Origin of the sequence: Nocardiopsis sp. CNT312 (genome assembly GCF_000515115.1) — a bacterium.
Taxonomy (GTDB): domain Bacteria; phylum Actinomycetota; class Actinomycetes; order Streptosporangiales; family Streptosporangiaceae; genus Nocardiopsis.
The window spans coordinates 114,289-163,724 of record NZ_AZXF01000016.1 but is presented as its reverse complement, the minus strand read 5'-3'; the positions used below and the strand labels follow the sequence as shown (position 1 = coordinate 163,724).

41 protein-coding genes, 1 tRNA gene and 1 pseudogene are annotated in these 49,436 nt (G+C 70.6%); 6 read left to right on the top strand and 37 right to left on the bottom strand.

All coding sequences use genetic code 11. The annotated features are described in order from the left end of the window. The 17 genes from B042_RS24290 to polA form a co-directional block, all read right to left on the bottom strand. Positions 1-433: hypothetical protein (locus B042_RS24290; RefSeq protein WP_028647836.1), on the bottom strand; the 433-nt coding region annotated here is incomplete at its 3' end. A gap of 11 nt (positions 434-444) precedes the next feature. Further along, a complete protein-coding gene (scpB, locus tag B042_RS0107850) occupies positions 445-1,032 on the bottom strand; it encodes an SMC-Scp complex subunit ScpB (RefSeq protein WP_028647835.1) in 588 nt (195 codons plus the stop codon). Continuing rightward, the gene (locus tag B042_RS0107845) at positions 1,025-1,867 is read right to left on the bottom strand and encodes a ScpA family protein (protein ID WP_028647834.1); all 843 of its coding nucleotides are present in this window, start codon (positions 1,865-1,867) and stop codon (positions 1,025-1,027) included. Before B042_RS0107845 ends, scpB begins: the two co-directional genes overlap by 8 nt. A 100-nt stretch (positions 1,868-1,967) precedes the next feature. Continuing rightward, on the bottom strand, positions 1,968-2,414 hold the full coding sequence (locus B042_RS22305; RefSeq protein ID WP_197024197.1) for a hypothetical protein: 447 nt from the start codon (positions 2,412-2,414) through the stop codon (positions 1,968-1,970). Beyond that, the gene (locus B042_RS0107835) at positions 2,387-3,346 is read right to left on the bottom strand and encodes a ParA family protein (RefSeq protein WP_028647833.1); all 960 of its coding nucleotides are present in this window, start codon (positions 3,344-3,346) and stop codon (positions 2,387-2,389) included. The genes B042_RS22305 and B042_RS0107835 overlap by 28 nt, the downstream gene beginning before the upstream one ends. Before the next feature lie 195 nt (positions 3,347-3,541). Further along, positions 3,542-4,543, bottom strand: coding sequence for a site-specific tyrosine recombinase XerD (locus B042_RS0107830; RefSeq protein WP_231493869.1), 1,002 nt, complete (start codon positions 4,541-4,543; stop codon positions 3,542-3,544). A gap of 4 nt (positions 4,544-4,547) precedes the next feature. Next, complete coding sequence (locus B042_RS0107825; RefSeq protein WP_028647831.1) at positions 4,548-5,204, bottom strand: NUDIX domain-containing protein; 657 nt, start codon at positions 5,202-5,204, stop codon at positions 4,548-4,550. Positions 5,205-5,244: 40 nt separating this feature from the next. Beyond that, positions 5,245-6,882, bottom strand: a complete 1,638-nt coding sequence (locus B042_RS0107820) for a CTP synthase (RefSeq protein ID WP_028647830.1) — start codon at positions 6,880-6,882, stop codon at positions 5,245-5,247. Between the two features lie 174 nt (positions 6,883-7,056). Continuing rightward, positions 7,057-7,959: a hydroxymethylglutaryl-CoA lyase gene (locus B042_RS0107815; RefSeq protein WP_028647829.1), complete on the bottom strand. Its 903-nt coding sequence runs from the start codon at positions 7,957-7,959 to the stop codon at positions 7,057-7,059. Positions 7,960-7,983: 24 nt separating this feature from the next. Continuing rightward, positions 7,984-8,979 carry a GNAT family N-acetyltransferase gene (locus tag B042_RS0107810; protein ID WP_028647828.1) on the bottom strand — a complete coding sequence of 332 codons (996 nt, stop codon included), beginning with the start codon at positions 8,977-8,979 and terminating at the stop codon, positions 7,984-7,986. 287 nt (positions 8,980-9,266) lie between these two features. Then, complete coding sequence (locus B042_RS0107805; protein ID WP_028647827.1) at positions 9,267-9,701, bottom strand: DUF3060 domain-containing protein; 435 nt, start codon at positions 9,699-9,701, stop codon at positions 9,267-9,269. A 163-nt stretch (positions 9,702-9,864) separates the two neighbouring features. Further along, the gene (uvrB, locus tag B042_RS0107800; RefSeq protein WP_028647826.1) at positions 9,865-11,958 is read right to left on the bottom strand and encodes an excinuclease ABC subunit UvrB; all 2,094 of its coding nucleotides are present in this window, start codon (positions 11,956-11,958) and stop codon (positions 9,865-9,867) included. An 80-nt stretch (positions 11,959-12,038) separates the two neighbouring features. Continuing rightward, positions 12,039-12,638: a dephospho-CoA kinase gene (gene coaE, locus B042_RS0107795; protein ID WP_028647825.1), complete on the bottom strand. Its 600-nt coding sequence runs from the start codon at positions 12,636-12,638 to the stop codon at positions 12,039-12,041. Positions 12,639-12,690: 52 nt separating this feature from the next. Further along, entirely contained in the window at positions 12,691-13,188 is a 498-nt protein-coding gene (locus B042_RS0107790) for a GNAT family N-acetyltransferase (RefSeq protein ID WP_028647824.1), read from the bottom strand. A gap of 124 nt (positions 13,189-13,312) precedes the next feature. Beyond that, entirely contained in the window at positions 13,313-14,800 is a 1,488-nt protein-coding gene (gene rpsA / locus B042_RS0107785) for a 30S ribosomal protein S1 (protein WP_028647823.1), read from the bottom strand. Positions 14,801-15,205: 405 nt separating this feature from the next. Beyond that, positions 15,206-15,631 (bottom strand): alternative ribosome rescue aminoacyl-tRNA hydrolase ArfB, encoded by a 426-nt coding sequence (gene arfB, locus B042_RS0107780; protein WP_028647822.1) that lies wholly within the window; start codon positions 15,629-15,631, stop codon positions 15,206-15,208. An 89-nt stretch (positions 15,632-15,720) separates the two neighbouring features. After that, the gene (gene polA, locus B042_RS0107775) at positions 15,721-18,444 is read right to left on the bottom strand and encodes a DNA polymerase I (RefSeq protein WP_028647821.1); all 2,724 of its coding nucleotides are present in this window, start codon (positions 18,442-18,444) and stop codon (positions 15,721-15,723) included. A gap of 70 nt (positions 18,445-18,514) precedes the next feature. On the opposite strand from polA, the gene B042_RS0107770 reads away from it, so the two are divergent. Both B042_RS0107770 and B042_RS0107765 read left to right on the top strand, forming a co-directional pair. Continuing rightward, on the top strand, positions 18,515-18,943 hold the full coding sequence (locus B042_RS0107770) for a PaaI family thioesterase (protein ID WP_028647820.1): 429 nt from the start codon (positions 18,515-18,517) through the stop codon (positions 18,941-18,943). A gap of 274 nt (positions 18,944-19,217) precedes the next feature. Continuing rightward, on the top strand, positions 19,218-20,477 hold the full coding sequence (locus B042_RS0107765; RefSeq protein ID WP_036554255.1) for an ABC transporter substrate-binding protein: 1,260 nt from the start codon (positions 19,218-19,220) through the stop codon (positions 20,475-20,477). 175 nt (positions 20,478-20,652) lie between these two features. On the opposite strand, the gene B042_RS0107760 is transcribed toward B042_RS0107765, so the two are convergent. The 5 genes from B042_RS0107760 to B042_RS0107740 form a co-directional block, all read right to left on the bottom strand. After that, positions 20,653-21,465, bottom strand: coding sequence for an ABC transporter ATP-binding protein (locus B042_RS0107760; RefSeq protein ID WP_028647818.1), 813 nt, complete (start codon positions 21,463-21,465; stop codon positions 20,653-20,655). 2 nt (positions 21,466-21,467) lie between these two features. Then, a complete protein-coding gene (locus B042_RS0107755; protein WP_028647817.1) occupies positions 21,468-22,301 on the bottom strand; it encodes an ABC transporter ATP-binding protein in 834 nt (277 codons plus the stop codon). Then, positions 22,291-23,280: a branched-chain amino acid ABC transporter permease gene (locus B042_RS0107750; RefSeq protein WP_028647816.1), complete on the bottom strand. Its 990-nt coding sequence runs from the start codon at positions 23,278-23,280 to the stop codon at positions 22,291-22,293. Before B042_RS0107750 ends, B042_RS0107755 begins: the two co-directional genes overlap by 11 nt. 12 nt (positions 23,281-23,292) lie before the next feature. Beyond that, on the bottom strand, positions 23,293-24,861 hold the full coding sequence (locus B042_RS0107745; RefSeq protein ID WP_028647815.1) for a branched-chain amino acid ABC transporter permease: 1,569 nt from the start codon (positions 24,859-24,861) through the stop codon (positions 23,293-23,295). 309 nt (positions 24,862-25,170) lie between these two features. Continuing rightward, a complete protein-coding gene (locus B042_RS0107740; protein ID WP_028647814.1) occupies positions 25,171-25,740 on the bottom strand; it encodes an ANTAR domain-containing response regulator in 570 nt (189 codons plus the stop codon). A 166-nt stretch (positions 25,741-25,906) separates the two neighbouring features. Between B042_RS0107740 and B042_RS0107735 the strand changes: the two genes are divergently transcribed. The 3 genes and pseudogenes from B042_RS0107735 (at position 25,907) to B042_RS0107730 (ending at position 28,171) form a co-directional block, all read left to right on the top strand. Next, positions 25,907-25,989: transfer RNA gene (locus B042_RS0107735), tRNA-Leu, on the top strand. 98 nt (positions 25,990-26,087) lie between these two features. Further along, a pseudogene (locus B042_RS26430) lies at positions 26,088-26,883 on the top strand (transcriptional regulator). Between the two features lie 280 nt (positions 26,884-27,163). Next, complete coding sequence (locus B042_RS0107730; protein ID WP_028647813.1) at positions 27,164-28,171, top strand: DUF1266 domain-containing protein; 1,008 nt, start codon at positions 27,164-27,166, stop codon at positions 28,169-28,171. 154 nt (positions 28,172-28,325) lie between these two features. Here B042_RS0107730 and pyk read toward each other — a convergent pair whose 3' ends face one another. The 6 genes from pyk to gltB form a co-directional block, all read right to left on the bottom strand. Further along, complete coding sequence (gene pyk, locus B042_RS0107725; RefSeq protein WP_028647812.1) at positions 28,326-29,759, bottom strand: pyruvate kinase; 1,434 nt, start codon at positions 29,757-29,759, stop codon at positions 28,326-28,328. A gap of 103 nt (positions 29,760-29,862) precedes the next feature. After that, positions 29,863-30,756 carry a hypothetical protein gene (locus tag B042_RS0107720; RefSeq protein ID WP_028647811.1) on the bottom strand — a complete coding sequence of 298 codons (894 nt, stop codon included), beginning with the start codon at positions 30,754-30,756 and terminating at the stop codon, positions 29,863-29,865. Between the two features lie 73 nt (positions 30,757-30,829). After that, complete coding sequence (locus B042_RS0107715; protein ID WP_028647810.1) at positions 30,830-31,207, bottom strand: DUF2784 domain-containing protein; 378 nt, start codon at positions 31,205-31,207, stop codon at positions 30,830-30,832. A gap of 234 nt (positions 31,208-31,441) precedes the next feature. Then, positions 31,442-31,675 (bottom strand): DUF2784 family protein, encoded by a 234-nt coding sequence (locus tag B042_RS26425; RefSeq protein ID WP_394296893.1) that lies wholly within the window; start codon positions 31,673-31,675, stop codon positions 31,442-31,444. A 199-nt stretch (positions 31,676-31,874) separates the two neighbouring features. Beyond that, positions 31,875-33,329: a glutamate synthase subunit beta gene (locus B042_RS0107705; RefSeq protein ID WP_028647809.1), complete on the bottom strand. Its 1,455-nt coding sequence runs from the start codon at positions 33,327-33,329 to the stop codon at positions 31,875-31,877. Between the two features lie 33 nt (positions 33,330-33,362). After that, complete coding sequence (gltB, locus tag B042_RS0107700) at positions 33,363-37,919, bottom strand: glutamate synthase large subunit (protein WP_028647808.1); 4,557 nt, start codon at positions 37,917-37,919, stop codon at positions 33,363-33,365. Between the two features lie 582 nt (positions 37,920-38,501). Here gltB and B042_RS0107695 point away from each other — a divergent pair. After that, positions 38,502-40,259 carry a bis-aminopropyl spermidine synthase family protein gene (locus tag B042_RS0107695; protein ID WP_028647807.1) on the top strand — a complete coding sequence of 586 codons (1,758 nt, stop codon included), beginning with the start codon at positions 38,502-38,504 and terminating at the stop codon, positions 40,257-40,259. Positions 40,260-40,295: 36 nt separating this feature from the next. Here the strand turns inward: B042_RS0107695 and B042_RS22295 are convergent, their stop codons facing one another. The 9 genes from B042_RS22295 to B042_RS0107650 form a co-directional block, all read right to left on the bottom strand. Then, positions 40,296-41,072, bottom strand: coding sequence for a hypothetical protein (locus B042_RS22295; RefSeq protein WP_155988934.1), 777 nt, complete (start codon positions 41,070-41,072; stop codon positions 40,296-40,298). A 400-nt stretch (positions 41,073-41,472) separates the two neighbouring features. Continuing rightward, positions 41,473-42,543 (bottom strand): hypothetical protein, encoded by a 1,071-nt coding sequence (locus B042_RS0107685; protein ID WP_155988932.1) that lies wholly within the window; start codon positions 42,541-42,543, stop codon positions 41,473-41,475. 127 nt (positions 42,544-42,670) lie between these two features. Next, on the bottom strand, positions 42,671-43,810 hold the full coding sequence (lgt, locus tag B042_RS0107680) for a prolipoprotein diacylglyceryl transferase (protein WP_028647805.1): 1,140 nt from the start codon (positions 43,808-43,810) through the stop codon (positions 42,671-42,673). Positions 43,811-43,859: 49 nt separating this feature from the next. Then, the gene (locus B042_RS0107675) at positions 43,860-44,840 is read right to left on the bottom strand and encodes a thioredoxin domain-containing protein (RefSeq protein ID WP_028647804.1); all 981 of its coding nucleotides are present in this window, start codon (positions 44,838-44,840) and stop codon (positions 43,860-43,862) included. Between the two features lie 32 nt (positions 44,841-44,872). Beyond that, positions 44,873-45,394 carry a MauE/DoxX family redox-associated membrane protein gene (locus B042_RS0107670; RefSeq protein ID WP_028647803.1) on the bottom strand — a complete coding sequence of 174 codons (522 nt, stop codon included), beginning with the start codon at positions 45,392-45,394 and terminating at the stop codon, positions 44,873-44,875. 214 nt (positions 45,395-45,608) lie between these two features. Then, the gene (trpA, locus tag B042_RS0107665) at positions 45,609-46,418 is read right to left on the bottom strand and encodes a tryptophan synthase subunit alpha (protein WP_036554253.1); all 810 of its coding nucleotides are present in this window, start codon (positions 46,416-46,418) and stop codon (positions 45,609-45,611) included. Further along, positions 46,415-47,626: a tryptophan synthase subunit beta gene (trpB, locus tag B042_RS0107660; RefSeq protein ID WP_028647801.1), complete on the bottom strand. Its 1,212-nt coding sequence runs from the start codon at positions 47,624-47,626 to the stop codon at positions 46,415-46,417. The genes trpA and trpB overlap by 4 nt, the downstream gene beginning before the upstream one ends. Positions 47,627-47,983: 357 nt before the next feature. Then, complete coding sequence (gene trpC, locus B042_RS0107655; protein ID WP_028647800.1) at positions 47,984-48,790, bottom strand: indole-3-glycerol phosphate synthase TrpC; 807 nt, start codon at positions 48,788-48,790, stop codon at positions 47,984-47,986. A gap of 169 nt (positions 48,791-48,959) precedes the next feature. Then, positions 48,960-49,307, bottom strand: coding sequence for a CD225/dispanin family protein (locus B042_RS0107650; RefSeq protein WP_028647799.1), 348 nt, complete (start codon positions 49,305-49,307; stop codon positions 48,960-48,962). Between the last annotated feature and the right edge of the window lie 129 nt (positions 49,308-49,436).

Here is a 49,436-nt window from a genome sequence, read left to right as displayed (position 1 = left end):
TCGTCCCGGCCACGGAAACCACCACGATCCCGCTCGTCCCGGCCAAAGGAACGCCGGTCACGGTCATCGCGGTCACGCGGACCACGACCGCCACGGTCGTCCCGGCCACGGAAACCACCACGATCCCGGTCGTCCCGGCCAAAGGAACGCCGGTCACGGTCGTCACGGCCATAGCCACGACCACGGTCACCGCGGTCGTCCCTGCCGCCTCCGCGCCGGTCATCCCGCTCGTCCCGGCCACGGAAACCACCACGGCCCCGCTCGTCCCGGCCAAAGGAACGCCGATCGCGGTCATCGCGGTCGCGGTGACCGCCACGGCCCCGGTCGTCCCGGTCGCGGAAACCACCGCGACCTCTGTCGTCACGGCGGCCCCGGCCGCCACGGTCGTCGTTGCTGTCGCCGCGCTCACCGCGCGGGGCGTGGTCCCGCGCACCGCGGGAACTGTCAGTGGGTGTGCTCACCGGTGTCGTCTAGACCTTCGATGTCGTCGGGGAGGAACGGCGCCAGGTCCGGCAGATCGTCGAGATCACGCAGGCCGAGCCGTTCCAGGAAATAGGAGGTGGTCCGATACAGGAGCGCGCCGGACTCGGAGTCGTGCCCGGCCTCCTCGATCAGGCCCCTCAACACGAGGGTACGCATAACCCCGTCGCAGTTGACACCGCGGACGGCCGAGACCCTGCCTCGGGAGACCGGCTGGCGGTAGGCCACCACCGCCATCGTCTCCAGCGCGGCCTGGGTGAGCCGCACCTCCTGCCCCTCCCGGAGGAAGTGCTCGACGACGTCGGCGCACTCGGGACGCGTGTAGATCCGCCACCCCTCGGCCACCATCCGCAAGTCGAAACCCCGCCCCTGCGCCGTGTATTCCGCCGACAGCCCCTCCAGTTCCCGGGAGACCGCCTCCACGGGCACCTCCAGGGCCCGGGCCAGGTCGTAGACGGACACCGGCTCGGGTACCACCATCAGCACCGCTTCGAGGTCGCGGCGCAGGGTCGGGGACACCGACCCCTCATCGGAGGCGCGGCCCTCACTCATCGTCCCTCTCCTCCCCACCCGTGCCCTCGTCGTAGTCGGACTCCACCCGCACCTCGCCCTCACCGCCGGTCCACGTCACCGTGAGCTCCGCCAGCGGCTCGGGCTGGTCGAAGCCCACGTTGGCAGCCCGGTACAGCTCCAGCAGGGCCAGGAACCGCGCGACGACCTCGAAGGTACCGGTGCACTCCTCGGTGAGCTCGGTGAACGTCAGGGTGCCGTGCTCGCGCAGCGCGGCCACGACCAGGTCGCCCTGCTCCTTCACCGACGTCTTGGCCTGGTGGATGTGCGTGACGGGCACGCTCGGCGGCTCCCTGGGGGTGAAGACCCGCCCGGCCAGCGCCGCGAATTCCCTCGGCCCCAGCTTGAACAGCACGTCGGGCCGCAGGGCCGCGAAGCGCTCCTCCAGCGGCACCGCGCGGGCGTACCGGCGCCCCTGCGCCGCCAGCCGCTCACTCATCAGCGCCGCGACCTCCTTGTAGGCGCGGTACTGGAGCAGGCGGGCGAACAGGAGGTCGCGGGCCTCCAGCAACGCCAGGTCGGCCTCATCCTCGACATCGCCGCGCGGCAGGAGACGGGCCGCCTTCAGGTCCAGCAGAGTCGCCGCCACCACCAGGAACTCGCTGGCCTGGTCCAGGTCCCACCCCTGGCCGTGGGCACGGATGTGGGCGATGAACTCGTCGGTGACCCTCGACAGCGCCACCTCGGTGATGTCCAGCTTGTGCTTGGAGATCAGGGTGAGCAGCAGGTCGAAGGGGCCCTCGAAGTTGTCCAGGTGCACCTGGAACCCAGACCCTTCACCGGCGCCGGGGTCCGCCTCGGAGGAGTCGACACTCATGTGACCAGTTTCCCAGCTCCGCGGAGTGCATACCCCCTGGTCGTGCGGGCACCACGGTGTCCCCCGCGGCCCGGCGCCCGCACACCGGGCCGCGGGGCGCTCAGTCCTCGCTCAGGCGGCGCACCAGCATGCTGGCAGCCCCGTGCTCCTCGAAGTCGGCCAACAGCACCGCCACGGCCTCGCGGACCAGACGCCCCCGGTCGGCTGACAGTCCGTGCTCGGCCCGCAGCGACAGCCGCGTCTGCTCCAGCGCGAGCAGCTCCGGGCCGGAGATGTACACCGTGATCTTCTCGTCGTGGCGCTGGCGCCCGCTCGGTTTGGGCGCACGGCGCGCCACGGCTCCCCCGGAGGGCGCGGCGTCCCCGGAAGCGGGGTCCTGCGCCGGGCCTCCGGGGACGCGGCCCGCCCCCTCGCCCTCCCGCTCCTCCCCGGAGCCGACGTGTCGGCGTCGGGTCTGCGCGTCCGGCTCCGAGACGGTGCCGCCCGAGCGGAAGAACATCTCGTCCGCCCCCGGCAGGGTCACGCGCCTCGACCGCTGAGAGGCCACCTCGCCAGCACCTCCTTGGCCAGCTCCCGATAGGCCCTCGCGCCCGCCGACGACGAGTCGAACCTGGTGATGGGCTCACCCGCCACCGTCGCGTCCGGAAAGCGCACGGTCCGGTTGATGACCGTGCCGTAGACCTTGTCGCCGAACCCCTCGACGATGGTCGACAGGACCTCGCGCGCGTGCAGCGTCCTGGGGTCGTACATGGTGCCGAGGAAGCCGTCGATGACCAGCCGCTCGTTGAGCCGCTCCTGCACCTTCTGGATGGTGTCCATGAGCAGGGCCACGCCGCGCAGCGCGAAGAACTCGCACTCCAGCGGCACAATGACGCCGTCGGCTGCGGTCAGCGCGTTGACGGTGAGCAGGCCCAGCGACGGCTGGCAGTCGATGAGCACCACGTCGTAGTCGTCGATGACGGGGCGCAGGGCGCGGCCCAGCATCTGCTCGCGCGCCACCTCGCCCACCAGTTGGACCTCGGCGGCCGACAGGTCGATGTTGCTCGGGATGAGGTCCAGGCCGTCGATGTCGGTCTTGAGCAGGACGTCCTCGACCGCCACGTCCCGCTGCATCAGCAGGTTGTAGACGGTCAGGTCCAGCTCGCGCGGATCGAGCCGCCCCAGGCCCACGGACAGCGCGCCCTGCGGGTCGAAGTCGACCAGCAGCACCCGTCTGCCGAACTCGGCGATGGCCGCCCCGAGGTTGATGGTGGTGGTGGTCTTGCCGACCCCACCCTTCTGGTTACAAAGTGCTACGATCCGTGCCGGACCGTGCTCGTCCAGCGGTCCGGGAACGGGGTAGTCCCGCTCCGGTCTCTTCGTACGCAGTTGCGCCCCCGTGTCGCGTGTCCTACCCCAAGGGTTGGTCACCGGCTCGGCGGGGTCCTCCCCACCGACGGGTGCACCGCTGGCATCCACGCCGTTCTCCGCCCAGTTCACAAGCCCTTGACCTCCCCCACGGACCGGCCACGGCCCGAAAGGGGGAAGTCGTCCCAGCCCCGTGCCCGGCCGCCGTCGGAAACTCAATATGTCGACAGCAACGTAACCTCTGTGCGGCGACTCTAGAACGACGACACGGCGCGTTCAACACGACCGGATCGGGGATACGCCCCCTCCCCCGCACGCGCACCGCCCTCACCTGCGCGCACGCGGATGGCTGGCGGCGTAGACCTCCCGCAGCCGGTCCACCGTGACCAGGGTGTACACCTGCGTGGTGGTGACCGAACCGTGTCCCAGAAGCTCCTGCACCACCCGGATGTCAGCACCGCCGTCCAGCAGATGGGTGGCGAAGGAGTGCCGCAGCGTGTGCGGTGAGACACCCTCCACCCCAGCCCGCTCGGCGACCGCTGCCAGCAGCGCCCAGCCGCCCTGGCGGGTGAGGCGGCGCCCGCGCGCGTTCAGGAACAGCGCCGCCCCCGAAGAAGCCGACCGCGCCGACGCCGCGAGCGCGGGCCTCGCCCGCACCAGGTACCCGCCCAGCGCCGTACGAGCGCACGAGCCGAGCGGCACCACGCGCTCGCGCCCGCCCTTTCCGTGGATGCGTACCAGGCCCACCGTGTCCCCGCCGTCGAGGGCCTCCACCACGTCGTCCACGTCCAGCCCCACCGCCTCGGAGATCCGCGCCCCCGTACCGTAGAGGACCTCCAGCAGCGCCCGGTCACGCAGGGACAGCAGAGCGGAGCGCTCCGCCGCCGGCGGCGCCCCGACGGGTCCCGCGGCCTCCAGGAGCCGCTCCACCCGCTCCAGCGGCACCGCTTTGGGCAACCGCAGGGGGACGGGGGGCGGCACCACCTCCGCCGCCGGGTCGGCGTCGGCCCGGCCCTCGCGGACCGCGAACCGGTGCAGCCCGCGCACGGCCGCCAGCGCCCGCCCCGACGAGGCGGCCCCGAGCGGCGAGTGGTCGTCGTCGCCCTCGGCCAGGGCCCGCAGGAACCCGCCCACATGCGCCCCGCCCACCTCCGACAGGTCCGCGACGCCCCGCCCCTCCAGATAGGCGGTGTAGCGGCGCAGGTCGCGCCGGTAGGCCAGCAGGGTGTTGTGCGCCAGAGCGCGCTCCGCGGCCACATGGTCCAGGAAGGCCGCCACCGCCTCCCCCAGCGGCCCGGCGGGCACGCTCCCGCCCCGGTCCCCGCCCACCGTGTCAGGACGCCGGACGCAGGGAGGCGAACCCCTCCCGGGCCGCGGTACTCGCTGCCAGCACCCCCAGGGAGGTCGCCCCGTTGTGCAGGTGCCCGCCCATGACCAAGGCCACCGCCTCCTCCAGGGGGACCCACTCGGCAGCCAGATCGGTCTCTTCGTGCTCGCGCACGAAATCGATCTCGTGCTCGGGCACCTCCGACAGGCCGCGGGCGAGGTAGACGCGGATCCGCTCCGAGGAGAACCCGGGGCTGGCCGCGAAGTCCACCAACTCGTACCAGTGCTCGGCGCGCAGCCCCGCCTCCTCCACGAGCTCGCGGCGGGCCGTGGCCAGCGGCCCCTCACCCGCCACGTCGATGAGCCCGGCGGGCAGCTCCCACATGAGCAGGCCCACGGGGTGACGGTACTGGCGCAGCAGGAGCACCCGCCCGTCCTCGCCCAGTGCGAGCACCGCCGCCGCACCCGGGTGGACCATGTAGTCCCGCGCGGCGACGACCGTGCCGCCCTCCGCGTCGGGCATCCGCACCCAGTCCGTGCGCATCCCGCACTTGGCTCCGGCGAAGCGCTCCGCCGACCGCTCCACCGGCCACGCCTCGGGGGTGTCCGCCACCTTGGCCTCCCGCCCCGCCACGGCATCGGCCGGGTACGTCCCACTCGCCATGTACTCGCCTCTCTCAGCCCGCGCCCCGCCCGACACCGCGTCAGGACCTCCTGCGCTCCAGCGCCGCGGCGATCAGACCGCGAAAGAGCGGGTGCGCCTTGGTCGGACGGGAGCGCAGCTCCGGGTGCGCCTGCGTCCCGACGAAGTACGGATGCGTCTCCCGGGGCAGTTCGACGTACTCCACCAGCTTGCCATCAGGAGAGAGCCCGGAGAACACCAGCCCGGCCCCCTCCAGCTCGGGGCGGTAGGCGTTGTTGACCTCGAACCGGTGCCGGTGCCGCTCGGAGGCCTCCGCGGCGCCGTACAGCTCCCGCACCAGTGTCCCCTCCCCCAGCGCCGCCGGGTACAGGCCCAGGCGCATGGTGCCGCCCATGTCCCGCTCGCCCGCCACCACGTCCGTCTGGTCGGCCATGGTCGCGATGACCGCCTCGGCCGCCTTGTCGTCGAACTCGGTGCTGTTGGCGCCCTCCAGCCCCAGCACGTCGCGGGCGTACTCCACGACCATGCACTGCAGGCCCAGGCAGAGGCCCAGCAGCGGCACCCCCTGCTCGCGGGCGTAGCGGATCGCACCGAGCTTGCCCTCGATACCGCGCACGCCGAACCCGCCCGGGATGAGGACGCCGTCGGCGCCGTCCAGCTCCGCCGCCGCCCCCGAGGCGCTGGCGCAGTTGTCACTGGCCACCCAGCGGATGTTCACCCGCGTGTTCGTGGCGAACCCGCCCGCGCGCAGGGCCTCGCTCACCGACAGGTAGGCGTCGGGCAGGTCGATGTACTTGCCCACCATGGCGATGGTGACCTCGTGGTCGGGCTGGTGCACCCGGCGCAGCAGGTCGTCCCACTCGGTCCAGTCCACGTCCCGGAAGGGCATGCCCAGCCGGCGGACGACGTAGGCGTCCAGGCCCTCCCGGTGCAGCACCTTCGGGATGTCGTAGATCGACGGCGCGTCCGGGGTGGAGACCACACCGGCCTCGTCCACGTCGCACATCAAGCTGATCTTGGACTTCAGGCTCTGCGTGATCGGACGGTCCGAACGGCACACGATCGCGTCGGGCTGGATACCGATACTGCGCAGGGCCGCCACCGAGTGCTGGGTGGGCTTGGTCTTCATCTCCCCCGCCGGCCCCAGGAACGGGATCAGCGACACGTGCAGGAAGAAGCAGTGGTCCCGGCCGATCTCGTGGCGGATCTGGCGGACCGCCTCCAGGAACGGCTGCGACTCGATGTCACCGACCGTGCCGCCGATCTCGGTGATGACGATGTCCACACCGGGGGCGGCCATCGCGTAGATGCGCGACTTGATCTCGTTGGTGATGTGCGGGATGACCTGCACCGTGTCACCGAGATAGGCGCCCTGGCGCTCCTTGGCGATCACGCTGGAGTAGATCTGGCCGGTGGTGACGTTGGCCGAGGCCGACAGCTCGGTGTCCAGGAACCGCTCGTAGTGGCCCACGTCCAGGTCGGTCTCGGCGCCATCGTCGGTGACGAAGACCTCACCGTGCTGGAAGGGGTTCATGGTCCCCGGGTCGACGTTGAGGTAGGGGTCGAGCTTCTGCATGGTGACCCGCAGGCCCCGCGACTTCAGGAGCCGTCCCAGACTTGAGGCGGTCAGGCCCTTGCCGAGACTGGAGGCGACGCCGCCAGTAACGAAGATGTGCTTGGTACTCGCGGCGGATGCCAAAGTGATGCTCCCGTGAATTGAGTGGCTACGGCGGGCTCGCGCTGACGGAGCGGCCGTGCGGCTGGTCCGCTGCCGGGCGGTCGATGTGACGTCGCCGGCGCCGCGGACTCCACGGGGCACCAGGATAACAGGCCGTCCACCCTCCTCTAGCGGCAACAGCCGGACGCGCCCCGGTCAGGAGGCTGGGAAGCCCCCGGCACGCCCCAGATAGGCGGGCGGCCGACGGCCCAGGCGCCCGCCCATCCACTCGCCCAGCGCCGCGGCCGCCGAGAGGTCCACCCCCGTCTCGAACCCGCTGCGGTGCAGCAGGTACAGCAGGTCCTCGGTGGCGATGTTGCCGGTCGCCGCGGGCGCGAACGGGCAGCCGCCGAAACCACCCAGGCTGGAGTCGAGCACGCCCACGCCCTCCTCCACCGCCGCGAGCGCGTTCGCGTAACCGGTGTTGCGAGTGTTGTGGAAATGACAGCGCAGTGCCCGCCCGTCGGCCACCTCCGCCACCCGGCGGACCAGGTCCCGCACCTGGCGGGGCACCCCCACCCCGATGGTGTCGGCCAGCGCGATCTCCACCGCGCCGGTCCCGGCGATGCGCCGGACCACCTCCACCACCCGTTCCGGGTCCACCTCGCCCTCGAAGGGACAACCGAACGCTGTCGAGACGGTCACGCTCAACGGGAGGCCCGTCCCCGCCAGTTCGGCGTCGATACCGGCCAGCGCGTCCAGCATCTCCCCGACGGTACGCCCCTGGTTGCGGGTACAGAACCCGTCCGTGGCGGGCACCGCGACGTTGACCTCGCCCACCCCGGCCGCCACCGCGCGCTCCAGACCGCGGCGGTTGAGCACGAGGCCGATGTGGCGGACCCCCGGCACACGGCGCACACCCGCCATGACCTCCTCCGCGCCCGCCATCTGCGGAACCCGAGCCGGATGAACGAAGCTGACCGCCTCGATCCGCCGCACACCGGCCTCGACGGCACGGTCGACCAGCTCGATCCGGTCCTGAACCGACAGGACGCGGTCCTCGTTCTGGAGGCCGTCACGCGGCCCCACCTCGACGATCTCCACCCGCTCGGAGCCCATCGACCCTCCCTCACACGGCACGCGTCAGCGCAGGGCCAGCGCCGGACGGACCTCCCAGGTCGTCCACACCGGGCGGTACCCCATCCGGTGCCAGAAGGGCCCCGACAACGGGTTCATCGCCGCGTAGTTCAGCACCGAAACCCCCACACCGTGACTGTCCAGGGCCTGGTGCGCCTGCCCCACCAGGGCGGTACCGATCCCGTTGCCCCGCTCGGCGGCGATCACCACCCCGTAGCCGATGTGGGCGATCGGGCGCGCGTTGACCAGCGACTTGGCCCAGCGGGAGCGCTCCGGCGGGGACACCCACATCAGCCCGACGGCCCGGCCGCGCCGCTCGGCCAGCCAGATCCACGAACGCGAGCGGTTCAGCGCCCGCGCGGCGACCTCGCGCGTCTGCTCCGCGGTGTCCTCCTGGAGGAACACCCCGCCGAAGTGCTCCTCATAGCGGTGCTCCTCCATCAGCAGGCCCACGACCTGGGTGAGGTCGCTGCGGTCGGCCAGCCGGATGGTCACGTCGCGCGGCGGCAGGGACGGCGGCACCCCCCGGCGGCGCTGGCGGGCCGCCAGCACGGTGTAGGGCTGGAGGCCGTGCCGCTGCAACGGGATGATCCCGCACACGTCCCGGGCGGGCCAGCTCACCAGGGCGGCCGACTCCGAGCCGGTACCGGTCGGCAGGTCCTCCAACTGATCGCGCCAACTGGTGAGGAGGGAGTCCAGCGCGCGGGCCGGCTCGGGTCCGCCGACGACCGGGGTGAGCCAGTGCTGGTCGGGAACGCCCCAGATACGGCCGACCTCGCCGGGCTGGTACCACGTGTAGTGCATGCTCCCGGCCGCGACGGTGTTGCCCGCCTCGTCGCTGACCGTCACGAGCGGATAGCTGTCGGGTGCGAACCCCATGGGCTGTGGGAGCAGAGGGTCGGACTCGACCCAGCGCTGCGCGGCGGACCGCACCAGTGGGTCCAGTCCGAGGTCGCCTCCGGGCGACTCGTCGTGCCGCACCCGCGCGACATAACCGCTCATCCACCCCTCCCCTGGCGGGCCCTCACCTTCAGCGCACGTCCTCGATCCGACGGCCGGGCGGCTCCTCGTGCCTTCTCAAGCGAGACTGCTCGACCGTACCGTTTGGGTTGCGGACCGGAGAACGCCCTCACCGAACGGACGGCGAGAGTTCACCCTCCATGGGCCGAACCCTCTGTTCCCCGCCCGACCCCGTCGTCGGCACGGCTACCCCCAAGGTAACGGATCCACGGTCGCTCCGGGGTGTCGGGGAGATCAATCCGAGGACACGACCGCCGCACCGTCCGGCCTCACACTCCGGCGGCACCGCCCTCGACCACCGAGGTGCCCCTGCCGTGGTTGATCACCTCCGGGTCACCCGAAGCGTAGGAGACGACGTTGTCCACCCCCACCAGGACGATCCGCTCGGCCGACCCCACGTCCACGGTCGTCCCCCGACCTGTGGCCCTGACCGAGCCGCACGCACCGTCCAAGACCACCTCGGCGTCGTCGGCCGTGACCACCACCTCCCGGCCGTCGCACGGTTCGCGCAGTTCAACGCCGTCGTCGGAGACCACCAGGGTGTCCTCGTCCGCCACCGGCTCGGACGCGCTCCCCGCCGTCCGGGGCATGACCGGGGAAGGGGCGTCGCCGGCGCCCTCCCCTCCACCGACCAGGGCGCACCCGGCCACGGACACCGTTCCGACCAACAGTGCCCCCGACCTCACCAGCAGCCGAACCCTCATGAATTCCCCCGCGACCGGATACCCGGCATGTCCGACACAGTTATCGAGCAAACCCAAGGTTATGTCACACGACGGTAAACACGCGACACAACCGTTGCCCGAACGTACCTGATCCGATATCGCCCCGGGACCTCCCCGGCCGCACCCCTGGACGGGCCCCGGCTCACTCCAGCCCGACCTCGTCCATACCGCGCAGCTCACGCTTGAGCTCACCGATCTCGTCCCGCAGCCGCGCCGCCACCTCGAACTGCAGATCGGCCGCGGCCTGGTGCATCCGCTCGGCCAGCTCACCGATGAGCCCCGCCAGCTCCGCGCGGGGCATGGCCGACACCTCCGCCCCCCGGCCCAGCGCGGGCGCCGGAGCGCTCTCCCCCCGCCCGGCCCTGCGGTACCCGGTCGCCATGAGCTCCTCGGTGTCCACGTCCTCCCGGTTGAGGGAGTCGAGGATGTCGGCGATCTCCTTGCGCAGCGGGGTCGGATCGATCCCGTGCTCGGTGTTGTAGGCCACCTGTTTGTCCCGGCGGCGGTTGGTCTCGTCGATCGCCGCACGCATCGAGTCGGTGACGTTGTCGGCGTACATGTGGACCTGCCCGGCCACGTTGCGCGCCGCACGGCCGATCGTCTGGATCAGGGAGGTCTCCGACCGCAGGAACCCCTCCTTGTCCGCGTCCAGGATCGCCACCAGCGACACCTCGGGAAGGTCCAGCCCCTCGCGCAGCAGGTTGATGCCCACCAGCACGTCGAACTCGCCCACCCGCAGCTCCCGCAGCAGCTCCACCCGGCGCAGCGTGTCCACCTCGCTGTGCAGGTACCGCACCCGGATGCCCAGCTCCGCGAAGTAGTCGGTCAGGTCCTCGGCCATCTTCTTGGTGAGCGTGGTGACCAGCACCCGCTCGGAACGCTCGGCCCGCTCCCGGATCTGGTGCACCAGGTCGTCGATCTGCCCGTCCGTCGGCTTGACCAGAACCTCCGGGTCCACCAGGCCCGTGGGACGGATCACCTGCTCCACTACGTCCCCGCCCGAGCGGCCCAGCTCGTACCTGCCGGGCGTGGCCGACAGGTACACCGACTGACCGATCCGCTCGGTGAACTCCCCCCACTTGAGCGGCCGGTTGTCCATCGCCGACGGCAGCCGGAACCCGTGCTCCACCAGGGTCCGCTTGCGCGAGGCGTCACCCTCGTACATCGCCCCGATCTGCGGCACCGTCACGTGCGACTCGTCCAGCACCAGCAGGAAATCGTCGGGGAAGTAGTCCAGGAGCGTGTTGGGCGCGCTACCCGCCTCCCGCTCGTCGAAGTGGCGCGAATAGTTCTCGATCCCCGAACAGCTCCCCAGCTGCCGGATCATCTCCAGGTCGTGGGTGGTGCGCATCCGCAGCCGCTGTGCCTCCAGCAGCTTCCCCTGCCCCTCCAGCTCCGCCAGGCGCTCGGCCAGTTCGGCCTCGATCGAGGCCACCGCCCGGTCAGTGCGCTCCTGCCCCGCCACATAGTGCGACGCCGGGAAGAGGAACACCTCCTCACTCTCCTCCAGCACCTCCCCCGTGAGCGGGTGCAGCGTCATCAGCCGCTCCACCTCGTCACCGAACATCTCGATGCGGACCGCCAGCTCCTCATACACCGGGATGATCTCCACGGTGTCGCCGCGCACCCGGAACGTGCCCCGCGAGAAGTCCATGTCGTTGCGCGCGTACTGCATCTCCACCAGCCGCCGCAGCAGCTCGTCGCGGTCCACCTCCATGCCCACCGACAGCCGCGCCATCCGGTCCACGTACTCCTGCGGCGTGCCCAGGCCGTAGATACACGACACCGACGCCACCACGATCGTGTCGCGCCGCGTGATCAGGGAGTTGGTCGCCGAATGCCGCAACCGCTCCACCTCGTCGTTGATCGACGAGTCCTTCTCGATGAAGGTGTCGCTCTGCGGGACGTAGGCCTCGGGCTGGTAGTAGTCGTAGTAGGAGACGAAGTACTCCACCGCGTTGTGCGGCAGCATCCTCCGCAGCTCGTTGGCGAACTGCGCCGCCAGCGTCTTGTTCGGCTGCATCACCAGGGTGGGCCGCTGGAGGCGCTCCACCGTCCACGCCACGGTCGCCGTCTTGCCGGTGCCCGTCGCACCCAGCAGGACCGTGTGCGCCTCGCCCGCCTCCACCCGCCGGGCGATCTCGGCGATGGCCGCCGGCTGGTCCCCCGCCGGAGTCATGTCCGAGACCACCCTGAACGGTGCCTCACTGCGCTCGATGTCGGTGACCGGTCGCACGTCGCCCCTCCTCGCCTCGCGGACCGCGCGGCACCCGCGCCCGTCCACTCCCACGCTACCGAGCGCCGGCGACATCCCCGTTACGCCCGCGCGAGCAGAGCCTCCCACAGCTCCCCGGCCCCGGCCGCGAGCTGCTCACGGGTACCGGAGTTGTCCACCACCAGGTCGGCGGCGGCCAGCCGCTCCTCCCGGCCCGCCTGCGCCCGGATCCGCGCCCACACCTGCTCGCGCGCCATCCCCCGGTCGGCGGCCACCCGTTCCACCCGCACATCGTCGGGGGCGTCGACGACCACCACCACGTCGTAGAGCCCCCCCAAACCGTTCTCCACCAGCAGCGGGACGTCGTAGACCACCACCGCCGCTCCCGACTCCCGCGCCCGCTCCATCAGCTCCGCGCTGCGCTCGGCCACCCGCGGATGCACGATCGCGTTGAGCCGGGCGCGCCGCTCCCCGTCGGAGAAGACGATCTCCCCGAGCCGTGCCCGGTCCAGTCCCCCGTCGGGGGCCAGCACACCCTCGCCGAACTCGGCGACGACCTCCGCCAGCCCCTCCGTCCCCGGCTCGACCACCTCGCGCGCGATCGCGTCGGCGTCGACGACCACCGCACCCCGGCGCGCCAACTCCGCCGACACCGCGCTCTTGCCGGAACCGATCCCTCCGGTGAGTCCCACTCTCAGCATGCGAGGAACACTAGACCACCGCCACCGCTACCGCCGCGCCCGCCCCGGGTCCTCACCACGGCCCGGCGGACACCGCCGTCAACTCCTTGCGCATGTGCACCATCACCAGGTGGTCGGCGACCCTCTCCCGATGCGTGACCGCGAACCCGCGGCCACGGTACAGCCGCTGCTCCCGGGCGCTCTGCGCCCCGGTGAACAGCGTCAGTGACGCCACCTCGGGGCGGCGGGCCCGCACCTCCTCCTCCCCCCGGGTGAGCAGCGCCGTCGCGATCCCCCGCCGCCGCCGGTCCGGAACCACCGCCAGCCGGCTCACGATCCCGTTGGCCCCGGACACGCCCACCCGCACCGCCCCCACGATCCGGCCGCCCTCGACCGCCTTGAGCACCAGTACGTCCTGCTGGCGCAGAAGGCCCCCGATACGCTCCAGACCCTCCGTGAGGGGCAGGACAAACGGGTCGCCGCAGGCCTGCGCCTCGTCGACGAACGCCGCGCGCTGCACGGTCAGGAGCTCCCCCGCGTCCTCGGGAACCGCCGGCCGGATGTCGAACACACCGCCTCCTCACTGGGTCCAGCACCGCGAGTCTTGCACACGCACCGCCCCCCCCGCTCAAGGCGAAGGGGCCGCCCCCGAACCGGGGACGGCCCCTCACAGCCGTACTAGCGCCTCAGCGCGATCAGGCGTCGCCGCCCGCGAGCTTCTCGCGCAGGGCGGCCAGCGCCTCGTCGGAGGCCAGCGCGCCGCTGCTGGCGGTCTCGGAGACCGGAGCGGCCTGGCCGCCACCGGTGTACTCCTCCTCGGCCTCCTCGGCCGGGGCGTTGGCGGCGTCGGCCTCGGCCGCACGCGCCTCCTCGACCTGCTTGCGGTGCGCCTCGAAGCGGGCCTGCGCCTCGGCGTAGCTGCGCTCCCACTCGTCCCGCTGCGCCTCGAAGCCCTCGAGCCACTCGCCGCTCTCGGGGTCGAAGCCCTCCGGGTACTTGTAGTTGCCCTGCTCGTCGTAGTCGGCGGCCATGCCGTACAGGGTGGGGTCGAAGTCCACCTGGTCGGGCGAGACGGCCTCGTTGGCCTGCTTCAGCGACAGGCTGATGCGGCGGCGCTCAAGGTCGATGTCGATGATCTTGACGAAGATCTCGGTGCCGACCTGGACGACCTGCTCGGGCACCTCGACGTGGCGCTCGGCCAGCTCGGAGATGTGGACCAGGCCCTCGATGCCCTCCTCCACGCGCACGAACGCACCGAACGGTACCAGCTTGGTGACCTTGCCGGGAACGACCTGGCCGATCTGGTGCGTGCGGGCGAACTGCTGCCAGGGGTCCTCCTGCGTCGCCTTGAGCGACAGGGAGACGCGCTCGCGCTCCATGTCGACGTCGAGGACCTCGACGGTGACCTCCTGGCCGACCTCGACGACCTCGCTCGGGTGGTCGATGTGCTTCCAGGACAGCTCGGAGACGTGCACCAGGCCGTCGACGCCGCCCAGGTCCACGAAGGCACCGAAGTTGACGATCGAGGAGACGACGCCCTTGCGGATCTGGCCCTTCTGGAGGGTGTTGAGGAACGTCTGGCGCACCTCGGACTGTGTCTGCTCCAACCAGGCGCGGCGGGACAGGACCACGTTGTTGCGGTTCTTGTCCAGCTCGATGATCTTCGCTTCGAGCTCACGGCCGACGTAGGGCTGCAGGTCGCGGACCCGGCGCATCTCGACCAGGGAGGCGGGCAGGAAGCCGCGCAGGCCGATGTCGAGGATGAGACCGCCCTTGACGACCTCGATGACGGTGCCGGTGACGACGCCGTCCTCCTCCTTGATCTTCTCGATCGTGCCCCAGGCGCGCTCGTACTGGGCGCGCTTCTTGGACAGGATCAGGCGGCCCTCCTTGTCCTCCTTCTGGAGGACCAGGGCCTCGACCTGGTCGCCGACGGCCACGACCTCGCCGGGGTCGACGTCGTGCTTGATCGACAGCTCCCGGGAGGGGATGACACCCTCGGTCTTGTAGCCGATGTCGAGCAAGACCTCGTCTCGATCGACCTTCACGATGGTGCCCTCGACAATGTCACCATCGTTGAAGTACTTGATGGTCTCGTCGATCGCTGCGAGGAAGGCTTCCTCGGACCCGATGTCGTCGACCGCTACCTGGGGTGTCGAGGTGGCCTCGGTGCTGCTCGTCATTTGTGGGTGGACTCCGGATACGGACAGGTTCAGGAAATGGGCACGCCGCGAGTTCGAGCCCGCCGATCGCCATCCAGATGAAGAGAACCAGGGACACCGGGACGAGAAAACCGTCCGAGACCACCGGCCGCCGGGTTCCAGAGTGCTGACCGAAGCGGTACGATCACCGATCCCTCACGGGAGACGGCACGCGACCGCACGAACCCACAACGCTCCCGCCAGAATATGAGACATGGGCGTCCCGGTCAATCCGAACCCAGGCCGAGAAAGCCCGCCAAGGCCACGTTGGCGGCAATTTACCCGAGCATAGGGGTCAAGATCAACCATGCGCCAGCCCACGTCCGCGCGGGTGCCGGGCCGCGGAGCCGCCCCCGCACGGGCTCCGGACGAACGGGCGGGAAAAAATCAGTCCAGCGGCGGACGCGAGCGGGACCGCTTGAGATCGCCCCGACGACGCTTGTCCTCCACCCGCCGTCGGCGCGCCGCCCGGCCCGGCCGCGTGGGCCGCCGTCGGGGCTCCGGCGGCGCCATCGCCTCCGCCAGGAGCTCCGCCAACCGCTCCCGTGCCTCGGCACGGTTGCGCGCCTGCGACCGGTGCTCCTGCACCGTCACCGTCAGCACCCCGCCGACCAGCCGCCCCGACAACCGCTCCAGGGCCCGCCGCCGGCGCGTCTCCCCCAGCCCCCGGCACGAGGCCACGTCCAACGACAGCGCCACCCGGGTGTCGGAGGTGTTCACGTGCTGCCCGCCCGGCCCCGAGGACCGGGAGAACCGCCACACGAGGTCGGCGGAGGGCACCGTGACCGAGCCGACGCTGAGATCGTCCACCATCGCGCACACCTCCCTCGCCGCCATCTCACAACCCCGACCGCGCCGCCAGGCGTCCGTTGAGGACGGTGGCGGGGAAGTGCGGAGAAACACTAATGAGCGGCCTCGTACCAGTTCTGCCCGCTGCCGACCGACACCGCCAGCGGCACACGCAGATCATAGGCCGACCCCATCTCGTGCGACACCAGGTTTTCCACCCGCTCGCGCTCCCCCGGGGCGATCTCCACCACGAGCTCGTCGTGCACCTGCAACAACACCCGCGAGGCGAACCCTCCCTCGGACAGCGCCGCGTCCACCTGGAGCATCGCCACCTTGATGATGTCGGCGGCCGACCCCTGGATCGGGGCGTTGAGCGCCATCCGCTCCGCCATCTCCCGGCGCTGGCGCTGGTCGCTGGTCAGGTCCGGCAGGTAGCGGCGCCGCCCCAGGATCGTCTCGGTGTACCCGGCCCGGCGCGCCTCCTCCACCACCTCGTGCAGGTAGTCGCGCACCCCGCCGAACACCGCGAAGTAGTCCTCCATCAGCTTCTTCGCCTCGTCCGGGGCGATCCCGAGCTGTTGGGACAGGCCGTAGGCGCTCAACCCGTAGGCCAGGCCGTAGCTCATCGCCTTGATCCTGGACCGGGCCTGGCCGTCCACCTCCTCCACCGGCACACCGAACACCTGCGACGCCATCTGCGCGTGGAAGTCGTAGCCGCTGTTGAACGCGTCGATGAGCGCCTTCTCCCCCGATAGGTGCGCCATGATCCGCAGCTCGATCTGGCTGTAGTCCGCGGTCAGCAGCTCCTCGAAGCCCTCGCCCACCACGAACGCCCGCCGGATCCTGCGCCCCACGTCCGTCCGCACCGGGATGTTCTGCAGGTTCGGGTCCGTGGAGCTCAGCCGGCCCGTCGCAGCCACCGTCTGGTTGAAGGTCGTGTGGATACGACCGTCGTCGCCGACCGTCTTGATCAGGCCCTCCACCGTCGTCCGCAGCTTCGTCTGGTCCCGGTGGCGCAGCAGCACCCCCGGCAACTCGTTGTCCGTCTGCGCCGCCAGCCACGCCAGCGCGTCGGCGTCGGTGGTGTAGCCCGTCTTGATCTTCTTGGTCCGGGGCAGCTCCAATTCCTCGAAGAGCACCTGCTGCAACTGCTTGGGGCTGCCCAGGTTGAACTCCCGGCCCACCACCTCGTGCGCCCGCTCCACCGCGGCGCGCGCCTGCGCCGCGAACTCGCCCTGGAGCCCCTCCAGGTACTCCAGGTCCGCCGCGATCCCCGCACGCTCCATTCGGGCCAGCACACCCACCAGCGGAAGCTCCACATCGCGCAGCAGATGGCCCCCGCCGCGCTCCTCCAGCCTCGCGGCCAGCACCCCCGCCAGGTCCCGAACGGCCGCCGCCCGCACCGCCAGCGCGCCCTGGTCCCCGCCGTCGTCCAGATCCAGCGCCATCTGGCCGCCGCCCTCGGACTCCTCCAGTTCCCGGCCCAGATACCTGCGGACCAGGTCGGCCAGGTCGAACCTGCGCTGACCGGGCTGCACCAGGTACGCCGCCAGTGCGGTGTCGCTGACCACCCCGCCCAGCTTCCAGCCGTGCGCGCCCAGCGCCAGCGCGGCGCCCTTGGCCCCGTGCACCGCCTTCGGCACGTCCGCGTCGGCCAGGAACGCCGCCAGCGCCTCCTCGTCCTCGGGGCCCAGGAGCCGCGGGTCCACGTACACGGCGCCGCCGCCGGGCACCGCCACCGCCAGGGCGTCGACCCGGCCGGTCCCCCCGCCCCACGAGCCGTCGACCGCCACACCCGCGGGCGCCGACCCGGACAGGTCCCGCCCCGCGTGCCCGGCCAGCCAGGCGGCCAGGCCGCCGGTGTCCGCGACCGTCAACTCGACCTCGAAGCCCTCCGCGCCCCCGGCGGGCTCCTCCTCCCGCCCGGTGCGGATCACCGCGTACAGCCGCTCCCGCAGGTTGGAGGCGAACTCCAGGTTGTCGAAGAGCGCGTCCACACCGGCCCTGTCGGCCTCGCCCACCGCCAGGTCCGCCACGTCCACGCCCAGGTCCACATCGGTCACCAACCGGTTCAGCCGGTGGTTGCGCAGCACGTCGTCCAGGTGGTCCCGCAGGTTCTGCCCCGCCTTGCCGGCCACCTCGTCGGCCCGGGCCACCAGCTCCTCCAGCGACCCGTACTTGGCGAGCCACTTCGCCGCGGTCTTGGGACCCACGCCCGGCACGCCCGGCAGGTTGTCGGCCTTCTCCCCCACAAGGGCGGCCAGGTCCCGGTACCGCTCGGGCGGCACCGCGTACTTCTCCTCGACCGCCTCCGGCGTCATCCGCCGCAGGTCCGACAGGCTCTTGCCCGGGTACAGCACCGTGCAGTCACCGGTCACCAACTGGAAGGCGTCCCGGTCACCGGAGGCGATGAGCACCTCCATCCCCGCCTCGCCGCCCCGGTGGGCCAGCGTCGCGATGACGTCGTCCGCCTCGAACCCCGGAGCCGAGAGGTTGGCCACGCCCACCAGCCGCATCAGGTCCTGGGTGAGCGGCACCTGCGAGGGGAATTCGGGAGGGGTCTCCGAACGTCCACCCTTGTAGCCGTCGTACTCCTCGTCCCGGAACGTGGGACCCGACAGGTCCCACGCCACCGCCACGTGCGTGGGCTCCTCATCCCGCAACAGCTTGACCAGCATCGACGCGAACCCGTAGATCGCGTTCGTCGACTGCCCGGTACTGGTCCCGAACTTGTCCGCCGGCAGCGCGAAGAACGCTCGGAAGGCCATCGAATGGCCGTCCAGCAGCAGGAGTCGGGGGCGCTTGGTCTGGTCGGGGGTCTCTCGCTTGGTCACCACAGGTGAATCCTAGGATGCGGAACCGACAGTCCGCAGCCGAGCAGGCGCGCCACACACCGAAAGGCACCGCATGACCACCGAATCCCAGGCCCTGTCCCTCGGCTCCATGGCCGAAGCGCTCACGGGCAGCCTCAGCGAGACCATGGGCATCGAGGTCACCGAGGCCTCCACCGAACGCGTGGTCGGCCGAATGCCCGTCAGGGGCAACCACCAGCCCTTCGGCCTCCTGCACGGCGGCGCCTCCTGCGTACTCGCCGAATCCCTCGGCTCCGTCGGCTCCACCTTGCACGCCGCGAAGTCCGGGCGCGTCGCCGTGGGCATCGAGATCAACGCCACCCACCACCGCTCCGCCACCGAGGGTCACGTGACCGGAACCGCCACCCCCGTCCACTTGGGCCGCACCCTCGCCACCTGGGACATCGCCATCACCGATGACCAGGACCGGAAGGTGTGCACCTCCCGGCTCACCTGCATGCTGATCGAACCGCCTCAGCGGTGACCGCCACCACCACCGCAGGCCCGGTCCTTGGACGGCCGTGCTTTGCCATGGCCGAAACCCGCGACATATCGTCACGTTACCGTCGTATGACACAGACGCCCGTTTACCAGCGATGACTACAGAGGCATAACGTCCTGACAGCGAGTCGGCACCAACGGGTGAACGCCGCTTCCACGCCCGGAACATTCGTGATTAAGCTCCGCTAACGTCCCTCGGCAAGCAATGCCATACACCGCGGGCATACAGGACGCAGTTGAACGGAGTGACCACGAACATGGCAAGAGAGAAGCTCCTGGGCTTCACCGCCGCAGCCGCCGCCCTGGTTCTCGGGCTCTCGGCGTGTGCCGGAGGCAGCGAAGAAGGCGGCAGCGACGACACCGCCTCCGGCAGCGGCGAGGAATTCAACTTCGGCATCCTCTACCCGCAGAGCGGCAGCCTCGCCTTCCTCGGCCCGCCCCAGGTGACCGGCGCCCAGTACGCGATCTCCCAGATCAACGAGGCCGGCGGCATCCTCGGCACCGAGGTCCCCGACCTCCTCGAAGGCGACGAGGCGGGCGACGCCGCCCAGGCCAACGAGGCCGCCAACGCCCTGGTCGCCGACGGAGTCGACGCCGTCATCGGCGCCGCCGCCACCGGCATGACCCAGGCGACCTACGACACCATCACCGGGTCCGAGATCGTCCAGTGCTCCGGCTCCAACACCGGCGCCGTCCTCAGCGACATCGACGACGGCGGCTACTACTACCGCACCGCCCCCAGCGACCTGCTCTCCGCGGTCGTCATGGCCCGCAAGATCGTCGAGGCCGGCCACGTCTCCGTCGGCATCGTCGCCCGCGCCGACGACTACGGCGCCGGCTACGCCGAGACCCTCCAGGCCGAACTGGAGAACCTGGGCGCCGAGGTCTCCGTCAACGAGACCTACGACCCCGACGCCACCACCTTCGACTCGGTCGTCGACGCCGTCTCCGACGGTGAGCCCGACGCCGTCGCGCTCATCGCCTTCGAAGAGGGCGCCCAGGTCATCGGCGGCCTCCTGGAGGGCGGCCTCGAGGGCGAACAGCTCTTCATCACCGACGGCCTCAACGACACCGAGCTCGGTTCGAAGGTCAACGCCGACGCCCCGGAGGACGTCGCCGGCATCACCGGCCTCGCCCCCAGCGCCGAGAACGAGGAGTTCGCCAACGGTCTGGCGGAGTTCAACCCCGACCTGGAGAACTTCCAGTTCGCCCCGCAGGTCTTCGACTGCGTCACCGTGATCGCCCTGGCCGCCGAGGCCGCCGGCAGCACCGACCCCTCGGTCTACGTCGAGGAGCTCGGCAACGTCAGCCGCCCCGAGGGCACCGAGTGCACCAGCTTCACCGAGTGCCGCGACCTCATCGCCGAGGGCGAGGAGATCGACTACCAGGGCGTCAGCGGCAACATCGACTTCGACGACAACGGCGACCCCGCCGCCGCCACCTTCGAGATCTTCCACTACGGAGACGACGGCAGCCACGAGGTCCTCGCCTACGAGGAGCACTCCCTCAACGACTGACCAACCGCTGATCACACCCTGATGCTGATCACCGCATGAGAAAGGCGCCCCGGGACACCGTCCGTCCCGGGGCGCCGCCCTGTCCCCGTGCGCTCCGGAGCCGACGTCCGCCGCACCGCACACACGCGGAGGGGGCGGAGCCCTCCCGGGTCCCGCCCCCTCCGCATGCACCGGATCAGTCCCTGGCCAGCGTCCCCAGGTACAGCTCGATCACGTTCGGGTCGTTCAACAGCTCGCCGCCGGTCCCCGTGTAGGCGTTGCGGCCCTGGTCCAGCACGTACCCGCGGTCGCAGATCTGCAGGCAGCGGCGGGCGTTCTGCTCCACCATCACCACCGACACACCCGTGGAGTTGACCTCCTTGACCCGCTGGAAGACCTCCTCCTGGTAGATCGGCGACAGACCGGCCGTCGGCTCGTCCAGCAGCAGCACCGAGGGATCCATCATCAGCGCCCGGCCCATCGCCACCATCTGGCGCTCGCCGCCCGACAGCGACCCCGCCTTCGCCTTGCGCCGCTCCCCCAGCAGCGGGAACAGCTCCGAGACCACCGCGAACCGCGTGCCGAACGTCCTCGGACGCAGGTACACCCCCATCTGGAGGTTCTCCTCGATCGTCAGCGACGGGAACACGTTCTGCGTCTGCGGAACGTAGCCCACCCCCCGCTCCACCAGGCTGTGCGCCGCCAGACCCGCGATCGACGACCCCCGCAGCGTCAGAGCGCCCTCACGCACCGGGATCAGGCCGAACACCGTCTTGATCAGCGTCGACTTGCCCGCCCCGTTGGGGCCGATGATCGCCACGACCTCGCCCTCGGACAGGGTCAGGGTGCACCCGTTGAGGATGTTCACCCCCGGCACGTACCCCGCCACCAGGTCCTTCGCCAACAGCAGGTAGTCCTCCGGCCCACCGACGGCCGCCACCGGCCGCTCCGCCTCCACCGCGTCGGCGGCCTCGTCGGTACCCGGCTTCGAGTCCCCGTTCCCACTCATCGTCAGCCCTCCTCAGGGGAGCCCAGATAGGCGTCGATCACCTGCTGGTTCGAACGGATGTCAGACGGACGCCCCTCCGCGATCACCTGGCCCTGCGCCAGAACCACGATCCAGTCGCTGATCCCCATGATCACGTCCATGTCGTGCTCCACGAACAGCACCGTCTTGCCCTCGTCGCGCAACGACGTGATGTGCCCCAGCAGCGACTGCACCAGCGCCGGGTTCACCCCCGCCATCGGCTCGTCCAGCATGATCATGTCCGGATCGGTCATCAGCGCACGCGCCATCTCCAACAGCTTGCGCTGACCCCCCGACAGGGAGCCGGCCATGTCGTCGCGCTTGGCGATCAGCTTGAACCGCTCCAGCAGCTCCAGCGCCCGCTCCGTGTTCGCCCGCTCCTGCCGCTGCCAGACCGGGCGCAGGAACGCACCGGCTATTCCCTCACCGAACTGGCCCGTAGCACCCAAGAGCATGTTGTCGAGCACAGAAAGACGTGTCAGGGCCTTCGTCAACTGGAACGTCCGCACCATCCCGGCCCGGGCCACCTGGTGGCCCCGCTTGCCGCTGATCCGCCGCCCGTCGAACGACCACGTCCCCTGGTCCACCCGGTCGAACCCGGTGAGCAGGTTGAACAGCGTCGACTTGCCCGCACCGTTGGGGCCGATCAGCGCCGTGATCGTGCCGCGCTGCACCTCCAGGTGCCCCACGTCCACAGCCGTCAGGCCGCCGAACGAACGCCGCACACCGTCGGCCACCAGGATCGGATCGGCCTTCGCCGAACCGGGCGCGGCCGCCGCGCCCGCCATCCGGTCGGCCACCGTCTCGTCACTTGACATTGATCAGCATCTCCTTGCGGTCGCCGATGAGGCCCTGCGGACGGAACACGATCAGCAGCACCAGCATCAGACCCGCGAAGGCCAACTGGAGCGCACCGTAGTCCGGACTGTCCAGGAAGGGCAGCCAGCCCATCGAACCCATGCCCCGCAGCACACCGTCGGTGAAGTCCATCAGGAACCAGAACGCCATCGCGCCCAGCACCGGCCCGAACACCCGGCCCGCACCGCCCAGCAGCAGGATCACCCACAGGAAGAAGGTCACCTGCGGCTTGAACTGGTCCGGTTGGATCGCCGCCTGGTGCATCGCCATCATGCAGCCGGCCAGCGCACCGATCAGACCGCCCAGCACCAGCACCTGCATCTTGTAGGTGAAGACGTCCTTGCCGAGGCTGCGCACCGCCTCCTCGTCCTCGCGGATGCCCTTGATGACACGCCCCCACGGGCTGTGCATCAGCAGCCACACCACGCCGACCATCACCAGCACCAGCGACCACGTCACCACCATCGTCCACAGGTGTGTCCCCGTGTACGTGATGTCGCCGAACCCGTAGCGGGCACTCGACTCGAACGGGTTGAACCGCCGGAACCCGCTCGCCAGGTTCTGCATGCCGAACACGCCGCCGGTCAGCGGCTCCACGAAATCCGCCCGGTAGATCAGCCGGATGACCTCACCCGCGGCGATCGTCGTGATCGCCAGGTAGTCCGCCCGCAACCGCAGCGTCGGGATACCCAGCAGCAGCGCCAGCACCAGCGCACACAGCAGACCGATACCGAAACCCACCAGCACCGGCAACTGGAACACCGACACACTGATACCGACACCGTAGGCGCCCACCAGCATGAACCCGACCTGCCCGAAGTTCAGCAGACCCGTGTACCCGAAGTGCAGATTGAGGCCGATCGCCGCGAGTGCGTACACCGCCGCCACCGGACCGAACGCCGAACGCGTGGAATCGGCGAGGATCGAAAGAATATCCATCGTCTGTCTCTCCTAGCCGACCCGCTCGCGCCGACCGAGCAGACCCTGGGGCCTGAACAGCAGCATGAGGATCATCAGCGCCAGAGCCCATGCCTGCATGAGCTGCGACGGGAACCACAAAGTGGACAGCATGGCCACCAGGCCGACCGCCAGACCGCCGACCATCGCGCCGTAGGCCGTCCCGAGACCGCCCAGGATCACCGCCGCGAACATCAGCAGCAGCAGCCGGAAGCCCATCTCGTACTCCACGATCTCGCTCAGGCCGTAGAGCACACCGCCCAGCGCCGCCAGACCGCCGCCGAGCCCCCACACGTACAGGGTCACCCGGTCCACGTCGATGCCCGACGACTCCGACAGGTCCCGGTTGTCCGACACCGCACGCATCGCCTTGCCGATCCGGGTGAACTGCAGCATGCACGCCACCGCCACCAGGACCAGCACCGAAAGCCCCATGATCACCAGGTCGCGCGGCGGCAGCGAGATCGGCCCCAGGTCGATCAGGTCCTGGATCTGGTAACCCGCGTACTGGCTGCGCCCGACCCCGAAGACCACCAGGATCACGTGCCGCAGCACCAGCGCCAGCCCGATCGAGACGATGAACATCTGGATCAGCGCCACGTTGCGGTGCCGCAGCGGACGCCAGATGTAACGCTCCATCCCGGCACCCAGCACCGCGCCCAGCAGGACGGCGATCACCGCCGCCCCCCACAGGGGCACCTGCCAGCCCACCGCGTCGCCCATCAGGCCCAGCACCGTGGCCGCCACGACGCCGAGGAGGATGGCCGACCACTGCCCGAGCAGCAGCGCGGTGCGCCCGATCCGAGTCTCGAGGAAGGCCCCCAGGGCCACGGCGACGGCCAGCGCCAGGAAGAGCGCCAGCAGGGCGTTGCCCGTCCCCGACGCTCCCGTGCTGAACAGCAGGGCGACCATCGCACCGAAGGTGACCATGTCGCCGTGGGCGAAGTTGATCATCTTCGTCGTGCCGAAGATCAGGGAGAGCCCGATCGCGGAGATCGCGATGACCAGGCCGTAGATGAGACCCTTCACCCCGAGTTGGGCGAACCGCTCACCGAAGCCGCCTTCGACCGACTCGGCCGCGAGCGACTCGCCTTCGGCTGCGGTCTCCCCGCCGCTCTCGGAGGGCTCGGCCTCCCCGCTCTCGGAGGGCGAGGGAGAACCCGACCCGGCGGCCTCGTCCGCCGGAATCAGGGCGACGATCAGGGGCCGCCGGTCACCGGCGTCGACCGTGACGGCCGCCTCACCGTCGACCACGAGCGCGGTCTCCCGCACGGCGAACTCGCTGGGGATGGACTCCTGGTCCACCACGACGCGGTACTCCCCGGGTTCGGGCAGTTCCACTTCCCACATTCCATCAGGGCCGGTCTCGGCCGCCGCGATCTCGTCACCCCCCTGAAAGACGGAGATCACGATGCCCTCGACACCGTGATCCCTGTCTTCCGGTCGGGTGATCTGACCGTGCAGCCCCTCACCGCCCTGTTCGTCTGCCGTCGCCGCCTGCCCGGGGATCACCAGGATCGCGGTGATCAGGGCGAGCAGCACGGTCACGAAACGTGTGCGCACGCGCGCTCCTTGCGCATCGGAGGGTTGATCGGTACCGAATGCATGCATGCAGCACCGTTGTCCAAAGCTGTTCGGTTGGGTGAGTTTAGCCCGATTTAGCCTGGCCGTTCAGCCCCGCTCAGACCACGTGATCCAACCGTCACCCCATCGTGCGCAAATGAGATCGAACCGGCACATATGCCGCATTAACCCGAACATGCGTCAACACGAACGCCATCGTCAGTTTTCACAACCGCCACCCAGACGAAACGGACACGGTACCGCACCCGGTGGGATGCGGCCCCGTGTCCGTCGGGGGTTCCAATCGGGTCAGCCCTGCTGGCCGCCGAGCGTCTCGATCACCGTCTCGGCGACCTTGCGCATGGTCAGCCGGCGGTCCATGGAGTTCTTCTGGATCCACCGGAAGGCCTCGGGCTCGCTCATGCCGTGGCGACCCTGGAGCAACCCCTTCGCCTGCTCGACGAGCTTGCGCGTCTCCAGGCGCTCCTGGAGGCTGCCCACCTCCGCCTCCAGGGCGGACAGCTCCGCGTAGCGCGAGACGGCCATCTCGATCGCCGGCACCAGGTCCGACTTGCTGAAGGGCTTGACCAGGTAGGCCATGGCCCCGGCCTCACGCGCCCGCTCCACCAGTTCGCGCTGTGAGAAGGCGGTGAGGATCACGACGGGAGCGATCCGCTCCCCCGCGATGCGCTCGGCGGCGGAGAGGCCGTCGAGTACCGGCATCTTGATGTCGGTGATCACCAGGTCGGGCCTGAGCTCCTGGGCGAGACGAATAGCCGTCTCGCCGTCACCGGCCTCGCCGACGACGTCGTAGCCGTCCTCTTCCAACATCTCCTTGAGGTCCAGGCGGATCAGGGCCTCGTCTTCCGCGATCACCACGCGGCTCTGCGTCGTCGTCACGTACACGAGGTTACCGAGATCCGCTACGATGTTGGACGTCGGGTTCGGCAAACCTCGTCAATCGTGACGCCAACGTTGACGGAGCCGAGCAGACTCGGCAGGGGAACCCACCCCCACCCAAGTCCAGACAAAACGGATAAAATATGCCGGAATGGCGGAAAGGCATACGCAGAGGTCTCAAACACCTCCGCCCGCAAGGGATTGTGGGTTCGAATCCCACTTCCGGCACCCTTTCGAAGAGCCGCCCACGGGCGGCTCTTCGCATGTGTGAAAGCAACATCACCCAGAGCCATCGTTTGTCGTACGCGTGATCGATGCTTCACGCCATGTACGCACGCGAGATCGTTGACGAGACCTTCCGGCCCAAAGCCCAAGGTCTGACCGACAAAGCCATCGCCGCCCAGTGCGGCGTCTCCGTCCAAGCCATCCGGCACTGGCGCTACGGCAACCGCCGTAGCCCCGCCACCGAAGCACGCCGCGCCGACCACACGACCTACTGCCCGAGGTGCTCCAGCGGATCACTGCACCACGAGGCCTACGCCTACCTGCTCGGCGCCTACCTCGAGACGGCCGCATCACCCGCGGCAGGCGCGGGGTCTACGCCCTATCGATCTTCTACGACAAGCGCTACCCGCAGCTCATCGCCTACTGCGAAGCGGCGCTGGGAGCTGTCTTCCCCGTTGGTGTGTTCATGGTCCAGCGCGAGGGGTGCACGGAGATCAAGGCGACCTCTAAGCACTGGCCCTGCGTCTTCCCCCAGCACGGGCCGGGCAAGAAGCACGAGCGGACCATCGCGTTGGAGCCCTGGCAGCAGGAGATCGTCACCGAACAGCCCGAAGCCTTCATACGGGGCCTCATCCACTCCGACGGATGCCGGGTGACCAACCGTGTACGGCGTATGCTCCGAGGCACGTGGAAGTACTACGACTACCCGCGCTACCACTCCACCAACGTGTCGACGGACCTCGTCGGGATCCTCACCGACACCTGGAGCAACTGGGGATCGCCTGGAAGTCCCACGTCAACAAACGGGAATCCACTGCCCGCGACGCCAAGGCCGTGTCGGTCTCGCGCAAGGACGCCGTCGCACGGAGGGACGCCTTCGTCGGGCCCAAACACTGACCCTCTCGCCTGACTCCTGACGGGTCCCGCCCTCTCGATCCCCCACCCACCACGCGCGGGCCCGCACCCCCGTTTCGGAACGCCTCGCCCAGAACCGCTGTATCCACCCGGCCAGTTCCACCCCGATTGGACTTTTTGTCACTTTCCGAAGGGACGAGTGGGCTGAACCGGTCACATCCCGGCCACAACCTGGGTACAACCCGCGGGTTCGGGCTTCCGGGCCCCGTTCCGTCACCCATCCTGGTGGTGCAGACAGGACACCCATTGAGAGGAGCAACGGGTGCTGACCGCGATCGCCGGGGTGATCGGCGCGTTCGTCATCGGTACCTGGGTCGTCGTGGCCTGGGGTTCCCGGCGCCGCCAGCCCTGGCTACTGGCGCCCCTCGCCCTCCTCACGGTCGTCCTCGTCGCCCTCGACCAGCCGTTCTGGTCGTTCCTCCCGGCCGTGGCCCTGGCCGCCGGCTCCTTCGCCGAGCTGGTCATCGGCTCCCGCGAGGCCCCCACGCTCCGGGCCAAGGACCCCGACGGCCCGTTGAGCACCGAGCGCTGGGCCGCCGCCGTGGCCGCCCCCTACCGTGTGGCGGTCGCCGAACCCTGGGACGTGCTGGTGCGCCCCTCCCTGCGCCGCGGCTACCGGCGCATGCTGGAGCTGGAGTGGCGGGTGACCGACCGGACGTCGCTGCTGGCCGCGGTGGAGTCGCTCCAGGAGGAGCTGCGCACGACCCCCACCCTGGACATGGTCATCGACCTGGAGGCGGGTGAGGCGCGCCCGCGCCTGCCCCGGGGGCGGGGCGGCGGGGAGGCCGGCCGGAGTGTGCGGCTGTCGGCGGAGCAGGTGGAACGGCTGCGGACGGTCACGACGGTTCCCGGTGCTTCCGTCGCCTCCGGTTCCGACACGGTGGAGGGTGTCTCCGGGGACGGGGGCCGGACCGTGGTGGTGGGTGCCTACCAGTGGTGGAAGTCGGTGCACGTCATCCGGATGGTGTGTGCGGGTGCGACGCTGGACTGGCTGAGTCCGGGCGAGGCGCAGTCGCTGCTGCGGCGGGTGGCGTCGGACCTCCAGCGGCGGTACTCGTCGTGGCGGCAGTTGTGTGTGGCGTTCCACGCGGGGTATCTGCTGTGGCCGGACAAGGGTGTGGTGGACGACAGGAGCGGCACGGACCGGGTGTGGACGGCGCTGGGGCTGTTGACGGAGGATCCGCGGAGTCCGTGGAACCTGTTGCCGTGGGACATGCCGTTGGAGCGTGTGGTCTCGGAGGGCGGCGTGTCCTCGGGGCAGGAGAAGTAGGTCCGGGTACGCGTTGGCCGCATCGGTTCCGGTGCGGGGCCGGGGGCGCGGCTCGTACGCCCTGTTCGACCTCTCAGCACCGGACCTGATGCGGCCTTCTTCCCTCTCCGGGTGCGCGGGGCGCCCCGGGCCCTTCCGTGCGGCTGTGGTGTGTCTACTGGCTGTTCAGTGCGACGGCGTCGCCGAGCTTGTGGACACGCAGGGAGTTGGTGGATCCCACGGTTCCGGGCGGGCTGCCGGCGACGATGACGACCTTGTCGCCCTTGGCGTACTCGCCCAGGCGCAGGAGTTCGTGTTCGACCTGGCGGACCATGTCGTCGGTGTTGTCGACCCAGGGGACGAGGCTGGTCTGGACGCCCCAGGTGAGGGAGAGCAGGCCTCGGGTGGTGTGCTCGGTGCTGAAGGCCAGGAGCGGGATGGGTGAGCGGTAGCGGGCGAGGCGCCGGGCGGTCTCGCCGGACATGGTGAAGGCGACGAGGGCCTTGGCTCCGACGGTGGCGCCGATCTCGGCGGCGGCGCGGGCGATGGCTCCGCCGGTGGTCTCGGGCACCCGGTTGAGGATGTGCGAGGCCCGCAGGGATTCCTGTTCGGCGGCGCCGACGATGCGGGCCATGGTCTGGACGGTTTCGACGGGGTATTTTCCGACGCTGGTCTCGCCGGAGAGCATGACGGCGTCGGCACCGTCGAGGACGGCGTTGGCGACGTCGGAGGCCTCGGCGCGGGTGGGCCGGGGGGCGCTGATCATGGATTCGAGCATCTGGGTGGCGACGATGACGGGTTTGGCCTTGTCGCGGCAGCGTTCGATAGCGCGTTTTTGCACCATGGGGACGTTTTCGAGGGGGAGTTCGACACCGAGGTCGCCGCGGGCGACCATGACGCCGTCAAAGACCTCGATGATGTCGTGGAGGCGTTCCACGGCTTGGGGTTTCTCGACCTTGGCGATGAGGGGGACGGTGATGCCCTCTTCGTCCATGATGCGGTGGCACTCTTCAGCGTCGGCGGGGCTGCGGACGAAGGAGAGGGCGACCATGTCGACGCCTTCGTGCAGGGCCCAGCGGAGGTCTTTCTCGTCTTTGTCGGTGAGTGCGGGGACGCTGACGGCGACGCCGGGGAGGTTGAGTCCCTTGTGGTTGGAGACGGGGCCGCCGTGGATGACGCGGGTGTGGACGTCGGTGGCGGTGGTCTTGGTGCATTCGAGGGCGATGCGGCCGTCGTCGATGAGGACGCGGTCTCCGGGGCGGACGTCGCCGGGGAGGTTCTTGTAGGTGGTGGAGACGCGGTCGGCGTTTCCGGGGATGTCGTCGGTGGTGATGGTGAACTCGTCGCCGGGGGCGAGTTCGGCGGAGCCGTCGGCGAAGGTGCCGAGGCGGATCTTGGGGCCTTGGAGGTCGGCCAGGACGCCGACGGCGCGTCCGGCGGCTTCGGAGGCCTCGCGTAGCCGGGCGAGGTTGGCCCGGTGGTCGTCGTGGGTTCCGTGGCTGAGGTTGAGTCGCGCTACGTCCAGGCCGGCTTCGACGAGCGCGCGGAGGGTGTCCGGGCTCGAGGTGGCGGGGCCGAGGGTCGCGACGATCTTTGCTCGACGTGTCACGGGACTCACTCTAGAGCTTTTGTGGGATGGATTGGTCTAAACCAGGTTGCGATGGGTCGTCTGTCGGGCTTCACGGCGGCGAACGCGGTGGTGCGGCCGGGTGTCACGGGTCGGTTCGGGGGGTGGGCAGGCGGGTGCCGATGCGGCCGTAGGCGCGTAGGACGCGCAGGCGCTGGATGGTGAGCATGCCTTCGCGTTCGATGGTGGCGGCGGGGTCCCAGGTGTCGTGGTGGCTGTCCCATCCGCCGTCGGGGCGCTGCTGCCGCTGGAAGGTGTCGAGGTTGTGGGCGATGACGGTCTGGGTGAAGAGCGGTCGGGCGATGTGGTCGGGGCTGGGTGCGAGGTCCAGGGGGGTGTGGGTGCGGCTGTCGGGTGTGGGGTATTCGTCGAATTCGGCGCGGATGATGGCGGAGAGGCGGTTGATGGCTTGGAGGGCGCGGGGCCGGTTGGGTGCGTGCTGGAGGAAGTGGCAGATGCGGATGGCCTCTTCGGGGTGGGTCCAACCCATGGAGTCGATGTGTTTCCAGCAGTAGGCGGTGGCGAGGTCGCGCCAGGGGTGGGTGATGCGGTGTTTATGCAGGTAGGCGGTGATGGCGGCGGTGGCGCCGAGTGAGCTGATGTAGGGTTCGCCGGTTTGGAGCCAGGGTGCGGCCTCGGTGTTGCGGATGGTGGGCAGGGCGTGGGGGATGTTGCCTTCGGGTCCGCTGATGCTGGTGAGGTAGCGGCAGATGCCGGAGCCGATGTTGTGCGGGATGGGGCCGAGTTCGTCGAGGTGGGCGAGGGCCAGTTCTGTGGCCGCGGGTTGGCTGGCGTGGCCGCGCATGTCGGGGTCGAGTCCGTTGCCGTAGCCGCCGTCGAGGTTGCGGTAGGCGGCGAGTGCGGAGCGGATGGGTGCCGCCGGGCCGTTCTGGAAGTGGTAGGCGAAGCGGTGGCGGTCGATGAGTCTGGCGCTGCGCATGGTGAAGTGTTCGGCAGCACGGAAGGCGTCCCAGGTCACGACGGTCATGGTGTTCACGGTACGGCGGCGGGCCCGGTGGGGTGAATGCTTCGGCGGGCAATATCCACGATCTTTACCCGGGCGGGCGGTGTGCCCGTCGGTGCAGTGTGAGGGTGGCGAGGCCGGTCCAGGAGAGGGCGACGAGAAGCGCTGTGGCGGTTTTGACGGTGATGAGGTGTGCGTCGGGGTAGAGGACGCCGGTGAGGTAGTGGTCTATGAACCCGGCGGGGGCGAGGGGTTCGCGTCCGGCGTGGCGGCGGCCCCAGTTCTCCACGTGGGTGAGGGGGCAGGGCCAGCCGATGAGGGTGATGGCGAGGGCGTAGAGGGCGACGCACAGGTGGGGCCAGAAGGTGCGCGGCCACTTCCAGGCGAGGAAGCCGCCGAGGGCCACGTAGGCCAGGAACGCGAAGTGCAGGAGCATCGCGCTCTGGGCGAGCACGTGGTAGGCCATGCCTCCAGGTTAGGCAGTGTTCCTTCGGGTCTCCGCTCCGCTTCGGCCCGCCGCCCTCGTCGGCCCCAGTCGGAGGTGTGGTCCGGTTCCCGGTCCTGCGCGGCGGCCCGGCGTCGGCGGAAGGACGGGGACGGCGAGGCCGGCCCAGGAGAGGGCGACGGCGGCTCCGGCACCGATCTGGACGGCGGCGGGCTGGTCCCCGGGGTTGGAGGGCACCGGTGAGGTAGTGGTCGATCAACCCGGCGGAGGCGAGGGGTTCGCGTCCGGCGTGGCGACGGCCCCAGTTCTCCACGTGGGTGAGGGGGCAGGGCCGCCGACGATGCTGGTGGCGAGGGCGTAGAGGGCGACGCACAGGCGGGGCCAGAAGGTGCGCGGCCACTTCCAGGCGAGGAAGCCGCCGAGGGCCGCGTAGAGGAGGAAGGCCGTGTGGAGCGCCATGGCCGCTTCCCCGACGATGCGGCACCTCATGTGTCCGACCTGGGCGAGGGGGTGGAGCCCAGGGACAGCAGGGCGTTTGTTACGTCACTCCTGAACGAATCCTCTGCCTTGACGAGCTCCTTCCCTTCCCGGGGCGGCATTCCGGCACGAGCGCGCCACGTCACGGCGACAGTCGGGGAAGACGGCGGCGCCGGGCCCGGGAGGGATCCCGGACCCGGCGCCGCGCGGGTCAGACGAGCGGGCGTTCGGTCGGCGGGATGGCGACCGGGAGCCTGCTGTCGTGTCCGAGGTAGCGGTCGACACTCGCGGCGGCGGAGCGGCCCTCGGCGATCGCCCAGACGATGAGGGACTGGCCGCGGCCCATGTCGCCGGCGCAGAAGACGCCGTCGACACTGGTGTGGTAGTCCCCGTCGCGGACGACGTTGCCCCGGTTGTCGAGGTCGACGCCGAGCTGGTCGATCATGCCTTCCTTCTGGGGGCCGACAAAGCCCATGGCGAGGGTGACGAGGTCGGCGGGGATCTCGCGCTCGGTGCCCTCGACGGGCTCGAAGCCCTTGTCGGTGCGCTTGACCTCGACGAGCTTGAGGGCGCGGACGTTGCCGTCGTCGTCCCCGATGAACTCCAGGGTGTTGACGGAGTAGATCCGCTTGCCGCCCTCCTCGTGGGCGCTGGTGACCTTGTACAGCATCGGCATGGTGGGCCAGGGCTGGTGGTCGGGGCGCTTGGCGGGGGGCTTGGGCATGATTTCGAGCTGGGTGACGGAGGCGGCGCCCTGGCGGTGGGCGGTGCCCACGCAGTCGGCGCCGGTGTCGCCGCCGCCGATGACGATGACGTGCTTGCCCTCGGCGCTGATGGGCGGCTGCTCGTAGTCGCCCTCCTGCACCCGGTTGGCCAGGGGCAGGTACTCCATGGCCTGGTAGATGCCCCTGAGCTCGCGTCCGCTGGCGGGCAGGTCGCGCCATGCGGTGGCCCCGCCGGTGAGGACGACGGCGTCGTTCTCGGCGCGGAGCTGGTCGGTGGTGATGTCGACGCCCACGTCGACACCGGTGCGGAAGGCGGTGCCCTCGGCGCTCATCTGGGCGAGGCGGCGGTCGATGTGCCGCTTCTCCATCTTGAACTCGGGGATGCCGTAGCGGAGCAGACCGCCGATGCGGTCGGCGCGCTCGTAGACGGTGACGTCGTGGCCGGCCCGGGTAAGCTGCTGGGCGGCGGCGAGTCCGGCGGGGCCGGAGCCGACGACGGCGACCTTCTTGCCGGTGCGGAGGGCGGGGGGCAGGGGCTTGACCCAGCCCTCCTCCCACGCACGGTCGATGATGGAGACCTCGACGTTCTTGATGGTGACGGCGGGCTGGTTGATGCCGAGCACGCACGCCGACTCGCACGGGGCGGGGCAGAGCCGCCCGGTGAACTCGGGGAAGTTGTTGGTGGCGTGCAGGCGCTCGATCGCCTCGGCCCAGTCGTGGGTGTAGACGAGGTTGTTCCACTCGGGGATGAGGTTGCCGAGCGGGCAGCCGTTGTGGCAGAAGGGGATGCCGCAGTCCATGCAGCGCGAGGCCTGCTTGGTGACGGTCCCCCGGTCGAAGTCCTCGTAGACCTCGCGCCAGTCCTGGATACGCACGTCCACGGGGCGGTGGGCGGGCAGTTCGCGTTCGGTGATCTTCAGGAAACCCTTGGGGTCAGCCATGGTGGTCGTTCCTCCTTTCGTGTTCGCTGACGCTCAGGACTGCGCGGAGGCCATGACGGCCTCGTTGACGTCGCGGCCCTCTCGTTCGGCCTCGGCCTGGGCGAGCAGGACCCTCTTGTAGTCGCGCGGCATGACCTTGGCGATGCGGGCGAGTCCGGCCGGGCCGGCGTCGAGGAGCCGTTCGGCGACGGCCGATCCGGTCTCGGCGCGGTGGCGGGTGAGGACGTCGGTGAGGAACGCGCGGTCCTCGTCGGTGAGTTCCTCGATGTCGACCATCTCGCCGTTGACGCGCTCGGCGTCGAGGTCGAGGACGTAGGCGACGCCTCCGGACATGCCGGCGGCGAAGTTGCGGCCGGTGCGTCCGAGGATGACGGCGCGTCCGCCGGTCATGTACTCGCATCCGTGGTCGCCGATGCCCTCGACGACGGCGGTGGCACCGGAGTTGCGGACGCAGAAGCGTTCGCCGGCGATGCCGCGGAGGAAGATCTCTCCGGAGGTCGCGCCGTAGCCGATGACGTTTCCGGCGATGATGTGGTCCTCGGCGACCAGGCGCGAGGCGGTGTCGGGACGCACGGTGATGCGTCCGCCGGACAGGCCCTTGCCGACGTAGTCGTTGGCGTCGCCGTGGAGCCGGAGGGTGACACCCCTGGGCACGAAGGCACCGAAGGACTGTCCGGCCGATCCGGTGAAGGTGATGTCGATGGTGTTGTCGGGCAGGCCGTCGGCGCCGTGGCGCTTGGTGACCTCGTGGCCGAGCATGGTGCCGACCGTGCGGTTGACGTTGCGTACCGGCAGTTCCAGCGTGACGGGCTGGGCGTAGTCCAGGGCACCCTCGGCGAGCTGGATGAGGGTGTTGTCCAGGGCCTTCTCCAGACCGTGCTCCTGGTCACGGGTGCGCAGGCGGTGGTCGCCGGCCCACGGTTCGACCTCGTGGAGGATGGGCCGCAGGTCCAGACCCTGGGCCTTCCAGTGGTCGACGGCCTCGGCGGTGTCGAGGAGGTCGACGGCGCCGATGGCCTCGTCGAGGCTGCGGAAGCCGAGCTGGGCGAGGTACTCGCGGACCTCCTGGGCGATGAACTCGAAGAAGTTCACGACGTAGTCGGCCTTGCCGGAGAAGCGTTCGCGCAGGGTCGGGTTCTGCGTGGCGACACCGACGGGGCAGGTGTCGAGGTGGCAGACGCGCATCATGACGCAGCCGGAGACGACGAGGGGCGCGGTGGCGAAGCCGTACTCCTCGGCACCGAGCAGGGCGGCGACGATGACGTCGCGGCCGGTCTTCATCTGGCCGTCGGTCTGGACGACGATGCGGTCGCGCAGGCCGTTGAGCAGCAGGGTCTGCTGGGTCTCGGCCAGGCCGAGCTCCCAGGGCGTGCCGGCGTGCTTGAGGGAGTTCAGCGGCGAGGCACCGGTGCCGCCGTCGTGGCCGGAGATGAGGACGACGTCGGCGTGGGCCTTGGACACGCCGGTGGCGACGGTTCCCACGCCCGCTTCGGAGACCAGCTTGACGTGGACCCGAGCGGAGGGGTTCGCGTTCTTGAGGTCGTGGATGAGCTGGGCGAGGTCCTCGATGGAGTAGATGTCGTGGTGGGGCGGCGGCGAGATGAGGCCGACGCCGGGGGTGGAGTGACGGGTCCGGGCCACCCACGGGTAGACCTTGTGGCCGGGGAGCTGGCCGCCCTCGCCGGGCTTGGCGCCCTGGGCCATCTTGATCTGGATGTCGTCGGCGTTGGACAGGTAGTGCGAGGTGACACCGAAGCGGCCGGAGGCGACCTGCTTGATGGCGCTGCGGCGCAGGTCGCCGTTGGCGTCGCGGGTGAAGCGGTCGGGGTCCTCGCCGCCCTCGCCGGTGTTGGACTTGCCGCCGAGGCGGTTCATCGCGATGGCGAGGGTCTCGTGGGCCTCGGCGGAGATGGAGCCGTAGGACATGGCTCCGGTGGAGAAGCGCTTGACGATCTCGGAGACGGGCTCGACCTCGTCGAGGGGGACGGGTTCGCGCACGCCCTCCTTGAGGCGGAAGAGGCCGCGCAGGGTCATGAGCTTCTCGGCCTGGTCGTCGACCTTGGAGGTGTACTCCTTGAAGATCTCGTACTTGCGGGTACGGGTGGAGTGCTGGAGCTTGAAGACGGTCTCGGGGCTGAACAGGTGCGGTTCGCCCTCGCGGCGCCACTGGTACTCGCCACCGACCTCCAGGCGCCGGTGGGCGGTGGGGTTGGCGTCGTGGGCGCGGCGGTGGCGGAGGGCGACCTCTTCGGCGAGGACGTCGAAGCCGACGCCGCCCAGGCGGGAGGTGGTGCCGGTGAAGCAGCGGTCGATGACGTCCGCGCCGAGGCCGAGGGCCTCGAAGATCTGGGCTCCGGTGTAGGAGCTGACGGTGGACACCCCGATCTTGGACATGATCTTCAGGACGCTCTTGCCGAACGCCTTGACGATGTTGGCCACGGCCTTGTCGGTGTCGATACCGCCGATGACGCCGCGCTCGACCAGGTCGGCGACGGTGGCCAGCGTGAGGTAGGGGTTGACTGCGGAGGCGCCGTAGCCGATGAGCAGCGCCACGTGGTGGGGCTCGCGGACGTCGGCGGCCTCGACGAGCAGGCCGACCTCGGTGCGGGTCTTCTCGCGGACGAGGTGGTGGTGGACGGAGCCGGTGAGCAGCAGGGACGGGACGGGGGCGCGCTGTGCGTCCGTTCCGCGGTCGCTGAGCACGAGGATGCGGGCGCCGTCGGCGATGGCCGCCGACACCTCGGCGTTGATCTCGTCGAGGCGCGCGGAGAGCGCGTCGCCGCCGCCGTCGACGGGGTAGGTGCCGTCGACGGTGAAGGTCTTCAGGGCGGGGTTGTCCCGGCCCGCGGCGACGATGGCGGCGAGCTGTGCCTGGTCTGCGACGGGTGTGGGCAGGACGAGGCGTCGGGTGTCGCCGGCCTCGGCCTGGAGGAGGTTGCCCTCGGCACCCAGGAGGGTGGACAGGCTGGTGACCATCTCCTCGCGGATGGCGTCGAGCGGCGGGTTGGTGACCTGCGCGAAGTTCTGCGAGAAGTAGTCGAAGAGCTGGCGCGAGCGCTCGGAGAGGGCGGCGACGGGTGTGTCGGTGCCCATGGAGCCGATGGGTTCGGCACCGGTGCGGGCCATGGGGGTGAGGAGGATGCGCAGTTCCTCCTCGGTGTAGCCGAAGACCTGCTGGTGGAGCTTGAGGTCGGTGACGGGGTCGGGGTCGGCCGCGGGCAGGTCGCCGACACGGACGAGACCGTTGTCGATCCACTCCTGGTAGGGGTGCTGCGCGGCGAGTTCGGCCTTGAGCTCCTCGTCCTCGATGATGCGGCCCTGGGCGGTGTCGACGACGAAGATGCGGCCGGGCTGGAGGCGGCCCTTGCGGACGACGGTGGACTGCTCGATGTCGAGGACGCCCGCTTCGCTGGCCAGGACGACGAAGCCGTCGTCGGTGACCCAGTAGCGGCCGGGGCGCAGGCCGTTGCGGTCCAGGACGGCGCCGACGACGGTGCCGTCGGTGAAGGAGACGGAGGCGGGCCCGTCCCAGGGCTCCATGAGGGTGGAGTGGAACTCGTAGAACGCCCGGACGGCCGGGTCCATCTCGGTGTGGTTCTCCCACGGCTCGGGGATCATCATGAGCACCGAGTGGGGCAGGGAGCGGCCGCCGAGGTGGAGCAGTTCCAGGGCGTCGTCGAAGGAGGCGGTGTCGGAGTCGTCGGGGTCGACGATGGGGAAGATGCGTTCGAGGTCGCCGGGGATGAGGTCGGTGGCGAGCTTGGCCTCCCGCGCGCGCATCATGTTCCGGTTGCCCTTGACGGTGTTGATCTCACCGTTGTGGGCGACGTAGCGGAACGGGTGGGCGAGCGGCCAGGACGGGAAGGTGTTGGTGGAGAAGCGGGAGTGGACCAGGGCCAGGCCGGAGGTGTAGCGCCGGTCGGAGAGGTCGGGGAAGAACGGCTCCAGCTGCGGGGTGGTGAGCATGCCCTTGTAGGCGATGGTGCGCGGGGACAGGCTCGGGAAGTAGACGTCGGCCTCGTGTTCGGAGCGCTTGCGGACGCAGTAGGCGTAGCGCTCCAGTTCGATGCCGGTGAGGCCTTCGGTGGGGGTGCCCTCGGTGCCGCTGAGGAACAGCTGCTGGAAGGAGGGCATGACCTGGCGGGCGGCGGGACCGCAGTACTGGGGTTCGAAGGGCACCTCGCGCCAGCCGAGGACGGTGAGGCCCTCCTCGGCGGCGATGCTGTTGATGCGCTGGACGGCGTCGGCGCGCTCGGCGGCGTCGGCGGGAAGGAATCCGATGCCGGTGGCGTAGGCGCCGGCGTCGGGGAGCGGGAAGTCGCAGACCTCGGTGTAGAGGTCGTGGGGGACCTGGGTGAGGATGCCCGCGCCATCACCGTCGTCGGGGTCCGCACCGGCCGCGCCTCGGTGGTCGAGGTTGCGCAGGACGGTGAGCGCCTTCTGGACGGTGTCGTGGCTGCGGCGGCCGTTGAGGTCGGCGACGAAGCCCACACCGCAGGCGTCGTGCTCGAAGGCGGGGTCGTACAGGCCCTGGGACGGGTTTTCCGGGTTCGTTCGGACGGACGAACGCCGCACCTGAGCAGCAGGCATCTACCCTCCAGTCGTCTTGCGTCGGCTTCGTAAAGCGCATCCGGGACGACGTTGGCCCTGCTGCGTGAGTCTTCGTTCGTGGCCGCTGCGGGGCGGCCTCCCGCTACCGGGGGTGCCGTTTCTCCGCTTCCGGGCTCGCGGCCACGTCCTCGTGGCACCGGTGGCGGGCGGTTCCCGTGTGCGGGCAGGTTCTCTTATACAGGCTGGTCCGGATGCGAGCGAATCGCAGGTCTAGACCATGTGACGCTGTGGTTCGCGGTCTTGTTCCCAGGGTGCGCCCCCCGCGGTGGGGGCGGCACCGGTGTCCCTCTCGGAGCGTGTTCTTCCGATGAGAGCTGGCCTAGCCGGTTTTTCCACTAGGAAACCCTGCTAAACCCAACAAAGCGGGTAAAAACCCAACCCAGCGCCGGGTTCATACGTACGGAACGTGAGCACGACGTGCCGTGTGTCCACATTACCTGGGTGTTAACGCCGCCTCCAAGCGGCCCCCCGCCCAGCGCCGAGTGATATCTCCCTCATCGGACCGAACCGCCCTGACCTGCGCCTTACGGCCCGGGGCCGCACACGTGGGACGATCGGTGTATGCCAGGACACCCAACATCCCCCGGCCCGGAGGAACCAGGAGCCGTGAATCAGCGCACGAAGGCCCACAGCCCACCGCAGACGGTCCGCGACGGCGGCACCGGCCTGCTTCCCGAGGCAGCGCGGCGTGTGCTGCTGGGCTACGGCGTGGACGCTCCGCGTGTCCGCCGTATCCTGGCCCGGCTCTCCGACGGCCGGTGGTGGAGCGCCGACGACCTCGTCCGGGCCTGTTCCGTCGCCCACTCCGTGGTTACCGCCGTACTACGGGATCTGCGCGAGGCCGAGGAGCTGGACGCCGAGACGGGTGACGGCCAGCGCAGGGTGCGGCTGCTGCGCCCCGCCGACTACTACGGCGCCGCGGGTGACGAACTCGCCGACCCGGTGGCGCACCTACTCCCGCTCTACGCCCGCGCGGCGACCGTCCTGACACGGGCGGTGCGCCAGGCGCCCGCCTCCGACCTGGACCTGGACCACGTGGCGGCGACCGCGCACACCGCGCTGCGGCGCGCACTACTGCTCAACACCCGGTTCGACCTGAGCGACCGCACCCTCCTGTGCGTGGGCGACCACGACCTGACCTCGATCGCCGTGGCGCTGGTCTCCCCGGGCACGCGTGTGGAGGTGGTGGACGTGGACGAGCGCGTTCTGGCCCACATAGACGCCGTGGCGGCCGAGGAGGGGCTCATCGTGCGCACCCACTTCGCGGACCTGCGGCTGGGGCTGCCCTCCACACTGCACGGCTGCGCCGACGTGGTCTTCACCGATCCGCCTTACACCCCGGACGGGGTCGAGCTGTTCGTACGGCGCGGTCTGGAGGGGATGGCCGATCCGCGCCGGGGCAGGGTCCTGGTGGCCTACGGGGCAAGCGAGACCACACCGCGTCTGGCGGCCACGACGCAGGCGCGGATGGTGCGCATGGACCTGCTGGTGGAGGCGGTGTGGCCGGACTTCAACCACTACCACGGGGCGGAGTCGATCGGGGCCGCCTCCGACCTGTACGTCCTGCGGCCCCTGACGCGGGTTCCGGCCCGAGCCTCCTCCGACTCGGCGCGTGTGTACAGCCAGGGCACCAACGCCAAGGAGGCGCGCGGCGGTATGGACGCCGACCTGGCACGGGGCGTGCTCGACGCGGTGTCGGCGGACCTGGGCGGCGGGGTGGGCCGGCCCGAGGTGACGCTGGTCGGCGACTGGCCGCGGGAGGAGGCCTCAGGACGGGTCCGGCTGTCCACCTGGCTGTCCTCTCCCGTCTCCGCTTCGGAGCACGCGGTGATCAACCTCGTGGGCGGGTGGGAGCGCCTGCTGGCTCGGGCCGCCCTGGCCTCGTCCTCCGACACGGTGTACGCCGTCGTGCCCTCCTCCGCGGAGGCGGTGCGGGACCAGGCCGGGCAGCGGGCTCTGCGCGCCCTGGTCGAACCGCGCTTCGAGGTGCGCTTCCTGCGGGGGTTCGGCGGCCGCCACCTGACTGCGGTACGCCTGACCCGGCGTCCGGATCCGGACAGACCCGCCGATCGGCTCCTGCTCCACGTACAGGAGCGGGCCCACGGGATGGTGCGTGCGACGCTGCGCGGCGGGCTTGCGGAGGCCGCGGCCTGGACGGGGCGGCCGATCAACAAGCGCTCCTCCCGGCACGCGGTGGCCTCCGCTCCGTCGTGGCTGTCCGGGCACACGCTGCTGGACCTGCCCGGGCACCGGCTGGCGGCGCTTCCGGGCGTGGCGGAGGAGCTGGTGCTGCGGTTGGAGGCCGACCACCAGTGGTGAGGGCGGCCGGGCCGCGCACGGCCCGGCCGCGCGGGGCTACTGCCCCAGGCCGGTGCCGTCCGTGGCGGCGTCCTCACCGGTCCCAGCCCCGCCGGTCCCGGTGGTCCCCTCGTCGAGGGTCACCATCCGCCGGTAGAGCGGGTCGCGGACGTTGGCCAGGGCCACGAGCGGTCCGGCCAGGCTCACCCGTTCTTCCACGGATTCGGAGTCGGCGGGCTGGACCCAGACCACGACGAGGTAGTGGCCGCTGACGATCGCGTCGGCCGCGCTGTAGCCCTGGCCGAGGCGGTCGAAGGGGGCCTCCCCGGAGGGCGGGAGCACGAAGCCCCGGGCTGCCGCCGCCTGGGGCTCGTCCTCGGGGTCGGCCATCGCGGCGGCCAGGTCGCGGCTGCCCTCGGTGTCGGCGAGGTTGAACACCGCTGTGACGCCGAAGTAGTCGTCGGAGACGTAGGTGGCGCGGGCGGCCTGGCTGCATCCGGCGGAGGCCAGGACGTCGGCGATCTGCTGCCCCCACACCGCCGACTCGCAGGCCTCGGTGAGGTCAGAGTCGCGCAGGGTGAAGTCGATGTCCTGGCTGGAGATCTCGGCGTTGTGCCGCTCGAACAGCTCGGACTCGTTGAGGGGGCGGTTGTCGGCCTCCCGGGAGGCCAGCACCTCGTTCATGCGCCCGGTGTCCACCGTCCGGTACACCTCGGGGCGGGTCTGTACGGGTTCGCCGTCTGAGGCGCCCTCGCCGTCGAAGGGGCCGAAGTAGACCACGGCGCCCGCGGCGGCCACGGCCAGGACCAGCAGTCCGCACACCAGGGCGATCACGGGCCCGCGGCGGCTCCGCTGCTTCCTCCGCCCCCCGGCCCGGCGGCGTCCGCCCGGACGCGTGCCCTCGGGGGACCCGTCGGGGACGTCGTCCCTGCGCCGCCCCGAGGACCGGGGCGCCGACGGGTCGGCTGGTTCCTGCGCGGAACCCTGCGGGAGGGACCGCCTGTTTTCCGGGTACATCGAGCCTCGAATGTGTGAACGTCGGTCGGGTCGCGCGCGGCGCACGGACCGGGGCGGCCCGCGAGCGCCTCCCCCACTGGGAGGATACGGGGATGCGGGCGGCGCCCCGCCACGAGTCCGGGCCGGCCACACGGTGGGGCCGGCCCGAACACGCTTAGGGCGATCTGTCCGGAATCTTACCGGGACGCCCGGGAGCGGAGGTAGAGCGTCCGAGCGGCTACTCCTCCCGGCCGGCGGCCACGACCTGCTCGTAGGGCAGCAGCACGGTGTTCATGGCCGCCACGCTCAGGGTGGCCATGTCGGTGTCGTCGCCGGGCGCCGAGCCGTCGGTCTGCGCGACCCAGTACACGGCGAGGTAGTGGCCCATCACCTGGGTGGAGGCCTGGCTGTAGCCCTCCTCCAGACCGGGGGCGTCGCCGGTGTCGGGGAGCACGAACCCGGCTCCGGACTCGGCGTTGCCCGGGTCCAGTGCCTCGGCCACCCGCTGGGCGCTCTCGGTGTCGACGAGGTCGAACAGCGTCACCTGGGCGACGTAGCGGTCCTCGGAGTCGGTGTAGACGCCGGTGGCGGCGCTGGAGCAGTTGGCGTCGATCAGGCTCTGGCCGACGCCCTCGCCCCACACCAGGGAGGTGCAGGAGTCGGTGACCCGGCCCTCGTCGAGTTGGAGCGTCATCCCGTTGACCTCGACGTCCTCGGCACCGCCGAAGACGGCCTCCTCGGTCATCGGTTCGGCGTCCTCGGGGCGCTCGGCGATGGGGCCGAAGGTGTCCCCGTTGTTGGGCTCGGCGCGGAACTGCTGCGGGGTGAGGGTGCTGTGGCCCTCGGGCGGGGCGGCGATGACGTCCTCGCCGTCGACGAGGGCGCCACCCGGCCCGCTGAAGAGCTGGTAGACCAACAGGCCCAGGAGGACGAGCAGGGCGACCCCGAAGGCTCCGAAGAGGGTGGTCAGGACGGCGGTGCCGCGCTTGCGCCGGTTCTGTTCGGCGAGCGTGTACACGATCTGGTTGGGCCGGTCCTTGAGCACGGAGACGCGCTTGATGGCCGAGGCGGAGAAGGCCGAGGCCCTGTCCGTTCCGGCGCGGGCGGCCTTGGCAGCCCTGGCGGGGCCGGAGCTCTTGCGGCGGGACCCCCGGGACCTGCGGCGCCCTCCGGTTCCGGAGGCGTCCTCCCGCGCGGAGCGGCGCCGCGATCCGGTACCCGTGCGGGTGTGGCCGTACTCGGCGGAGAAGTCCTCGTTGGGGTCGTAGTCGGAGGCCTCGTCGGCGCGGTGGGCTCGTCGGTCTGACACGGACTCAGCTCTGCTCACGGTTCTTCTCAATCGTCAACCCGTGGTCTGCTCGGTAGGTACAGGAGACACCCCGCGGCGGACCGGACACGGGCCCGGTCGGCCGGATGGGATGTTCGGGTGGCCCTGGTTACTCGGGCTTCGACCTGGAGTCGTCTTCCGTGCCTGCGTCGGCGGCGCCTTCGTCGGCGCCCTGCTCCGTCGAACCCTGGCTACTAGATCGCTCAGGGGTCGGGTGATATTCCGTTCCGGCCTCGGCGGGGTCGCCGCCGTCGGTGCCGGAGCCCGTCCCCTCCGTGTCCACGGCGCTGTAGACGGTTCCGTCGTCGGCCGTCTCACCCGCAGCTGTGGCGCCGAACACCTGGGTTCCGGCATCGTGGCCGTGCGGGACGACGGCGGTGGAGAAGGAGTCCAGGCGGCGGCCGGCCCAGAGGAAGTAGGCGAGGGCGCCGAGGAAGACCACGATGGAGGTCCAGTTGTTCAGGCGAAGCCCGAAAAAGTCGTTGGCCGGGTCCACCCGCAGGTACTCGATCCAGAACCGGCCGACGCAGTAGCCCATGATGTAGAGGGCGAAGAGGCGTCCGCCGCCCAGCCGGTGCTCGAAGCGGCGTCCCAGGTAGGCGAGGAGGACGGCCAGGCCCAGGCACCACAGGGACTCGTAGAGGAACGTGGGGTGGTAGGTGAACTCGCCGGGGGTCATGCCCGGCCGCAGTCCGCCGTCGGGGTAGGGGTCGATGCGCAGGGCCCAGGGCAGGTCGGTGGGGGCACCGAACAGTTCCTGGTTGAAGTAGTTGCCCCAGCGTCCCAGGGCCTGGGCGAGCGGGATGGTGGGGGCGATGGCGAAGGAGAGCTTGGACATGGACAGTCCGCGCCTGCGGGCGACCAGCCAGACGCCGAGGGCACCCATCGGGATGGCGCCCCAGATGCCGAGCCCGCCGTTCCACACGTACAGGGCCTGGACGGGGTCGCGGCCGGGGCCGAAGTAGAGCTGGGCGTCGCTGATGACGTGGTAGAGCCGTCCGCCGATGAGGCCGAGGATGACGGCCCACACGGCCATGTCCAGGATGGTGCCCTTCTCACCCCCCATGGCGGCCCAGCGGCGTTCGCTCCAGAACACGGCGGTGATGACGCCTGCCAGGATGCACAGGGCGTAGAAGTGGATCTCGAAGGGGCCGAAGAGGTGGATCGAGTTCACCTGGGGACTGGGGATGGCCGCGAGGGCACGGCCGTACTCGGCCGTGCCCCCAGAGGCTGTCGACAACGGTGTCACTGCTCTGCTCTCGGGTTCGCCCCGGGTTCGGGGGTGTCGTCAGGGAGGGCTAGTCGGTGCCGCCCCCGTCGGTCAACGGCTCGGTCTCGACCTCGCCGGGAGCCGCGTCGTCGATCGCGCCGCGGAGCCCGCGGACGGTCATGGTCGTGGTGTTGTCGAGCAGCTCACCGTTGATGTAGACGGAGGGTGTGGCGCGGAAGGCGTTCTCTCCGCTGTAGCGAGTGTAGGCGTTCCCGGTGGCCTCGATGGTCTCGCCGGTGTAGGTCCCCTCCAGAAAGGACGGGTCGTGCCCGTTGTCGGCACCCCAGTCGAGCAGGTCGGTGAGGGGCATGGCGGCCACCTCATCCTGGCCGAACTCCTCGACGGCGTCGGCGGTGAGGGCGGGCAGGAACTCGCCGGTGAAGCGGTCGACGGTCTCGGCCTCGGCGTCGACGCGCTCGTCGAACCCGGCGGCCGCCCCCTCGGGGGCGTCGGTCTCGGCGAACAGCTCCTTGAGCTGCTGGGGGGTGAATCCCTCGGAGCCCTCGGTGGGCTGGTTCTCGAAGAGCAGGTCGTTGTACTGGACGAAGACGCCGTGGTCGGCGGCGGCCCGGGCTGCGGCGCCGGCCCGCAGGGAGTTGCCGCTGATGGGTTCGGGCTGCCGGGCGAAGATACTCACGGGACGGAACTGCACGATGGCCTCGCCCAGGGCGGCCTTCTCCTGGAGGAGGTCGCCGTTGAGCAGTTCGAACTGGCGGCAGGCGGGGCACTGGTAGTCGGCGTAGACCTCGACGACGGGCGCTTGGGCGCCGGGCTCGGCCATGACGACGCTGCCGTCGGCCTGGAGGGTCTGCGGGGCGAGGCCGCCGTCGTAGTCGGCGCCGCTGCTGTCGAGGTTGAGGATGACGTAGCCGACCCCGACGACGAGGGCGACGACACCGACGGCGATCAGGGCGACGGTGAGGCCGCGCTTGCGTGCGGCGGCACGCTGGTCCTTCTCCCGCTGCTGCCTGAGCCGCTCGCGTGAGCGTCGGCGCGCTTCACTGCCCATGCTCTCTTCCCTCTTCTGCGTCTGGTCGTGCGTCACCGGAAAACTCCAAGGACTCGGTCGAGTGCGAAGGGCGATCGCGGCCAGAGGGCGATGAAGGCGCCCATGGCCATGAAGGCGATGTCGCGGGCGATGTCCAGGCCGTACCGGGTGTCCTCGGGGGCGACCTGGCCGCCGCCGCCGAAGCAGCCGCAGTCGATGTTGAGTCCCCTGGCCATGGCCGAGACGATCCCGGCGATGAAGACGAGCATGAGCAGGGCGCTGGCGGCTCCGACGTAGCGCGTGGCGAGCCCGGCGAGGAGGAGCAGGGCCAGCGCGAGTTCGAAGAGGGGGAGGGTGTAGCCGATGAGGCGGGCGATGTCGGCGGGGAAGAGGTCGTAGGCCTCCACGGCCTGGACCGACATCGCGGGCGGGTACTTGGTGACCGCGGCGAGGATGAGGACGGCGGCGAGGCCCACCCGGCAGGCGAGGGTGAGCCAGGGCTGGACCGTCTCCCAGCGGGACGGGGTCGGGGTGTCCTCGTGGAGGTCCTCGGCGGGGGTGTCGCCTGTGTCCATCATCGTGTGGCCTTCGGGAAGCGGGATGACCGGGTGGTTGCGTGACTCGCGGCGAACGAACGCTCGCCCGGAGTGACACACCGATCCTACTGGCCCCGGGGGATGCGCAGAACCGGGTCGGGTGCCGCGCCGCGACCCTACCCGGCCCGGACAGGCACACGCCGCGGGGTCCCCCGTGGGCGGCGGGCCGCTCGGAGCGGCCCGCCGCACGGCGTCAGCCCCGCGAGCGCACCCCGGCGGCGAGCTCCTCGGCGAAGGAGCGGACCGCGATGAGCCCGGTCTCCAGGTCGGGGGCGTCCAGCACCCGCTGGCAGAACCCGGCGCCGACGATCACGCCGTCGGCGTAGGCGGCGACCTCCGCGGCCTGGGCTCCGGTGGAGATACCCAGGCCCACGCACACCGGCAGTCCGGACGCGCGGGTCACCTCGCGGGTGCGCCGCACCAGCGTCTCGGCGGTGTCGGCGACCTGGGTGCGGGTGCCGGTGACGCCCATGAGCGAGGCGGCGTAGACGAACCCGCTGCACGCCCCGGTGGTGAGCGCCAGCCGCTCGTCGGTGGAGGAGGGCGCGACGAGGAAGATCCGGTCGAGGCCGGACCGCTCGGAGGCGGCCCTCCAGGCGTCGGCCTCCTCGGGGATGAGGTCGGGGGTGATCACCCCGGCCCCGCCCGCCTTGGCGAGCCGCTCGGCGAAGCGTTCCACGCCGTAGCGCTCGATCGGGTTCCAGTAGGACATGACGACGGCTGCGGCCCCGGTGGCGGCGGTCGCCTCGACCACGCGGAAAACCTCCTCGGTGGTGGTCCCGGCGGCCAGGGCGCGGTCGGCGGCCCTCTGGATGGTGGGGCCGTCCATCATGGGGTCGGAGTAGGGCAGGCCGACCTCGATGACGTCGCAGCCGCCCTCGACCATGGCCTCGACGACCCTGATGGAGGAGGCCGTGTCGGGGAAGCCCGCGGGCAGGTAGCCGATCAGGGCCGCGCGGTTCTCGGACCGCGCCTGGGCCAGTGTGCTCTGCAGGGTGCTCACGCGTCTCCCTCCACGAGGCCGAAGTAGGCCGCCGCCGTGTCCACGTCCTTGTCGCCGCGCCCGGAGAGGTTGACCAGGATGACGGCCTCCGGACCGAGCCGCTCACCGAGCTTGCGCGCCCCGGCTAGGGCGTGGGCGCTCTCGATGGCGGGGATGATGCCCTCGGTGCGGCACAGCAGCCGGAAGGCCTCCATGGCCTCGGCGTCGGTGACCGGTTCGTAGGAGGCGCGTCCCGTGTCGGCCAGGTGGGCGTGTTCGGGGCCGACCGCCGGGTAGTCGAGTCCGGCGGAGATGGAGTGGCTGGGCAAGGTCTGCCCGAACTCGTCCTGGAGGACGTAGGTGCGGGCGCCGTGGAACACGCCGGGGGCCCCGGCGGTGATGGAGGCCGCGGTCCTGGAGGTGTGCGCGCCCTCTCCCCCGGCCTCGAAGCCGTGCAGGGCGACGCCCTCGTCGGGGATGAAGGCGGCGAAGATCGCGATGGCGTTGGAGCCGCCGCCCACGCAGGCGGCGACGGCGTCGGGCAGCTTGCCGGTCAGTTCCAGGACCTGTGCGCGCGCCTCCTCGCCGACGACGAAGTGCAGGTCGCGCACCAGCTTCGGGAAGGGGTGCGGCCCGGCGACGGTGCCGAAGAGGTAGTGGGTGGTCTCGACGTTGGCCACCCAGTCGCGGAAGGCCTCGTTGATGGCGTCCTTGAGGGTGCGGCTGCCGATGGTGACGGGGACGACCTCGGCACCGAGCATGCGCATGCGGGCGACGTTGAGGGCCTGGCGGCGGGTGTCCTCCTCCCCCATGTAGACGACGCAGTCGAGGCCGAGGAGGGCGCAGGCGGTGGCGGTGGCCACGCCGTGCTGTCCGGCTCCGGTCTCGGCGATGACGCGGGTCTTGCCCATCCGCTTGGTGAGCAGGGCCTGGCCGAGCACGTTGTTGATCTTGTGGGAGCCGGTGTGGTTGAGGTCCTCGCGTTTGAGGAGGATCCGTGCTCCGCCGCAGTGCTCGGAGAAGTTGCGCGCGTCGGTGAGCGGGCTGGGCCGTCCGGTGTAGCTGCGCAGGAGTTCGTCGAGTTCGGCGCGGTAGTCGGGGTCCTGGCGGGCCTTGTCCCACTCGGCGGCGACCTCGTCGAGGGCGGCGATGAGTGCTTCGGGGGCAAAGCGGCCCCCGTAGCGGCCGTAGTGCCCGCGTGCGTCGGGCACGGGGTCAGCGTGGCTCATGGTTCAGGTCTCCTGTGACGGGGCCGACCGGGGTGCGCGCCCTGCGGCCGCGTGCCGCGGGGCGGGCGCGCCGACCGGCCGTGCGCCGCCTCTGCGGCGCGGTCGGATGGGTCAACGCGGTGTCGGGAACCCGCCGCTCACGCGTACGGCACGGAGTGCGGGCCCCGGGGCGTGTGTTCTTGAACCTCCGCTTCGGTTCGTGCTCAGGTGCCTACGAACACGGGAACCTTCGGCACCTACGGCGTGTTCACTCGTTCCTCGCGAACCCGCCTCCGGCACTTCCGTCAGCCCCGCGGGCACCCGAGCCATCGCCGTCGGCGGGCGGCCGGGGGCTGCACGGTCGTCATGGGTCCGACTCTAGCCGCGGTCGCGCAGGGCGGGGTGGGCTCCGGCGGTCACCAGGTCGGCGACGGCCTCGCGGGGGTTGCCCCCGCGGACGAGACTCTCGCCGACCAGGACGGCTCCGGCCCCGGCTCCGGCGTAGGCCAGCAGGTCGTGCGGGCCGCGCACCCCGGATTCGGCGATCCTGACGCAGTCGGCCGGGATGAGGGGGGCGAGCCGGGCGAAGGTGTCCCGGTCGACCTCCAGGGTCTTGAGGTTGCGGGCGTTGACGCCGATGACGGTCGCTCCGGCGTCCAGCGCGCGTTCGACCTCCTCCTCGTCGTGGACCTCGACCAGGGGGGTGAGGTCGAGGGTGCGCGCCCGCTCGACCAGGGAGACCAGGGCCTCCTGGGGCAGGGCGGCGACGATGAGCAGGATGGCGGAGGCTCCGTAGGCGCGGGCCTCCCAGAGCTGGTAGGAGCTGACCACGAAGTCCTTGCGCAGCAGCGGTGTGTCGACCGCCTTGTGGACGGCCTCCAGGTCGGCGAGGCTGCCCTTGAATCGGCGCTCTTCGGTGAGGACGCTGATGAGGGCGGCACCGCCGGCCTCGTACTCGCGGGCCAGGGCGGCGGGGTCGGCGATGGGGGCGAGGGGGCCCTTTGAGGGGCTGGCACGTTTGACCTCGGCGATCACCTGGACACCGGGGCGGCGCAGGGCGGCCTCGGCGTCGCACGGAGTGGGCACCGACTCGGCGCGGGTCTTGAGGCGGTCCAGGGGAAGGGCCTCCTGCCGCTGCGCCAGGTCAGCGCGCACTCCGTCGAGGATCTCGTCGAGCACGCTCACCAGTTACCGCTCCCTCGTGATGTGGCCGTTGGAAGTCGCACGCACGGGGCAGGCGCGACCGTGCCGCGGGGACGGCCCTTGACGCCCGCGCACCATGTCGCTGGTCATCGTATCGACCTCCGGGGCCCCGGGGGGTCGCCACCCCCGGATCAGCGCGTCGGGATCCGGGTCAGTAGGTGGCAGGCGATGTGACCGCCACGCCGAAGATGAACACGAAGAAAAGGAAGTACGCGACGAGGAACGCGATCAGGAGGATGAAGCCGACGAGCCCGATGATCCCCATGGTCTTGGCGGTCCTGGCGGCCTCCTGGGCGCCGATGTAGTCGCCCATGCGCCACTTGCTGTCGACCTGGAGGGCGAAGACCAGGCCGATGATGCTCAGCACCGAGAGGCACCCGAAGAGGCCCAGGATGTTGTGCACCAGGTAGTTCTTGGGCGGCTCGCCGAAGTAGGGCCGCTGGCTGGGGTAGCCGCCGGTGCCGTAGCCGCCGGGAGGCGGAGGAGGACCGTAGCTCATGTGGGAAACCTTCCGGTAGGGCCGTGTCCGGGCCGAGCCCCGGAGCGGACGTGCACCGCCTAGGACTCCGAAGGACACCACACGGTTCCGCCGGTGGTCGTACGAACCTGCCCAGAACCCGGATCTCGG

Excerpts from the sequence above, each read along its gene's own strand:
- scpB (WP_028647835.1), bottom strand. The coding sequence starts at position 1,032 with ATGAGTGAGGGCCGCGCCTCCGATGAGGGGTCGGTGTCCCCGACCCTG.
- B042_RS0107845 (WP_028647834.1), bottom strand. The coding sequence starts at position 1,867 with ATGAGTGTCGACTCCTCCGAGGCGGACCCCGGCGCCGGTGAAGGGTCT.
- B042_RS0107825 (WP_028647831.1), bottom strand. The coding sequence starts at position 5,204 with ATGGCGAGTGGGACGTACCCGGCCGATGCCGTGGCGGGGCGGGAGGCC.
- B042_RS0107815 (WP_028647829.1), bottom strand. The coding sequence starts at position 7,959 with ATGGGCTCCGAGCGGGTGGAGATCGTCGAGGTGGGGCCGCGTGACGGC.
- B042_RS0107810 (WP_028647828.1), bottom strand. The coding sequence starts at position 8,979 with ATGAGCGGTTATGTCGCGCGGGTGCGGCACGACGAGTCGCCCGGAGGC.
- B042_RS0107805 (WP_028647827.1), bottom strand. The coding sequence starts at position 9,701 with ATGAGGGTTCGGCTGCTGGTGAGGTCGGGGGCACTGTTGGTCGGAACG.
- coaE (WP_028647825.1), bottom strand. The coding sequence starts at position 12,638 with ATGCTGAGAGTGGGACTCACCGGAGGGATCGGTTCCGGCAAGAGCGCG.
- rpsA (WP_028647823.1), bottom strand. The coding sequence starts at position 14,800 with ATGACGAGCAGCACCGAGGCCACCTCGACACCCCAGGTAGCGGTCGAC.
- arfB (WP_028647822.1), bottom strand. The coding sequence starts at position 15,631 with ATGGTGGACGATCTCAGCGTCGGCTCGGTCACGGTGCCCTCCGCCGAC.
- B042_RS0107770 (WP_028647820.1), top strand. The coding sequence starts at position 18,515 with ATGACCACCGAATCCCAGGCCCTGTCCCTCGGCTCCATGGCCGAAGCG.
- B042_RS0107765 (WP_036554255.1), top strand. The coding sequence starts at position 19,218 with ATGGCAAGAGAGAAGCTCCTGGGCTTCACCGCCGCAGCCGCCGCCCTG.
- B042_RS0107760 (WP_028647818.1), bottom strand. The coding sequence starts at position 21,465 with ATGAGTGGGAACGGGGACTCGAAGCCGGGTACCGACGAGGCCGCCGAC.
- B042_RS0107755 (WP_028647817.1), bottom strand. The coding sequence starts at position 22,301 with ATGTCAAGTGACGAGACGGTGGCCGACCGGATGGCGGGCGCGGCGGCC.
- B042_RS0107750 (WP_028647816.1), bottom strand. The coding sequence starts at position 23,280 with ATGGATATTCTTTCGATCCTCGCCGATTCCACGCGTTCGGCGTTCGGT.
- B042_RS0107715 (WP_028647810.1), bottom strand. The coding sequence starts at position 31,207 with ATGGCCTACCACGTGCTCGCCCAGAGCGCGATGCTCCTGCACTTCGCG.
- B042_RS26425 (WP_394296893.1), bottom strand. The coding sequence starts at position 31,675 with ATGAGGTGCCGCATCGTCGGGGAAGCGGCCATGGCGCTCCACACGGCC.
- B042_RS0107705 (WP_028647809.1), bottom strand. The coding sequence starts at position 33,329 with ATGGCTGACCCCAAGGGTTTCCTGAAGATCACCGAACGCGAACTGCCC.
- gltB (WP_028647808.1), bottom strand. The coding sequence starts at position 37,919 with ATGCCTGCTGCTCAGGTGCGGCGTTCGTCCGTCCGAACGAACCCGGAA.
- B042_RS0107695 (WP_028647807.1), top strand. The coding sequence starts at position 38,502 with ATGCCAGGACACCCAACATCCCCCGGCCCGGAGGAACCAGGAGCCGTG.
- B042_RS0107675 (WP_028647804.1), bottom strand. The coding sequence starts at position 44,840 with ATGGGCAGTGAAGCGCGCCGACGCTCACGCGAGCGGCTCAGGCAGCAG.
- B042_RS0107670 (WP_028647803.1), bottom strand. The coding sequence starts at position 45,394 with ATGGACACAGGCGACACCCCCGCCGAGGACCTCCACGAGGACACCCCG.
- trpB (WP_028647801.1), bottom strand. The coding sequence starts at position 47,626 with ATGAGCCACGCTGACCCCGTGCCCGACGCACGCGGGCACTACGGCCGC.
- B042_RS0107650 (WP_028647799.1), bottom strand. The coding sequence starts at position 49,307 with ATGAGCTACGGTCCTCCTCCGCCTCCCGGCGGCTACGGCACCGGCGGC.